We start from the raw sequence: 57,671 nt of genomic DNA on the forward strand, positions 1-57,671 counted from the left end.
CCCGCGCCGTAGGAACCGCCGATGACGACGGTGATCTTGGGGACGCGGGCACAGGCGACCGCGGTGACCATCTTCGCGCCGTGCTTGGCGATGCCACCTGCCTCGTAGTCGCGGCCGACCATGAAGCCGGAGATGTTCTGCAGGAAGACCAGCGGAATGCTGCGCTTGTCGCACAGTTCGATGAAATGCGCGCCCTTCATGGCAGATTCGGCGAACAGCACGCCGTTGTTGGCGACGATTCCGACGGGATGGCCGTGGACGTGCGCGAATCCGGTGACGAGCGTCTTGCCGTATTCGGCTTTGAACTCGTCGAATTCACCCGCGTCGACGACGCGGCCGATCACCTCACGCACGTCGTAGGGAGTGCGTGGGTCGGTGGGGACCACGTCGTAGAGATCGGTCTGGTCGGCTACCGGTGCGCGTGTGGGAAGAAGGTCCCACGGCCGCGGAGTGCGAGGTCCGAGGGTGGAGACGATGCGGCGGACGCGGTGCAGCGCGTCTCGATCGTCCTCGGCCAGATGGTCGGTGACGCCGGAGATCTTCGAGTGCAGATCACCACCGCCGAGTTCCTCTGCGGTGACGACCTCGCCGGTCGCGGCCTTCACCAGAGGCGGGCCGCCGAGAAAGATCGTGCCCTGATTCTTGACGATGATCGCTTCGTCGCTCATCGCCGGCACGTAGGCGCCGCCCGCAGTGCAGGAGCCCATGACGGCAGCGATCTGCGCAATTCCTTTGGCGCTCATGGTCGCCTGGTTGAAGAAGATGCGGCCGAAGTGGTCGCGGTCGGGAAAGACCTCGTCCTGGCGCGGAAGGAATGCTCCGCCCGAGTCGACGAGGTAGATGCACGGCAGAGTGTTCTGCAGCGCGATCTCCTGCGCGCGTAGATGCTTCTTCACCGTCATCGGGTAGTAGGTGCCGCCCTTGACGGTGGCGTCGTTGGCGATGACGACGCATTCGCGACCGGAGACGCGGCCGATACCGGCGATCACGCCTGCGCCGGGGCACTCGTCGTCGTAGAGGCCGTTGGCGGCCAACGGTGAGATTTCGAGGAACGGGCTGCCGGGGTCGAGAAGCTCGTCGACTCGGTCGCGGGGGAGGAGCTTGCCGCGGGCGATGTGCCGTTCCCGAGACTTTTCGCTCCCGCCGCGGGCAGCAGTGGCCAGCTTCTCTGCGAGCTCACGGGTGAGAAGCTCGTGATCTGCCCGGTTGGCAGCTGTGTCGATCGCCATGAGGTGCACGCCTTAAGGGGTTGGACGTCGGTGTCACGAAAGTTCAGTTAATCGTTGATAACTGACACGATAGTAAACTACGATTAACTGAGTGTCCAGAGTCGAGGAGGTGACGGTGCAGGAATCGGAAGCGAAACCGACGACCGTGCGTGAGCAACGCAAGGCCGAGCGTCGGCAGCAGTTGCTGGGCGCTGCAGCGTCACTGTTCGCCGAACGCGGGTTCACCTCGGTGCGACTGGAGGATCTGGGCGCGGCCGTCGGTGTCAGCGGACCGGCCGTCTACCGGCACTTCCCCAACAAGGAGGCCGTGCTCGTCGAGTTGATGGTCGGGATTTCGGAGTATCTGCTCGACGGTGGCCGTGCGGTGGTCGATCGTGGTGAGGTTGCCGCGGACACCGTGTCCGCGTTGGTCGAGTTCCACCTCGACTTCGCCTTCGATACACCGGCATTCATCAGAATCCAGGATCGCGACCTGCAGAGTCTTCCGGAGGGCGCTCGACGCAAGGTGCGCCGAATGCAGCGCGAGTACGTGGAACTGTGGGTCGAGGTGTTGTGTGCCGTCGACCCGGAATTGAACGAGTCCGACGCCCGGACCACGGCGCACGCGGTCTTCGGTCTGATCAACTCGACGCCCTACAGTGCGGGGCGTACTCCGTCGAAGAACGCTCGTCCGGTGCTGCGGGCAATGGCGCTGGGGGCGTTGGGGGTTGCTGCGCCGAGCCGCACAGCATCGACCTGAGCGTCCACCTACACCGACGCGCGCTCGGCTTGCTCTGCCTGTCGGCGGGTGGGCTCGGGCGGACGAGCGAGACGGGATCCGATCACTCCGGCGGCAACGGCACCGACGAGGCACACTCCACCGACCGCGTATCCCAGGAGCGGTCCCCGGGTGGTCACCCAGGCCAACTTGTTGGCCGCGTCGCGTGCCGAGGCCACCTGCTCGAGCCGGCCCGTCTCGTCCAGGGCGAGTGAGGCCTTGAAGATCGTCACCTCGGGGACCTTCGGATCTCTCGCGAAGTACTGGTACGGCGTTTCCTGTCCCCACACCAGGCTCCCGCTCGTGGGCTCGACGTAGATGTCGCGCACGTTCGAGTACCAGCGCTTCATCGTGATCGGCTCGTCCCCGTCGCCCAATCCCCACTTCGATGCCGGGAGGGTCACCGAGTTGATCGGCGACTGCGTGGTGGTCGAGAGGTCGGCTTCGGTCACGATCGATCGGAAGTGATAGATCGGCAGCCCCTCCATGGTGAGCTCCTCGACGAGGTTCGCCTCGAAGCTCGTCCACGCCGTCGCGTCGTAGACCGTGTACGTGATCGGCTGGGTATCGAAGGGAAACCGATGCTGTAAGCCGTTGCGCGGCAAAGGAATGCCCGGCGAGTCGACTGTGGTCTGCAAGGATCCGGCGGGTTCGACGGGTAGTCCCGTGCGCCGGTCGCTCGTCACCCGATCCACCGAGGCGGTGAGCAGGCCCGCGTCACCGTCGCGGTCGGCCCGTCTCACGGTCGCTCCCACTTGGAAGGTGACGCGGTCTGCGTCGGAGGGATCCTCGACGGTGATGTACCGCTGGAGAACGAGGGGTACATCCGTCGCGATGGAGAGAGGGCCGGGTCCGGTGATCGTCGTCGAGTCGAGGACCTCACCGCCCGCACCGTCTGCGGTGGTGGCCACCGTGGTGGCGTCGATGTCGAGTGGAGTCACCGCCAGGCGGTCGTACACGAGGGTGGGCAGAAGTAGAGCGACGACGATCGCGAAGGATCCCAGCCCCGCGAGCAAGCACATCGCGATTCTCACCCGTGACATGAACACCGTCCCAATTCTTTTCGTTTCCGGCCGTCTCATCCTGCCGTGGCGAGAGCCCCGAATGTCCGCTTCCGCGTTGTGACCTGTCAGCATGTTCGTGGGAATTTACAGAGACATCAACCGATGTTGAGAATTTCCGAAAAGGTGCACACTGAGGTCACTCGTCATTTGCCGCACAACGCTGAATCGGGGGACGACACATGGCGACCGGTATCGATCGAGGCACGACGGTCGATCGCGGCAGTCGTTGGCGAACCATCGGGACGTTGCGAACCGGGCCCGGTTCTGCAGTCCTACCGTTCGGCTGGGGACCGGCGATCGTGTTGGTGCTCGTGGCCTTCGTGGACCGTATCGAATTCAGCCTCGTGGCCGCGGTTCTTCCTCAGCTGCAGGACGAATGGGGTTTCGGCGACGCGGTGGCGGGATCGCTGCCCAGTGCGTCCGCGATCGCCGCGGGTGTCCTCGCGATACCGGCTGCATACCTCGCCGACCGTCACGATCGCGGCAGGATCGTGACCTGGGTCGTCGTTCTGTGGTCTCTGGCAACTCTCGGTTCGGCGCTGGCACCCACTTTCCTGATCTTCTACCTCGTGCGGGTCGGTCTTGCCGCCGCGGAGGCCGTGGACAACCCGGCGAGTGCGAGCCTTCTTGCCGACTTCTACCCGCCTGCAACGCGATCCACCGCGTTCGGTTGGTGGCGAACCTCGGCGTACCTGGGCGGGGCGGGCATAGTCCTGGGTGGTGTGCTGGCGGACTGGCTGGGTTGGCGCGGGGCGTTCATGGTCATGACGATCCCGGGACTGGTTGTCGCAGTTCTCGTCTCGCGTCTGAAAGAGCCCGAACGCGGATACGCAGACCGGCTGGCGGCCCGCGCAGACCCGAATGCGCAGACTCCTACGCCGTCCGGACCGCTTGCCACCCAGCTCCGCCGACTGCTGCCCATCCGAACGCTGTGGTTCACCGGCGCTGCTCTGACGGTCATGAGTCTGTCGATCGGTGGTCTGACCTTCTGGCTGCCGAGCCTGCTGCAACGCCGGTACGGCCTGTCCGAATCGGCCGCCGCGACGGCGGGCGGGGGAATGACACTGCTGGGAATCGTGTTCGGCACGCTCGTCGCGGCGATGGCAACCCGTCGAGCCGTCGTCGGCACCAGCCTCGCGCAGTGGCGAGTACTGCTGGGCGGTAGCGGAATTCTGGTGGGAAGTGTGTTCATGTCGATCGCGCTCGGCATGAACTCCACGATGATGTTCGTCGTTCTGCTCACCGTGTTCGCCTTCTTCTCGGCCTTCGCCCTTCCCACGCTCACCGCCTGTGTCGCCGATGTGGTTCCGGCACGCGATCGGGGTCTCGGATTCGGCATGCTGCAGATCGCCGCGACCGCGGGCGGTGCCGTCGGGCCGCTCATGGTCGGTGTGGTGTCCGACGCGGCGGATTCACTCACCGTCGGCCTGATTCCGCTTCTTCCGCTGCTGGCGATCGGGGGAGTGTTCGCCCTCTTGGCCTACTGGTCCGTGGAACGCGACTCGACGCGCGTCCTGGCCGAGGCTGCGCGGGAAGAGTAATTCGTTGTCGTCGGTCACAATGTTCTTCATGACGAGTGAGCTATCGCGCGCCGAGGTCGGCCGGCGGCAGAGTCGATTCACTCCCGACGAGATCCCCCGCCTGCTGGCCATGGCCGGAGTCGTGGCTGCTCTGCACGTGATCGGGTGGGGATTGTTCAGCCACTACAACTCCATTCCGAGTATCCACAACCTCACCGGAGCGGACGGCACGCTGGTCTACGCCGGAGCCGGCGTGCTGGCGTACACCCTCGGGCTCAGGCACGCCTTCGACGCCGATCACATCGCCGCCATCGACGACACCACCCGCTTTCTACTGCAGAAAGGCAAGCGGCCGTTGGCCGTCGGGCTGTTCTTCTCACTCGGACACTCGACCGTCGTATTCGTCTTCGTCGCCGCCATCGCGTTCGTGGCCTCGCAGGCGACGGCGTTCCAGGACGCGTTCGCCGGAGTCGGCGGCATCATCGGCACGCTGGTGTCCGGAACGTTCCTGTATCTCATCGCGGCGTTGAACATCGCAGTGCTCGCCGGAATCGTCGGAGTGTGGCGACGCGCGAAACGAGGTGAGTTCACCGAAGCCGGACTCGACGAGTTGCTGGCCAAGCGCGGGCTGATGAACCGATTGTTCCGGGGTCGCTACGACAAGCTGATCGACCACTCGTGGCAGATGTACCCGCTGGGTCTGCTGTTCGGGCTGGGATTCGATACCGCCACCCAGGTCGGTCTGCTCGCGGTCGCAGGCACGACGGCCATGGCAGGCGGACTTCCGCCGATGGCGATCATCGCCCTGCCGGTTCTGTTCGCCGCGGGCATGACCACCATGGACACCATCGACGGCATCTTCATGTCCAAGGCGTACGGCTGGGCATTCGTGACCCCGGTGCGCAAGATCTACTACAACATGACGATGACGGGACTGTCCGTCTTCGTTGCTCTGGTGATCGGCACGGTGCAGCTCTTGACCCTGCTCGCCGAGCAGTTCGGGCTCACCGGCGGACTGTGGGACGCGCTGGCCGTCATCGATCTGAATCTGGCCGGCCAACTCGTCGTCGGCACGTTCTTCGTCGTGTGGATCGGAGCGGTCGTGTATTACAAGGTGGCGCGCATCGACGAACGCGGTGGCTTCACACACTCGAACGAAATGGAGAACCAGTGACCTCTCGGCGTCGGATCGGTGTCCTCGCAGTTGCCGCGGCGCTCGCGTCGAGCATGGCGACGGCGCTGCTGGCCGTACCTGCTTCCGCTGCCCCGGCTATCACTCAGGAGATCGGTGACGTCGTCTCGACTCGCGATCTGGACCGAAACCTCTGGATTCCCGGCGCGGCCTCGGCCGAGGTGCTCACCTACGTCACCACCGACACCTTCGGTGAGAAGGCTCTGAGCACCGGCACCGTTTTCCTGCCGCCGGGAACTGCGCCGGAGGGTGGCTGGCCGGTGATCTCGTGGGCCCACGGCACTTCCGGGCTCGGCGACGCGTGTGCGCCGTCTCTGATCGGTCCGACGTACGCCGAGCGGGACCTGCCGTACCTGGCGAACTGGCTCGCGCAGGGCTACGCCATCGTCGCCAGTGACTATGCCGGCCTCGGAACACCCGGATTGCCAACGTATCTCGACGGTCGAACCACGGCGCACAACGTGGTCGACATGGTCAAGGCGGGCCGCAACTACAGTGAGGACCTCTCGCGATCCTGGGTGGCCGTCGGCCAATCGCAGGGTGGTGGCGCTGCGATCTACACCGCTCGTTACGCGACCGAGTTCGGCGGCCCCGATCTGGACTACCGCGGGGCTGTGGGAACCGGAACTCCCGCGTACATCGAGAAGTTGATCTCGATCGGCGGACCGGGCGTACCGCCGGTGGCACTACCGTCGGGCCTGACCGCCTACGTCGCGTACATAGGCGCGTCGCTGCGCTACGCGCATCCCGAGCTCGGGTTGGACGACATCCTGACTCCGCTCGGGAAGAAGTACGCAGACCTGGCCGAGACGACGTGCGTATCGGATTTCGAGGCACAACTCGACGGTGTGACGATCGGTGACTTCTTCACGGCACCACTGACCGGTCTGCCGAACTTCACCGCCGTCCTCGACGATTACATGGCGATGCCCGAAAGCGGTTTCGACAAGCCGTTCTTCATGGGAAACGGCCTGCAGGACATCGACGTTCCGTTCCCGACCACCGCCGCCTACGGCGCCCGTCTGACGGCCAACGGTCAGCCGGTGACGTTCAGGGCCTACGACACCGACCACAGTGGAGCCTTCGTTCAGTCGCAGGCCGATACGATTCCGTTCGTCGCGAACCTGTTTCGCTAGTTCACCGGTCGCTTGCTGGGCAGTCCGTAGGCGCGGGCGGTGAACAGTTCGAGCACCGTGCGCGGTAGCAATCGCTGGGCGAGGAACACCGCCGGAGCATTGCTGCCGACCGCGTAGATGGGCAGCGTCTTCTTGTCCTCGACGGCTTTGAGGACGGTGAGAGCTACGGTCTCGGCCGTGATTCCCTCGGCCTCTTTGGCGTCGAGCTGCGAGATCACCGTGGTGAAGTCGCGGAGGTACGGCGAATGCGGGCCGCAGTACTTGGTTCGACGGGCCGAGAGCCCGGTGGCGATGGAGCCGGGTTCGACTGTGGTGATGTCGATTCCGTAGGGCTTGAGCTCGTAGCGCGCGGCAGTGGCAAAACCCTTGATCGCAGCCTTGGTGGCGGCGTACGACGAGCGGTAGGCCAGCGGAAAGCTCGCGAGCATCGACCCGATGTTGACGATCTTTCCGCTGCCACGATCTCGCATGCCCGGCAGCACGGCCTGGGTCAACTCGATCGCGCCGAAGACGTTGAGCTGGAAGAGCCGGGTGATCGCCTCGATGGGCAGCTCTTCGATTGGGCCGCACTGGCTTTCGCCTGCGTTGTTGATCAGCACATCCACCGGGGTGTCGGCGATGCCGTCCACGAACCCGCGGAGCGATGCCGGGTTCGTCAGGTCCAGGTCGCGGTAGTCGACGCCGGGTATCGGGTCGGCCACCGAGGAGCTGTCGCGGCTCGTTCCGATGACGTGGTAACCGCGAGAGATCAGAACCTCGGCGACGGCCTCGCCGATTCCGGACGTCGCTCCGGTGACTATTGCAGTGTTCATCTACGCCTCTTGTTCACGGTGCGGGTAGGTGCCGGTTTCGTCGCGACAGGTGCCGGGCATTCTGTCCCGCGAAAAGCTGTGGTCGGCACTTTGGTGTGCAGGGACGGCACCGAGGTGCCCGAGGCCATGACCGTGCGGTCCGGTCGCACGATGGCGGCGACAGCGTGGCCGCGGCGCAGCCAGCCCCCCAGCTCCGACGACGCCGCAACCTCGACGACGACGGCTCCGCGGCGCTCGATCTCTCGACGGTGCCCGATGGCCAGGGGTGTCGACGAGACGAACAGGAACCGGCCCGGTGCGAGGTCGTCCAGACGAGCTCCGCCGTCCAACGGGCTGTTGGGGCAGAGCTTTCCGGCCAGTGTGCGAACCGGAACGGGTGAACGCAGCACGTACTGCGATCGAGCGAGTGGCGGGGTGGTGCTGGCGGTGACCTTCTCTCCGATGAACGGCAGATAGCCCAGAGCGGGTGCGATGTTCGCGCGCATGATGCCGGTGAGCCGGCTGCCGCCGGTCATGGCCCATCCGATCGCGACCGCCAACTCGATCATCTGCTTGGCGTGCGTCTTTCGTTCTGTCTCGTAGCTGTCGAGCGAGGTCTCCTTCAGATGCCCGTCCAGCACGCCGACGAGTTTCCAGACCAGATTGCGCGCATCTCGGAGCCCCGCGCCCATCCCCTGCCCGATGAAGGGCGGCGTCAGATGCGCGCAGTCGCCGAGCAGGAACACCCGGCGATCACGCCACCGGTCGACCACCTGTGCACGAAAGGTGTACTCCGCGCTGCGAATCAGCTTCATGTCCGGGATCTCGCCGGAAACGAACCACGGTGCGATGAAAGGGTGGATGGCCGAGAGATCGGTGAACTCGTCGAGGGTCTCGCCGTCGAGCATCCGGAACTCCCAGCGGTAGCGGGTGGGGCCGATGCGCATGTACGTCGCCGATCGCTCGGAATCGCACACCTGGTGCACGCCGTCCCACTGCTCGAGATCGACGTCGGTCTCGATGTCCACGACCAACCATCGCTGCTCGAAACCGAGATCCTCCATTTTAGAGCCGATGGACCTGCGCACCACACTGTTGGCACCGTCGCAGCCGAGGACATAGTCGGCGGTCACCCAATGTGGCGTCCCGTCCTCGGTCGAGTCGTACCGGACCCGAACCGAATCCGTCAGGTTCTGCACATCTGTGATCTCGCATCCGCCACGCATCTGCACGGAGTCGTAACGCGTGATGTGGGAACGCATCAGACGCTCGAGTTCGGGTTGATCGAACATGTTGGCCTGTGGGTAGCCGTGCGGTCGATCGTCGGGATCGCGCTCGAACTCGGCCAGGGTTCGAATGTCCCTGGTGCACAACCTCAGTCCGCGACCGGGACGCGAGATGGCCGCGAAGTCCTCGGCCAGGCCCAGATCGCCGAGGATGCGGTACACCTCGTCGTCGAGATGAACTGCCCGCGGCTGCGGGTAGACGTCTTCCCACCTGTCCAGCACGAGGCACGGCACGCCGTACCGGCCCAGCAACAACGCAGCGGTCATGCCCGTCGGACCGGCTCCGACGATCACCACTGGAAAGTGCGTGCCGTCGGACTCGGTACCGGTCATCGGTAGGAGACCCGGGTGCGCTGGACTCCCAGATCGAGGGCTCCGTCGGGAGTCGAGCAGGTCAGTTCGAGGACGTCGCCGTCTTTCAGGAACGCGGGATTCTTGGCCTGCTTCTTGAAGAAGACCTTCCACTTGACCGACGGGGGAACCAGCGATCCGATCATTTCGATCGGCTTGGCGGGGGCCTTCAATGCGGTGCCGCCAGGAGTACCGGTGAGCAGCAGGTCGCCTGCGTCGAGGCGCTGGAACTTGCTCAGGGCCTTGAGTGACTCGACCGGGCGGAAGATCATGTCGGCGACCGTACTGTCCTGTCGCACAGAGCCGTTGACCCGCAGGGTGAGGGCGAGTTCGCCGAACCGGTCGAACTCACCGGCCTCCAGAAGGACCAGGCGCGGCCCGACCGGAGTGAAGGTGGGATACGACTTGCCCTCGTAGAACTGAGTCTTCGGCAACTGGACGTCGCGGGCAGAGACGTCGTTGGTGAGCACGAGGCCGGCGACGTACTCGGCCACGTTGGAGGCGTCGACCTTGGTTCCGACGGTGAGCGTCTTGCCGAACACGAGTCCGATCTCGATCTCGTAGTCGAGCAGTTTCACGTGCGGCGGCTTGACGACGTCGTCGGTGGGTCCGCTGATGGAACCGGAGGTCTTGCGAAAGAACGTCAGCGGAACCGTGTCGGGGTTCATCCCCGAGTCCTTGACGTGGGAGACGTAGTTGGTCATGTTCGCCATGACGCGGCAGGGAGCCGTCACCGGCGAGATCAACGACAGTGTTTCCACGGCAACGACATCGGTTGCGCTGCGAGCGGATTCGATGGCAGGCCGATCGGCGAGGAGCTCGGCGGTGCTCACCGCCGAGGTGTCGATGCGTGACGCGCCCGCAGGGGTTTCGACCCACCAGGCGTCGGCGGTGCGGAGTACAGCGATGCTCATGAGGATGCCACTTTCATCAGGCCGCGAAGGCGATCGGTGTCGAACTCGTTGTCGTTGCGCAGTGAGGAGAGGATCGATTTCAGTTCGTGCAATGACGCTCTGCTGGGAGCGATTCCGAGGAAGTCCCTCGACGCGGGCGGGCCCCACTGGGCGAGCCCGGACGCCGTCATCGGGGCCCAACCGGGTTCGAGGGAGTTGTCGAACATGTCGCCGTCGCTGAAATGTTCCACCAGGAAACCGTCGGGATCACGCCAGTAGTCGAAGATCTGGCTGCCCTGGATGTGTCTGCCGATGCCCCACGAATGTCGGTACCCACGTTGGGTCAGGTACTCGCCGCCCGCCGCGATGGCATCGAGATCGGACACCTGGTAGGCGGAGTGCACGTACCGGTTGGACGGTCCGAGAGTCATTGCGAGAGTGTGATGATCGGACGGAGTGTTGCCGCGATCGCAGCGGATGAAACTCATCACCGGACCGCGATCACGCTGGCCGTCGTAGTAGAGGAAGTCGCTGACGATCAGGCCGAGATGATGCAGATACCAGTCCAGATTCTGGAGGTAGCCGGTGCGCTGGAGCACCACGTGTCCCAGGCGCTGGACCCGGGCGGGCTGACGCGGTGGCCGCTGCGTCGCGTTGAGTCGAAAGCGCGGATCACCGAAGTTGTAGGTGTGCGCTTCCTGACCGGGAAGTTCGGGATGCTCGGTGTATCCGGACACCACCTGGACGGGCTGCCCGCCCGGATCGGTGAGCGTGACCGCGACACCGCCGAGTGTCTCGGGGAGCCGTTGGACCCGCTGCCCGGTTGCCTCGGCCAATCTCATGAGGTCGCCGTCGTCGGCGGCGGCGAAGGCTGCGCCCACGAAGCGTGTTCGCTTGCCGCGGCGGATGATCACGCACGGCGCGCCGACCTGCGTGCCGCGCAGATGGATCTCCTCCGGAGTGCGAAGCGCGACGGTGAAACCGAAGGCGACAGCGAACGCCTCGGCCTTGGTCAGATCCGGCTTGCGAAACTCCAGCCAGGCGATGTCTCGAACCTTGATGATCGGATCTTTCGCGCGACCGGGGTGCTCGCCGGGGAGTGCGCCCTGGTCCACGTGCATGTCCTTGTGGCCGTCGACGTCGTGTCCCATGAAGCCCTCCCTCGTTGGTGACAATATCGTCACCTATGACAGCACTGTCAGTCAAGATTATTGACAAATTCGTCAGCGGTGAGGAAGAGTCAGGGCGTCGACCAGCGGCAGACAGAAGTAGGGAACATGACAGAGACCCCGAATCGGCTCGAGCGGCGCAAAGCGCGCACGCGCGGCGCGCTGATCGCAGCGGCGCAAGGATTCATCGCCCGCGGCGAACTGAACGCTCCGATCGCGGAGATCACCCAGGCCGCCGACGTCGGGATGGGGTCCTTCTACAACCACTTCGTCAGCCGTGAGCAGCTGTTCCAGGCCGCGGTCGACGGTGCCCTGGAACTGCTGGGCAACTATCTCGATTCGTTGACCGACAGCTCGGCCGACCCGGCGGAAGCCTTCACCCGGTCCTTCCGAATCGCAGGTCGTCTGTTCCGGTTGCAGCCGGAACTGAGCCGCGTACTCATCCACTCCGGCCCCGAATTGATCACCTCGCAACACGGTCTCGGTCCGCGGGCGGCCAGAGACATCCAGGCCGGAGACGCCGCAGGCTACTTTCGTGTACCGGACCTCCAGCTGTCTCTGGCGCTGGTGGCGGGCGCGCTGATCGGCCTCGGGCAGTTGTTGCTCGAGCAACCCGATCGAGACGACATCGAGGCGGTCGACCGCATGGCCTACGGCGTTCTGCTCGCCCTCGGTGTACCCGACTCCGATGCCCGGGACCTGTGCGCACGATCGCTACCACCCATGAGCGACGTACCTGCCGTGATCAGGGAGGGCCGGTAGCAAACCCGCCCACGCCGGCAAGCCTCAGTGCGCGTGCGCCTTCTCCAGGTCCCGGATGATCTCGGCTATCGCGCGGTCCTTCGCAAGTCTGCGTTCCAGAATCGGGTTGAGAACCCCGCGGAACCAGAAGTACGGCGTCCACGTGGCCGGCGCGATGATGCGGGCCCGACGCGTGCGGACCGAATGCACGAGTAACTCCGCGGCGCGCTGCGAGGGCAGTCGCCGATTCAGCGGCCACGGCAGAAATCCGCCGATCCGCCGGCCCATCGGATCGCTGTCGAGGGTGTTGCGGGCCAGATCGGTATCCACCACACCGAAGTACGCCAGACCCGCTGTTGCGCCCACGGCCGCGAGTTCGATTCGCAGCGCGCGGCCGAGCTGTTCGACCGCCGCTTTGCTCACCATGTACGCAGACCCGCCCATGCCGGGAGTGAAAGCGGCACAGGACGATACGAGCAGCATGTGGCCACCGCTCGCGACGATCTCGTCGGCCGCAGCGCGCACGATGTTGAGCACACCACCGAAGTTCACGGCCATCACCGAGTCGAAAACCGCGCGGTCGACGGTCCTGATGGTGGCGGGCGGGGGTGTGATGCCGGCGTTGGCGATCACGATGTCGAGACCGCCGAATTCGCTCACCGTCGCGGCCACGCAGTCCGCCATCGCATCGGAATCGGTGACGTCGCCGGTGAGCAGCAGGATCCGCTCGGATCGCGCAGCATCCGGTGGAAAGTCTTGATCGACCACAGCCACGGAGGCTCCCGCGGAAACCAATTCGGCGACCGTCGCGGCTCCGATTCCACGCGCTCCACCGGTCACCAACGCCACTTTCCCGGTTAGGTCGATTCGGTTCTTCATGCGAGGTCCTTCGTCGTCACGAGCTCGGTATCGGCCGGGGAATCCACACTGCGCCAGTGGTAGTGGCCGAGATCGATCGTGGACATACGCTGGGTGAAGTTGCGCACCGAACCGGGCCAGTACGTCACGTTTCGACCCGACGGGCTCAGGTAGTAGCTGCTGCACCCGCCGGAGTTCCATACCGATCCCGCGAGCGTGCGGTCGGTGTGTTCGACGAACGTCGACTGCGCGCGCATGCTCACTTCGAGCGCCGTGATCGCGTTGGAGTCCATGGCGCGCAACGCCGCGAGGATGTAGTTCACCTGAGCCTCGATGGTGACCACCTGCGAGGTGTACACCACCGAGTTGGGGCCGAGCAGCATGAAGAAGTTCGGGAAGCCGTGCACCGTGGTACCCCGGTACGACGACATCTCGCCGTCGGGCCATCTGTCCGCCAACGACTTTCCGTCGCGGCCGACGATGCGCCGGAAACCGGTGTGGCCGGACACGGTGAATCCCGTCCCGAGGACGATCGCGTCCACCTCGTGCACGGTCCCGTCGGTGGTGACGATGCCCTCGGGCACGATCCGAGCGATGCCGGTGGTCTCGACGGTGACGTTCTCTCGGCACAGTGCGGGATAGAACTTGTTCGAGAAGGTAGGCCGCTTGCAGCCGAATTCGTAGCCGGGCGTCAGCTTCTCGCGAAGAACAGGATTCTTGACCTGACGACGCAGGTGGGCACGCCCCATGGCCGTGAGCGGTGCCAGCAACGAGCGATGGCCGATGAGTCCGGGGACCAACGCTTCCTGGAACAGATCGAACAGCCGGCGCATGGCCCGCTGCGCCCGGGGGTACCTCCTGAGCACGGACCTGCCGGATTCGGAGATCGGCCGGTCGGGGTGCGGAAGAATCCATGTCGGTGTCCGCTGGAACAGTGTCAGGTGTGCGGCCTCGGGGGCCAGACGCGGAACGAATTGCACCGCAGACGCTCCGGTGCCGATGACGGCGATGCGTCGACCCTCGGCGGAGTGCTCGTGGTCCCACTTCGCCGAATGGAACACACTGCCCGAGAACGATTCCAGGCCGTCGATCTCGGGCGTGGCCGGCTCGCTGAACGGCCCGAGGGCTCCGATGAGGATGCGCGCCGACCACGTTCCTGAACTCGTCCGCACCACCCACCGGGCCAGCTCGTCGTTCCAGGTTGCGTCCAGTACCTCGTGACCGAAGCGGATACGATCCCGGATCCCGAACTTGTCGGTGCAGTCGTTGAGGTACTTCTCGATCTCGGGCTGCAGCGGGTACAACCGCGTCCAGTCCGGGTTGGGCGCGAACGAGAATGAGTACAGCGCGGACGGGATGTCGCACTGCGCACCGGGATAGGTGTTCACGTGCCACGTTCCGCCGACGGCGGTGTCGCGCTCGAAGATCAGAAAGTCACCGCGTCCTTCCTGCTCGAGTCGGATTGCGGCACCGAGGCCGCCGAATCCCGCGCCGATGATCGCGACGTCGATGTGCGGCATCGCCGTGCCGGATTGTGTTGCAGTCATGAGAGTTCGAGCTCCTTCTACAGATCGAGGACGAGAACTTCGCCGTCGACGGCACCGCGCGAGACGCACAGGGTGAGCGAGTTCTCGCGTTCGGAGGCGTCGAGAACGCGGTCGCGGTGATCGACGCGTCCGCCGAGGAAACCGACCACGCATGCTCCGCAGAAGCCCTGGCGGCAGGAATAGGGCTGGTCCGGCCTCGATCGACGGAGGGCGTCGAGAGCGGTCTCCTGGGCACCGACCTCGACGGTCTCGCCGGAACGGTCGAGCTGCAACACGAACGGTGTGCCGTCGACCACCGGTGCGGGCGCGAACAATTCGGTGTGGAATTCACGGACGGCGGTACTCGAGAGCGCCTCGGTACGAAGCCTGCTCGACAGTGCCGCAGGCCCGCAGACGTACATCGCGGAGTTGCCCATTCCGAGATCGATGATGTCCGCCGGAATCGGAAGTCCGTCGACATCGTCGGTCTTGACGATCACATGACCACGTGAGGTCAGGGCCAACTGCTGCACCACGGCAACGAACGGCAGACTCGCCCGAGAGCGACCGTGGTAGTACAGCGTCCACCGTGCCCCGTCCGCGGCGGCACGTTCGATCATCGCCCGGATGGGGGTGATGCCGATTCCGGCGGCCACGAAGAGGTAGTGCTCGGCCTGGGCCATCGGAAAGGCGTTGCGGGGTCCGCGAACTCGGAGGACATCGCCTCGGGTGAGGGTGTGGATCTCGGTGGACGCCGTGCCGCCGGGGATCTTGCGGACACTGATGCGGTAGCGATCACCTGCGCCGGGGCGGCCGGCGAGCGAGTACTGCCGCACCGAACCGGACGGGGTGGTGACGTCGATGTGCGCGCCGGGCAACCAGTTCGGAAGCGGTGCACCGTCTCTGCGGGACAACACCAGTGAGCGAACGTCCTCGGCCTCGTCGATCGTCTCGTCGACGACGGTCTCGAACTCGTATCCGACGCTTCGCCGGGGCCGCGCCGGGGACAGGGCCGTGACGATCGAAAAATCGGTGACGAGCTTGGCGTAGAGGCGGGAGGCGGCACCGACGGCCCGCAGTCCGATGCCGGGCGCGGTCACGTCGATCTCGCCCAGATGGCTGTGTACCGGAGGCGTCGTGGTCGTCACTGCTGGGCCGCCAGCGCTGCCGGGGAGATCGCCAGATACTGCACGGCCTTGTCGATGTTGCCCATGTGCGAGGGGTGGAAGCCCGGGCGGATGTAGAGGGCGAGCTGTACGAACAGGAACGACAGGCCCGGTATCAAGTGCTTGCGTGACGCGCGTGCGAAGGCGATCGGCCAGGGGGCCCGCATTCGGCGTCTGCCGGTGCGCGGCGTCGCAACCGAGTTCTTGTACAGGTACGCGGCGGTGCTGAACCACAGCACGGCCAATCCGGCACTGGCGACGACTGCCGTTCTGGCACGACGGAATCCGCCACCGTCGACGTACTGGAACGCGTCGAATGCGACGTTGCGATGCTCGAGCTCTTCCGCACCGTGCCAGCGCAGCAGGTCCAGCATCGTGGGGTCGACGCCGATGCGGTCGAATTCGGTGTTGTCGAGCAGCCATTCGCCCACCACGGCAGTGAAGTGCTCTGCCGCTGCGTAGATTCCGAGGCGTTCGTTCAACCAAACTTTGCCTGCGCGGCCGGTGAGGCCGTGGTCGCCGAACACCACACCGACGGCGAAGCGAATGCGCTGCAGAATCGGTTCGATGTCCACTCCGTGTGCAACGAGGTAGATGCGGAAGCTCTCGTGGGAGGACGCGTGCGTTGCTTCCTGGCCGACGAATCCCACGACTTCCTCGTGCAGCCTGCGGTCGTCGATGAACGGAAGTGCGCGGGCGAAGACGTCCGCCATCGCGCGTTCGCCCTCGGGCAGGACCAGGTGCATCACGTTCCAGAAGTGGGTGGCGTACCACTCGTGGGGGATGTACTGGAGTGGAACGCCGGACCAGTCGAATGTCACTGCGCGCGCGACGATCGCATAGGACTCGTCCGTGTACTGCTCGTTCGCGTCGACCGCCTTGTTCCGAGACATTCCGAACTCCGTTTCTCCACGATGATCACCTGATGCTACATAGCAACATACTGTGTTGCAATGTTGCATTCGTCGGGTGTTGGACGGCCGATAGGATCGAACGATGCAGCCAGATGGTGACGACGGGCCGATCCTCGATGCCGCCCTGGAACTGTTCGGTGAGGTGGGAATTCCTCGGACCACCATCGGCGACGTCGCCAAGCGCGCCAGGATCAACCGGGTTACCGTCTATCGCCGGATCGGGTCCAAGGATGACCTGGTGCGGGCCGTCATGGCGCGGGAGTCGTCGCGATTGTTGGTAGCGGTGGCGGCTGCGGCTGCGGAACAGACGTCACGCGCGGATCGGGCCGCCCACGGGTTCGCGACCACGATCGACTCGGTGCGCACCAATCCGGTGTTGATCAAGATGTTCGATTCCGAGAGTTCGTTGGTGCTCGAGCAATTGACCACGAACGCATCGGCATTGCTCGTGTCCGCGATCAACGCTGCCGCGCACATTGCCAGGGGTGAACTGGAATCCGACACCTTCGCCGTGCCCGATGCTCCGGAAATCGTTGTGCGCGTCGTGCATTCGATCTTGCTGACTCCGTCGGCCGCCGCCCCGCTCGATACGTACGACGATCTGCTCGCGTTCGCGCACCGCAGCATCGTGCCGCTTCTCGTCGGAACCACCTGACGCGTTCCTCCTCGAATTCAGGCCCGCGGCACGTACGAGTCGAGTACGCGGAGCAGAGCGTCCTTCAGCTCGGCCCGATTGCCACCCGGTGTCGGCCTGGCGATCTCGTGCAGGGTGTAGCCGTCGATCAGGGCCAGGAAGTGCCGAGCCGGTAGATGCGGTTCCTCGATGCCGAATGCTCCCAGCGCGGCCTCGGCCGCCTCCTCGATCATCCGCATGATCCGGTGCACCGAATCCGCGAGCTCCGGTCGTCTACGCACGGCGAGGTACGCCTCGAACTGCACGAGGGAGTCGTCGTCCTGCGGAGAGGACAGCAGTGAGACGAGGTCCATGATCGCGTCGGCGAGATCGTCGCGAGTGAGTCCACCGGATTGCGCGACGTCCAGTAACGCGGTGACCTTGGTCGTCACGTTCTCGGCGATTCGAGTGATCGCGGCATCGATGAGTTCGCCGACCGAGCCGAAGAAATAGCTGGTCGTCGACGGCGGGAAGCCGGCCGCGTCGGCGACGGACCGAAACGAGACGCGTTCGAGTCCGCGTGTTCCGATCACACCGATGGCGGCGTCGACCAGGGCGTCGCGACGCTCCTGGCCACGCGCGTATCGAGTCTTCCGGCGCTCTTCGGTCATGGCTACAACGTAGCCGGGGTGTTGTCGCTGAGCTCCATCGCAGTGCTCTCCAGCAGGCACTTCTCGCCAATCCTGGCCTAGTGGCCAATATTGAGTTACTGTCGCCGCTACATCGAACAGCCCGGAAAGGAGCACCGATGAACGAGATCTCGGAAGCCTCGCGTGTGGACGTGGTGGTCGTCGGCGCAGGACTCGCGGGTCTGACTGCCGCCAGGGAACTGACGGCCGCAGGGTTGACCGTCCAGGTTCTCGAGGCCAGAGACCGGGTGGGCGGACGGACGGTCAACCACGCACTCGGGGAGAACGCGGTGGTGGAGACCGGCGGACAGTTCGTCGGTCCGACGCAGGACCGCATACTCCGCCTGGCCGCGTCCGTGGGCGTCGGGACGTTTCCCGCATACGACATCGGATCGAGCGTCTACGTCAAGAACGGACGCGCCCGACGCTTCGACGGCGGAGTGCCGCCGGATCTGGCGGCGCTACCCGACGTCGGGATGCTGGTGGCGCGAATCGATCGGGCTGCCGGGCAGATCCCCGTGGGTAGACCGTGGTCGGCACCGCGTGCATCCGAGTGGGACACGCAGACTCTGGCCACCTGGGCCCGAAAACACTCGGCCACCGACGGCGGTGTGGAACTGCTCGACATCCTGCTCGGTTCGGTGTTCGGCGGCACATCCGCCGATGTGTCGGCGCTCTTCGGCCTGGCGTACGTGGCCGGGGCAGGCAACGAGTACACCCCCGGCACCGTCGACCGCTTGATGAGTGTCGCCGGGGGAGCGCAGCAGTGGCGATTTCTCGGTGGCTCACAGGCGATCTGCATCGAAATGGCGTCGCGACTCGGTGATTCGGTCCGCCTCGATACTCCCGTGCGCCGCGTGGAGCAGTATCCGGATCGCGTGGTGGTGCACAGCGATACCGAGTCGTGGGTGGCCCGATCGGTCGTCGTCGCGATTCCGCCTGTTCTGGCCACCCGAATCGACTGGAGCCCTTCGCTTCCCGCGGCGCAGGAAGCACTGTTCCAGCGGATGAACTTCGGCGGACTGGCCAAGTGCGAGGCCGTGTATTCAGAACCGTTCTGGCGTGCGAGCGGACTCTCCGGCCAGGCGCTCTTTCGCGACAGCGACGTACCGGTGTCCTCGATGTTCGACAACTCGCCTCCCGACGGAAGCCACGGAGTACTGATGGGATTCGTCGGCACCTGGGGCGCGCGCCATCGAGGTGGCCGAAACTGGTCCGAGGGCAACGAATCCGACCGCCGCGGTGAGGTGCTGCGTGCTTTTGCCTCGGTGGTGGGTCCGCGCGCACTGGAACCGACGGAGTGGATCGAACTGGACTGGACCGACGAACAGTGGACCCGCGGTGGGCCGACCGCGGTGTTGACCCCCGGAGTGTTGACCGGGCTCGGACGGTGGCGCGATGTTCCGTTCGGCCGAGTGCGATGGGCCGGTGCCGAGCACTCCGACTACTGGAACGGATACATGGACGGTGCCGTGCGATCGGGTGAAAAGGCCGCAGCAGACATACTTTCGACCGAAGGAGAACTCTCGTGGAACAACGCTTCGTAGTCTCGGCTCATCGCACACTCTCGGTGAGCCCCGAGGAGGTCTGGGCACTGACCGGTGATACCAGCCGCTATGCGGAATGGGTGTCCGACGTCCGTGCCGTCACCGCTCATCACGGCACCGCACGCACAGGTGGCGTCTACACCGAGAAAGTGGCGGCACTCGGCCGCTTCACCACCAACGCCACGTGGACCGTCCGGCATCTGGAACCGAACCGACTGCGAGTCGATTCGGGGCAGGGATTCGCGCCGCTCACCAACGTGGCCAACGTCTTTCGTTTCGCGCCGCTGGGCGGCGGAGCCTCGACCGCGATGACCTTCGAATTCTGGTTCGACGTCTCCCCCCGCTGGCTGGGACGGATTGTGCGACCCATAGCCACCGCCGGGATGTCCGCACGATTCGACATTTCGATGTGCAACCTGGAGGCGCTGATCCTCTCCGAGCGAGCCGCGACGATCCGATGAGGGAACCGGCGGAAGTCCTCACCCTCGGGGTGCACATACTCGACACCCTGGTACGGCCGGTGACCGAGATTCCGCACGGTCAGACGGCGGTCCTGGCGGAGCAGATCGCGATGTCCGCCGCGGGGACCGCCGCGGGAACGGCGCTGGTGCTGTCCCGGCTGGGTGCCGCGGTGCACACCGCGGGAGTCGTCGGCGCTGATTCGGCAGGCACGTTTCTACTGCAGCTCCTCGTCGACGAGGGCATCGACGTCTCGCTCGTCCATCGGATGGAGGGAGTGCAGACCTCGGCGTCGGTGTTGCCGATCAGGCCGGACGGATCACGGCCGGCTCTGCACGTCATCGGAGCCAATGGCTATCTGGCCCGGCATGTTCCGTGGAACATGTTCCACAACGTCGACTTCCTGCATCTGGGCGGACCCGAGTTCTTCGGACCGGACACCGCGCGCGATATCGCGCGTCGCGCCCACGAGGACGGCGTCGTCGTCACCGTCGACAGCCTGGCACCGTCGGTTCCGGAAGGACTCGGTGCGTTCGCCGCCGCGCTGCCCCACGTGGATTATCTGCTGCCCAACGACGAGCAGGTCCTCGGCTGGACCGGCTGCGCGACTGTCGAAGACGGGTGTCGTCGACTGCTCGAGCTCGGAGCGTCCTGTGTGGTGGCCACCGCGGGGGCCTCGCCCACTCTCGTCGTCACGAACAACTCGGCCATCGAGGTTCCCGCGTATGCCGTGGAGGTGGTGGACACCAGCGGATGCGGAGATGCGTTCTCGGCCGGGTTCGTTCGGGGCCTGTCCCTGAGCATGAATGCCGTGGAGGCTGCCGAACTGGGCAATGCGACCGCCGCGCAAGTGGCGCAGGGCCTCGGAACCGACTTCGGCACCTACGACCTCGAATTCGTTCGGAAGTTCGCACGTACCTGCAGGACCATCTGATGCCGGCCGACGTCGACGAGATTCGGCAGTCCGTCGCAACGACCGCCCGGCACCTGGGCCGACGGGGCCTGGTTCTCGGTACCGCAGGCAATGTCAGTGCACGCACGGGTGATGTGGTGGCGGTGACGGCGACCGGGCTGGTGTTGGCGGACGCGACGATCGAGGACGTCACGATTGTCGGTATGGACGCCGTCGTGCACGCCGGTGCATGGGAACCGACCTCGGAACTGGGCTTGCACCTCGGAATCTACGAGGCGACCGACGCGCGGGCTGTGGTGCATGCGCACTCTTCTGCGGCCGTTGCTCTTTCGCTTGTAGCGGACGAACTGCCGCCCGTGCACTACGCACAACTCGCCCTGGGTGGGACCGTCCCGGTGGTGCCGTTCGCGCCGTTCGGTACCACCGAGCTCGCCGACGCGGTGGTGGCGGCGATGCGTTCGAGGTCAGCGGTCATCATGGCCCACCACGGCTCGGTGGCCACCGGTCGCGATCTCGGGGCCGCGCTGGCGAACATCGAACTGCTCGAATGGCTCTGCGGGGTCTATCTTTCCGCTGCCGCAGTGGCGACGCCGCGCACCATGACCGAAGTGCAGCTGGCCGCGACCCTCGACGAGGTGGTCCGCCGTGCCTACGGAACCGCGGCACCCGTGCGCGGGGACTGATCGATGACCACCCGGGTACGCCCGCTCTGGATTGCCGTGTTCTCCGTGGCGTGGCTGGGCTACTGGATGGCCAATCTGGTTCCACTGCAGCTGCTTCTGCCCGAGCGATTGCAGGAGATCGATCCGCAATCGAAGGTGTTCGACTTCGCGGTGATCAACGCGGTCTCTGCCGTGGTGCTCCTGATCGGTCTACCCGTGTGCGGGTCGCTGTGCGATCGAACTCGCAGCAGGTTGGGGCGACGGCGCGTCTGGTTCGGCGGCGGTGTCCTGTTCTTCGCCGGTGGGTTGGTGGTCACCGGGCTGCAGAGTACCGTCCTCGGAATCGGGACGGCGTGGTCGGTGGCAATGCTCGGATTGAGTGCTGCCACAGCGGGGTTGACGGCCGTGGTGGCCGATCGCGTGCCGGACGAGCAGCGCGGAACGGTGTCGAGTGCGATCTATGCACCGCAGGCACTGGGCGTGGTGGCGGGCCTGGCGCTGGTGTCCACGCTTGCTCTGTCGGTCTTGGGCGGCTACCTCGCCGTGGCGCTCGCCCTGGTGATCTGCTCGGTGCCGTTTCTGCTGACGTATCGCGAAACCGGTGCACCGACAGCGCTGTTGAGCCTGCGCAGCATCGTTGCCTCACTTCTCGATTCGTTGCGTCACCGCGACTTCGCGTGGGCCTTCGGGGGTCGAATCCTGGTCAACGTGGCCAACTCGCTCGGCACCTGCTACCTGCTGTTCTTCCTCACCGATGGTCTTCGAGTCGCCGATCCGACGGGATCGCTGCTCGAGGTGACCGTCGTCTACCTGATCGCCTGTGTGGTGTGCACGTTCACCTTCGGGCCGTTGTCGGACCGGATGCGTCGCCGAAAGATCTTCGTAGCGGTCGCGGCATCGATGCAGGCCCTCGCAGGCTTCGTCCTGGCGATCCATCCCACGATGGACGCGACGTTCGTCTCGGCGGCGTTGCTGGGCGGCGGATTCGGTGCGTACATGGCCGTCGATCAGGCACTGGTGACCGGGGTCCTTCCGTCCGCCGACAGTCGGTCGACCGATCTCGGCGTGATGAACATCGGGGCGATCGTTCCACCTGCCCTGGCACCGCTGCTCGCCAGTGTGTTCCTCTCCACCGTCGGTGGATACCCGGCACTGTTCACGGCGGTCGGGGTACTGGCGGCACTCGGGGCAGCGGTGACCTGGCAGGTGAAATCGGTGCGCTGATCTCTCAGCGGCGGTGACGCAGCCCCAGCACACGGTCGATCAGCGGCATGACCCACCGTCGGCGTCGCAGCGTCACCAGCTCGAATCCGGGAATGTCGAACAGCTTCGTGACGCGGCTGTGTGTGCGGCAGAACTCTGCGAACCCTTCGTCGCCGTGTACCCGGCCGAAGCCGCTGGCACCGACGCCGCCCATCGGAACCGATCCCATCCCGGCGAACGCGATCACCGAGTTGACGGTGACCTGACCGCACACCAGCTGCGCCGCAATCTCTTTGCCGTGCGAGCGGGAGAACACCGATGCGCCGAGGGCGTACCGATGATCGTTGCTCAGCTCGATCGCCTCCTCGATGCTGTCGACCTCACGGACGGTGACCGTGGGGCCGAACGTTTCCTCGCGAACGACCGAGCAGTTCTCGGGCGTGTCCACCAACACGGTGGGTCCGACGAATCGCTCGCCGATCGACGACAGTCCGCCGATCAGCGCTCGTCCACCGGCCGCCTCGGCGTCGGCGAGGTGACGCCGGACGATGTCGATCTGGCTGGGCATCGTCATCGGTCCGTAGGTGGCCGACGCATCGCCACCGGGCGCGATGGCACGGGCATGCTGCACGAGGGCCCCGGTGAATTGTGCTGCGACACTCCGCTCGACGTAGACCCGCTCCACTCCGACGCACGTCTGGCCGCCGTTGCTGAATGCACCCCAGGCCACCGCCTCGGCAGCCGCTGCGATATCGGCGTCGGCTGCAACGATCACCGGATCCTTACCGCCGCATTCGAGAACCACCGGGGTGAGCGTCTCGGCGCACGTGGCCATGATCTTCGATCCGGTTCTCGTCGAGCCCGTGAACGCGATCTTGTCCACACCCGAGCGACACAGTGCGGCACCGGTGTCACCGTATCCGGTCACCAGAGACAGAATGCCCAGCGGAAGAGCAGGATTGGCCTCGTGGAAGGCGCGGACGTAGCGAGCCGCCACCGCGGGGGTGTACTCGCTGGGCTTGAACACCACGCAGTTGCCTGCGGCCAGAGCCGAACCGATCGCACTGTTCGGCGCATAGAGCGGGTAGTTCCACGGGCCGATGACGCCCACGACGCCGAGAGCGACCTTGTCCACGTGTGCGGAGTAGTTCGCCAGCAGCACGCCGGGGTTCACCCTGCGCGATCGCATGAGCCGCGGTGCCTGCTTCTCTGCCCACGCGATGTGTTCGAGGGTCAGGACGATCTCGAGCAGTGCATCGTCGGCCGGTTTGCCGTTCTCGCGGTGGATCAGATCGATCAATTCGGCGCGGTGACTCCAGATCTCGTGTCGCCAGGCCCGCAGGTGCCGGGCGCGAGTGCGCGGCGGTAGTGCCGCCCAGGTGCGCTGCGCCCTCCGCGCGAGGCCGACCGTTCGCGCGACGGACTCCGCCGAATCGACGGTGAACGAGGCGATCGGGCTGTCGTCGATGGGCGAGATCGAATCGAAGGTGGCTCGCGTACGGACCTGGCTGGTCACAGGGAAGCTCCGAGCGCATCCTTCGCAACGTGGGCGTCCCGCAGTTCGCGCTTGAGGATCTTGCCTGCGCCGCTCATGGGCAGTGCCGTGACGAACTCGATGGTGCGCGGGGTCTTGTATCCGGCAACGAGAGTGCGGGTGTGATCGCGGAGCTCCTCGACATCAGGCGAGAACCCCTCGGCCAGCACGACACAGGCGTGAACGCGTTCGCCCCACTCGCCGTCGGGAACACCGATCACGGCGCACGCCAGCACCGAGGGGTGCAGGCTCAGTGCGCTCTCGACCTCGGCGCTGTAGACGTTCTCGCCGCCGGTGATGATCATGTCCTTGAGTCGATCGACGACGAACAGGAATCCGTCGGCGTCGAGGTAGCCGACATCTCCGGTGTGCATCCACCCGTCGCGAACGGCCGCGGCGGTTTCGTCCGGCTTGTTCCAGTAGCCCAGCATCACGTGTCCACCGCGAACGCAGATCTCGCCGACGGACCCGGTGGCCAACTGCTCGTCGTCCGGACCGAGAATCTGGATCTCCGAGTGCGGGGCCGCGCGACCGGCCGAGCCGATGCGTTCTCCCACATGGTGTTCCGGCCAGAGCAGCGACGCGACCGGTGCGAGCTCGGTCATGCCGTAGGCCTGAGTGAGGCGGGCCTGCGGGAGCCGGGCGAGGGTCCGCTCGAGGACGCCCGCGGAGATCGGGGATCCTCCGTACAACACGCGGCTGAGCGAGGAGGTATCGAATTCGCTCAGCGTGGGGTGGTCGACGAGAAGCTGAATCATGGTGGGTACCAGCAGCACATCGGTGACCGAATGCGTCGCGATGGCACCGAGCACGGCAGTCGGCTCGAAGAACGGAACCATGACGTGGGTGCCGCCGAGCATGACCTGACCCACCCATGCGGCCAGATCGGCGAGGTGGAACATCGGCGCGGCATGGAGCAGGATCGACGCGTCGTCGAGCAGCTGTCCGGTCGCCACCGTTCCGAGGCCCGAGGTGACGAGGTTCGCGTGCGAGAGCATGACGCCCTTGGGGAAGCCGGTGGTGCCACCGGTGTAGAACAGGCCGGCGAGGGCGTCGCCGCTGCGGCGCGCGTCGGGAACGGGATCGTGGGACGAGATGAGGTCCTCGTACGAGACCATGCCCTCGGGGGTGGCCCCGTCCCCGCAGTAGACGATGGTCTGCAGGCCGGCGCATGCGGGGCGCAGTGCCGGGACCATGGCACCGAAGGTGTCGTCGACCAGCAGGACCTTGGTGTCGGAATCGTTGAGTGCGTACGCGACCTCCACGGGCGACCACCGGATGTTCACGGGGTTGAGCACGGCGTCGGCCCACGGCACCGCGAGCAGGTACTCCGAGTACCGGTCGCTGTTGAATGCCAGCACCGCAACTCGATCGCCGGCCTCGACGCCGATGGAGTGCAGGCCCGCAGCCAGTCTTGCCACTCTGTCGAGTTGCTCGGCGAAGGTACGAACGCGATCACCGAACACCGTTGCTGCCCGGTTCGGTGTGGTCGACGCGGAGCGGTGAAGGCCCTGAGTGAGATACATGGCGAGTCCCTTGTGCGAGTGGGGGCGAGGGTGCCCGAGGTGAGTACCGCCACAGTTCCACCTTGTTGGCACAGTGTCAATAGTAGATACGGGCGGTTACCACTCGCAAGGACCGCCGAAATGGATTGTCCGGCTAACGGTCTCGGGCGTCGTCCAGGGAGCGAGCCGTGCCGAGCACGGTGACGAGCACATCGGTCAACAGAATCTCGACCTGCTCGCGCGTCAGTGTGCCGCGCACCAACCATTCGCGGCCCGCGGCCTTGACCATGCCGCCGAACGCGCGCACGGCCGAGGTCGCGATTCGACGGTCACCGCCCCTGCCCTCGAATGCTGTTGCGTCCAAGACGCGTTCGGCGGCCAGGTCATCGGCCTCGTCCAGAATCTGGGCAACCTGCTCGTCGACACCCGATCCGCTCGCCACCGACACCCAGGCCGTACCGTGCGTCTCGATGACGCCGACCAACCAGTGGACGCTGCCCCGGGCCCGGTCCTCGAGCGAGCCCGTCGGCAGGTGCACGTCCTCGATCGGCGGCACGGTGACCAGGAAGCGAACGCACTCGAGGTACAGGTCGCGTTTGCTTCCGATGTAGTGGTGGATGAGCCCGCGTGCGACGCCGGCCGAGGCAGCGACGTCCGACATCGAGACCTCGGCATAAGGCTTGTCGCCGAACAGGCGAACAGCCGCGGCCAGAATCTGCGTCCGTCGCTCGTCCGGTTCCAGTCGATTCCACTTGGGTGTACTTGCAGCCGGCATGGTTGTCATGATTGCACCGAACCGACGTCGCGAGGCGTCAGAGGTACCGCTCGGTGCGGGAGCGCAGTGATGTCGGCACGACGAACCGGTCGCCGTACCGTGCCTGCAGGTGGTCGGCCCGCTCGACGAATCCCCGAATGCCGCCGTCGAACTGATTGACGAACTGCAGCACGCCACCGGTCCACGCGGGGTAGCCTATGCCGAGGATGGAGCCGATGTTCGCATCGGCGACGGTCCGCAGGACACCCTCGTCCAGGCATGCGATCGAGTCGAGCGACTGCGCAACCAGCATGCGATCCATCATGTCCTCGAACGGAATTCCGTGATCGGGACGGTGATAGTGATCCACCAGGCCCGGCCACAATCCTGCCTTGGTGCCGTCCTCGGTGTACTCGTAGAAGCCGCGTCCGGCCTTGCGTCCGGGGCGATCGAATTCGTCGACCATGCGATCGACCAGGGCATAGGACTTCGAGACGATCCACGGTCGACCGTCGGCGCGCGCGGCCTGCGCCATGCCCTCGCGGATGTGCCGAGACAGGGGCAACGAAATCTCGTCCATCAGAGCCAGCGCTCCGGACGGGTAGCCGGCCTGGAGGGCGGCCTGCTCGACGGTGGCCGGGTGCACGCCCTCGGCGATCAACGAGATCGCCTCGTCCATGAACCGGCCGATGACGCGGGTGGTGAAGAAGCCGTGACTGTCTCCGACGACGATCGGAGTCTTACCGATCAGCCGAACGAAGTCGAACGCGCGGGCCAGCGCGGAGTCACTGGTGTGTTCTCCCACAACGATTTCCACCAACGGCATCTTGTCCACCGGGGAGAAGAAATGTGTGCCGATGAAGTCCTCGGTGCGCGAGACTCCCGTCGACAGTTCGGTGATGGGCAGCGTCGAGGTGTTCGAGCACAGCAGTGCGTCGGCGGTCAGATACTTGTCGACCGCCTCGAACGCACCCTGCTTGACGGCGGGATCCTCGAACACGGCCTCGACGACCAGATCGCAACCCTCGGCATCGGCCGCGTCGGAACTGGGTGTGATGAGCGCGAGCACCGCGTCGGCGTCGGCCTGGGTCTTGCGTCCCTTCGCGACGGCCTTGCCGAGAATCGAACGCGCGTAATCCTTGCCGCGCTCGGCGGATTCGATCGAGACATCGCGAAGCACGACGGGAACCCCGGCCGAGGCGACGACGTAGGCGATGGCAGCACCCATCATTCCGGCACCGATCACCAGGACCTTCTCGGGTACTCGGTGCGGTTCGGCGCTCGGGCGCGAGCCGCCCTTGTCGATGGATCCCAGATCGAAGAACATCGATTGGATCAGATTGCCCGAGACCGCTCCGCAGGCGAGCGAGGTGCAATGCCGGGTTTCCACCAGCGAGGCCGACTCGAAGTCGAGTACCGACCCTTCCACGGCCGCAGCAACCACCGCGATCGGAGCGGGCATGGGTGCGCCCTTGACCTGCTTGCGTACCGTTGCAGCGAAAGCGGGCAGCTGCGCAGCCAATGCGGGTGAGGCTGCGGTGCCGCCGGGAATCGTGAATCCTTTCTTGTCCCAGGGCTGTGACGCGTCGGGATTGGCGAGAATCCAGGCACGTGCACGTGCCATCATCTGCTCGTCGGTGTCGACGACCTCGTCGATCAATCCGAGTTCGAGGGCCTGCGTCGGCCGATACCGCTGGCCCTGGCCCACCACCTGTGCCAGAGCCTTGACGATGCCGAACATCCGAACCGTCCGGGTGACGCCGCCGGCCCCGGGGAGCAGCCCGAGAGTGACCTCGGGAAGCCCGAAGCGAGCCCTGCTGTTGTTCAGCGCAATTCGATGATGGCACGCCAGCGCGATCTCGAAGCCGCCGCCGAGTGCGGTGCCGCCGAGCGCAGCCACGACCGGTTTGCCCAGCGTTTCGAGGCGACGAAACTTGTCCTTGGTGAAATCGAGGGCGTCGGCGATCGCCGCGTGGTCGGACGGACCGGCGTCGCGCAGCAATTCCAGATCGCCACCGGAGAAGAACGAATCCTTGCCCGAGGTGACGATGATCCCGTCGAATGCGTCGAGGTTGGTCTCGAGCCAGTCGACCGTCTGCTCGAGCGATTCGCCGAACGCGGCGTTCATCGTGTTGGTGGACTGCGTCGGGTCGTCGATCGTCAGCGCGAGTACGCGGTCGGTGCCGATCTCGCCGGTGATCGTGGGGGTCCGCAAAGCAGCTGTGGTCATCGAGGTCCTCGGGTCGTTGTTCTCTCGCGTGATGGTCACAGGCGCTCGATGATGGTGGCGACGCCCATTCCGGCACCGATGCAGAGCGTGATCAGTGCGTAGCGCTCGCCCCGGCGCTCGAGCTCGTCGAGGGCCATTCCGGTGAGCATCGCGCCCGTTGCGCCCAGTGGGTGGCCCATCGCGATCGCGCCACCGTTGACGTTGATGCGTTCGTGGTCGATGTCCAGTTTCTTCGCGTAATTGAGTACCACCGAAGCGAATGCCTCGTTGACCTCGAACACCGCGATGTCGTCGAGAGTGAGCCCCGCCGCAGCCAGTACCTTGTGCGTGGCCGGAACCGGGCCGGTGAGCATCAGCGTCGGGTCCGATCCGGCGACGACCCCGGCCACGACGCGTCCGCGCGGGGTCAATCCACCTGCGCGCCCGGCTTCTTCGGAGCCGATCAGCACCATCGCGGTACCGTCGACGATGCCGGAGGAGTTCCCGGCGTGGTGGACGTGATCGATGCGCTCGACCTCGGTGTACTTCTGCATCGCGACGGCATCGAACCCGGCGAGCGCACCCATCCGGGCGAACGACGTTGTCAGGGTGGCGAGATCGGCCGTGGTGGTCTCGGGTCGCATGATCTCGTCGTGATCGAGCATCAGCCGGCCGTTCGCGTCGAAGACCGGGATGACCGACTTCTCGAAGTGGCCCATCGACCAGGCGTGTGCCGCGCGCTGCTGGCTGCGCACGGCGAAGGCGTCGACCTCGTCGCGGTCGAACCCCTCGATCGTCGCGATGAGGTCTGCACTGACTCCCTGCGGAACGAAGTAGCTGCCGTAGTTGGTCAGCGGGTCGCACGGCCAGGCGCCGCCGTCCGCCCCGAGCGGGACCCGAGACATCGATTCGACGCCACCGGCGACGATGAGCTGATCCCAACCGGACCGAACACGTTGCGCCGCAGTGTTGACGGCCTCCAGACCCGATCCGCAGAAGCGGTTGAGCTGAACGCCGGCGACACTGTCCGGCAGGCCGGCAACCATCGCGACCGTCCGGGCGATATCGCAGCCCTGGTCGCCGACCGGGGTGACGACACCGAGCACGACGTCGTCGATCAGGGCCGGATCGAGCTGCGAGTGTCGAGAGAGCAACGTGGACAACGTGTTCGCGGCCAGATCGACCGGTTTGACGGTGTACAGCGAACCGGAGCTCTTACCGCGGCCACGTGGGCTGCGAACCGCGTCGTAGAGGAATGCCTCCATGAGGTGCCTTTCTGGGGCAACAAGATTGCCGAGTACTACAGGGAACGAGAGATGAGGTCTTTCATGACTTCGTTGGCACCGGCGTAGATGCGCGCGATGCGGCCGTCGACGAACATGCGAGCGATGGGGTATTCCTCCATGTAGCCGTACCCACCGAAGAGCTGCAGGCAGCGGTCCACCACCTCGAACTGTCGGTCGGTGGTCCAGTACTTGACCATCGCTGCGGTGGTGACGTCGAGGCTGCCCGAGATGTGCTGTGCCATCGCGTCGTCGACGAAGGTGCGCACGACGCGGCCGATCGTTGCGCATTCGGCGAGCTCGAACTTGGTGTTCTGCAGATCGAACAGTGTCTTGCCGAACGCATTGCGCGACTTGGTGTATTCGACTGTCTGCGCAACGGCGGCATCGATCATCGCGGCGGCGGCGATGCCGCAGATCAGTCGTTCCTGGGGGAGTTGCTGCATCAATTGCGCGAAGCCGCGGCCTTCTTCACCCAAGATGTTGCCCGCGGGGATGCGAAGCCCGTCGAAGGTGAGTTCGGCTGTGTCCTGGCCCTTCTGGCCGATCTTGTGCAGCACGCGTCCGCGGTGGAAGCCCTCGGTGTCGTCGGAGACCTCGGCGACGAGCAGTGACAGTCCCCGGGCTCCCGCGGACGGATCGGTCTTGGCGGCGATGATGATCAGATCGCAGTGAGCTCCGTTGGAGATGAACGTCTTTCCGCCGGTCACCACGTAGTCGTCGCCGTCACGCACTGCGCGGGTGGTGATGCCCTGCAGGTCCGAGCCGGTGCCCGGTTCGGTCATGGCGATGGCACCGATCCACTCTCCCGAGCACAGCTTCGGCAGCCACTGCTGCTTCTTCTCCTCGGAGGCGTAGGCCAGGATGTAGTGCGGAACGATGCCGCTGTGCACACCCAGCTGCATGGACGAGTCGCCGGAGCGCACCTGCTCGGAGAACAGCACCGCCTCGTGGCGGAAGTCGCCCCCGCCTCCGCCGTACTGCTCGGGTACCGACATGCCCAGCAGTCCGAGACTGCCTGCGGTGCGGTAGACCTCGCGGCTGGGGCGTCCGGCAGCCGCGAACTCCTCGCGATGGGGCGCGACTTCCTTCTCGAAGAATCCTCGGGCGAGCTGTCGCACGTCGGCGAGCTCGGTGGTGAGGTCGCCGGGGGTGCGGTCTGCGAGTGCAGTCATGGTGGGTCCTTGGCTCGAAGCGCACCTGTGGCTTGTTGGCGCTGTGCCAATTATGATGGCGCGGGGTTGCCGCGGATGTCAACCAGGTAGTGCTCTCCGGGGACTGCTGCCGGAGTTCTAGCTGTCGACCGAACGCAGTAGCGCCACATCCGAGACGAGCCGGATGTGGTCGGCCATGGCCCGTCCTGCCTCGGCCGGATCCTGATTGCGCACGGCCTCGGCGATGCGGCGGTGGTGTTCCAGTGAGGTCTGTGGACGGTTCGACTGCGACAGCGATTCGATGCGGGTCTCGCGAATGAGACCGGCGATTTCCCCCATGAGCCTGGCGAGCAGCGGTGAGTGTGCCGCCTCGGTGATGGCGTGATGGAACAACTCGTCGCCGGAGTCTCCTCGATCGCCGTCGGTGATCTCGGTGGCCATGACGGACAGGGCGTGGTCGATCGCGGCCATTTCACTGTCGCTGCGACGCGTGGCGGCGAGTTCGGCGAGCTTGACCTCGAGTGCCTCGCGGGCCTCGATCACCTCGGGTAGCCGGTCTGCGTGCTCGCGTAGAGCACGAATTGCCATGTCTCCCACGGGCCGTCGTACGAGCACTGCGCCGTCGCCGTGCCGGACCGACAGGATGCCCTGTACTTCGAGGGCGACGAGGGCCTGGCTCAGAGATGCTCGGCTGACCCCGAGGTGTCCGGCCAGTTCGCGCTCGGGCGGAAGTCGATCGCCAGGGTTCATCTCGCGGTCGGCGATGTGCTTGCACAGCTGTTCGACGATGACCTCGTACAGCCGTGGTCGGGTCACGGGGCGAATTTGCTCAGCCACTGTGTCACTCGCTCTCTGTTCCTCTGGACCTCCACCCTAGTCGCCGCCATGCACGTAACGGCGGACACATCGGGGGTTGACAAGTGATCCAATTCACTGGTTGAGTCCCTATTGACTCAGTGGCCAGTCCAATTAGCCACTGGAGATCCTGGGCAACCGCTCGGGTGACACCACAGACGGACCGGAGACCTTCGATGTCGACCGAGTTGATACCCATCCTTGCGCTCGTCGTCATGTTCCTCGCCGCAACCGTGTTCCCCGTGAACATGGGCGCGTTGGGGTTCGTGGCGGCGTTCTTCGTCGGAACACTTGCCGTGGGCATGGGTGCCGACGACATCATTGCCGGCTTCCCGAGCAGTCTCTTCCTCACGCTCGTCGGCATCACCTACCTGTTCGCCATCGCGCAGAACAACGGCACGGTCGACCTGCTGGTCCGCGGAGCCGTTCGACTCGTCGGAGGCCGGGTGGCACTCATCCCCTGGGTGATGTTCGGCATCACCGGTGTCCTGACCTCGATCGGTGCGCTCGGACCGGCCGCGGTGGCCATCGTCGCCCCGATCGCCCTCGGATTCGCCGCGCGTTACAAGATCAACGCCCTGCTCATGGGCATGATGGTCATCCACGGCGCGCAGGCAGGCGGATTCTCGCCCATCAGCATCTACGGTGTCACGGTCAACAACATCGCCGCCAACGCGGGACTCGTCAACAGTCCGCTCACGCTCTTCCTCGGCAGCCTGTTCTTCAACGCCGCAATCGGCGCGCTGCTGTTCATGTTCCTCGGTGGCCGCTCCCTCATCGGACGCAGCGTGCACGACGAGGACGGCACGCGTCCAGACGGTGACACCGGCGGAGTCGGCGGTTCGGGTTCGCGAACGGTCATGCGCGGCTTCGGCGCATCGACGCCTCGTCCGTCCGGTCAGACTGTCACGGTCGAGAACGCACCACCCCTGGCCACCGCGGTCAAGGCCATCACCTTCGATCAGATTCTCACGCTCGTCGGTCTGGCCTCGCTGGCTCTGTTCGCTCTCGTGCTCGACCTCGACGTCGGATTCATCGCGATGACGGTGGCTGTGATCCTCGCTCTCGCATCGCCCAAGGCCCAGAAGGGCGCGATCAACCAGATCAGTTGGTCGACGGTGCTGCTCATCGGTGGCGTGCTCACGTTCGTCGGGGTGCTGCAGGAAGCCGGAACCGTCGAGTACGTCGGCGATTCGGTCGCCAGCATCGGCATCCCACTTCTGGTGGCGCTGCTGCTCTGCTACATCGGTGCCATCGTCTCGGCGTTCGCGTCGTCCACCGCGATCCTCGGCGTCACCATCCCGCTGGCGGTTCCGTTCCTGCTCGCCGGTGAGGTGGGAGCCATCGGAGTCATCGTGGCTCTGTCCATCGCATCGACCATCGTCGACGTCAGTCCGTTCTCGACCAACGGAGCCCTGGTGCTCGCCAATGCCCAGGACATCGACCGCGACGTCTTCTACAAGCAGATCCTCAAGTACAGCGCACTGGTGGTGGTCATCGGCCCGCTGATCGCCTGGGCATTGCTGGTCGTACCCGGCTGGATGTAGCGGTACTGCAGCTCGAAACAGACGCTCGATGATGGCGGCACGTGTGTTCGACGTGCCGCCATCACGCGTCTGAGCTGGGCAAAGACACGTACATCGTTACTTGACATCGCCGTGGTTCGCTGGTCCAATTGAATTGGCTAGTCCACTGGCCCAGTAATCCAATCGGACTTCGGGTCCGGCTCCCACCTCGCTTCGACGTAAGGATCAATTCGATGCCCCTCAACACGACAGGCAGAACCGGACCGCTCGAAGGCACCGTGGTGGTCGATCTGACCCGCGCCCTGGCCGGCCCGCATGCGGCGATGATGCTCGGCGACCTCGGCGCAGACATCATCAAGGTCGAGACCCCGAAGGGCGGCGACGACACCCGTGTCTGGGGTCCCCCCTTCGTCACTCCGCGCGATGCCGAGCGCGAGTCGACGTACTTCCTCTCGGCCAATCGCAACAAGCGGTCCATCGCGCTCGACCTCAAGACCGACGACGGCCGAGAAGCGTTGGAGCACATGATCGAACGGGCAGACGTACTGCTCGAGAACTTCCGTACCGGTGTTCTCGACCGACTCGGCTTCTCGCCCGAGCGGATCGCCGAGATCAACCCGCGCACAGTGGTGCTGTCGATCAGCGGCTTCGGTCACGACGGCCCCGAGGGCGGCCGCTCCGGCTACGACCAGATCGCTCAGGGTGAGGCCGGGCTGATGTCCTTCACCGGCTCGGGTCCCGAGGACGTCCAGCGCGTCGGCGTTCCCATCGCGGACCTGCTGGCCGGAATGTACGGAGCTTTCGGCGTTCTCGCTGCACTGCGTGAACGCGACCGCACCGGCCGCGGCAAGGTCGTCCGTACCTCGCTGCTCGCCAGCGTCGTCGGAGTGCACGCCTTCCAGGGCACCAAGTGGACCGTCGCAGGCGAGGTCGGCGCGGCGCAGGGCAATCACCACCCGTCGATCTGCCCGTACGGATTGTTCCCGACATCGGATGGCGCAGTGCAGATCTCGGTGGGCAGCGAGGGACTGTGGCATCGGTTCTGCGAGGGTTTCGGCATCGACCCCGATCTCGAAGGCATGGCCACCAACCCGCAACGGGTGAACAGTCGCGACGATGTCATCGAACTCGTGTCCAAGATCTTCCGCACGTACGAGACCGAACCGCTGCTGGCCCTTCTCGACGAGATCGGTGTTCCCGCAGGCAAAGTGCGCAACGTCCAGGAAGTCTACGAGTGGGAGCAGACCAAATCCCAGGGCCTGCTGGTGGACGTCGAGCACGCGACGTTGGGCACGGTGACACTGCCGGGACCGCCACTGCGGTTCTTCGAATCCGACGGCACCGAGGTCACCGAAACCAATCACCTGGCACCGCCGGTGCTCGGTGCCGACGACGAACTCGTCCGCGACTGGCTGAAAGAGGCGACACGATGACCAGAATGACCGCCCTCGAACTCCTCGATCTGGTGATCGATTCCGGCAGCTTCGACTCCTGGGACACCCCGACGGCCGACTACGTCATCGACGACGAGTACGCAGGCGAACTCGCCGCGGCACGCGAGAAGACCGGCCTGGACGAGTCCGTGCTCACCGGCTCCGCGACCATCCGCGGCCGCAAGGTGGCCATCCTGCTCGGCGAGTTCGCGTTCCTGGCCGGCTCGATCGGGGTCGCGGCGGGCGAGCGCCTGGTCAACGCCGTACACCGCTCGACCGACGAGCGGCTGCCGCTGCTGGCGCTGCCGACGTCCGGCGGAACCCGAATGCAGGAGGGCACGGTCGCGTTCTTGCAGATGGTCAAGATCACCGCCGCGATCACCGCGCACAAGGCGGCGAACCTGCCGTACATCGTCTATCTGCGGCACCCCACCACCGGCGGAGTGTTCGCGTCCTGGGGATCGCTCGGTCACGTCACCGTCGCCGAGCCCGGTGCTCTCGTCGGATTCCTCGGCCCCCGCGTCTACGAGGCGCTCTACGACGCGAAGTTCCCCACGGGTGTGCAGACGTCGGAGAATCTCCAGGCCCACGGGCTCATCGACGCCATTCGTCCGCCCGAGCAACTCGGCGAGATCGTCGATCGCGCTTTGCGGATCATGACCGACATCCCGTCCTACCGCCCACGCACCGTCGAGGCGCTCGAATGGAAGATCGAGGACGTACCCGCGTGGACGTCCATTCTGGCCTCGCGCAGAGCCGATCGCCCCGGGGTCCGTGAGCTGCTGTTCAGTACCGCAGCAGATGTGCTGCCGCTCAACGGAACCGGTCAGGGTGAATGGGATCCGGGCCTGATTCTTGCCCTCGTCCGGTTCGGCGACATGCCCTGTGTTCTGCTCGGGCAGGACCGACGCGGTCAGACGACGAAAACGCCGCTCGGTCCCGCAGCGCTTCGCGAGGCTCGACGCGGAATGCGTCTGGCCCAGGATCTGAAGCTTCCGCTCGTCACCGTCATCGACACGGCGGGTGCCGCACTGTCGAAGGAGGCGGAGGAAGGTGGCCTGGCCGGCGAGATCGCACGGTGCATCGCGGACATGGTCGACCTCGAAACCCCCACGCTGTCATTGCTGTTGGGGCAGGGAACCGGCGGCGGCGCACTCGCTCTGGTGCCCGCGGACCGCGTTCTCGCCGCCCAGCATGCGTGGCTCTCGCCGCTGCCGCCCGAGGGGGCATCGGCCATCGTGCACCGCGACACCGCCCACGCCGCGGAGATGGCGACGAAGCAGGGAGTGCGCTCGCTCGATCTCTTCCGAGCCGGCGTTGTCGACATCATCATTCCCGAATTGCCCGACGCGGCAGACGAATCGCAGCAGTTCTGCGACCGGGTGGGTGCGGTACTGCACCGGGAGCTCGCCGAACTGATCGCTCAGGACCCGTCGATGCGGATGATCGCCCGAGAGAAGAGATTCAACAGAATCGGCTTCGCGGCCGCCGCGGTGTAATTCCCGCCGAACTCGAAGTTATGGACGGTTTTCGGCTGAAATGTATCCATAACTTCGAGTTCGGCGGGTGGTCGGGGAGGCTATCGTCGTCCGGGTGGCCGGCAATGCGCGGGATCCGGGGGTGTCGGTGGCCTCGCGGCTGCTGGCGCTTCTGGCTGTGTTCGACGAGAAGACCCCTGCGCTGACGCTGTCCGAACTGGCCGACGGCGCAGGCCTGCCCATCGCCACCGCGCATCGGATGGTGCGTGAACTGGTCGACTGGGGCGCGCTCGTTCGCGGCGAGGACGGCCGCTACGTGGTGGGGCGTCGACTGTGGAAGTTGGGATTGCTGGCACCGGATCAAGCCGATCTGCGGGAGATCGCCTCGCCGTTTCTGCACGACATCTACGGTGCGACACTCGCCACGGTGCATCTGGCCATTCGCGACGGCGACGAGGTGCTCTATCTCGACCGGCTTGCCGGACACGCGTCGGTACCTGCGGTCAGCCGGGTCGGAGCGCGTCTGCCCCTGTATGCGACCGGAGTCGGCAAGGTGTTGTTGGCCTACGCCCCGCGTGAGGTGCACGATCGCGTGCTGAGGAACCTGACCCGCATCACCGCGTACACGGTGACTCATCCGGGGAAGTTGGACAGCGAACTACGCCGAGTGCATCGCGAGGGGTATGCGCAGACGGTCGAGGAGATGACGCTGGGGGCGTGTTCGGTGGCCGTACCGGTCCGCGGCGAAGGCGAACGAGCGGTGGCGGCGTTGGGCATCGTGGTTCCGAGCATCGGACGAGATCGAGCCAGACTGGTTGCCGCTCTGCAGGTTGCCGCCCGAGGAATCGAGCGAAGTCTGCGGGGATGAGATCGGTATTTTCGCTGAGTGGAAACGTGGTCTTGTTCGCGGCCCCGATGCGCGGTGTACTCGATGCATGCGAACACAGGTCGCCATCATCGGTGCAGGGCCCGCGGGTCTGCTGCTGTCCCACCTGCTCGGGGAGCAGGGAATCGACTCCGTTCTGATCGAGTCGCGCACGCAGGAGTACGTACTCTCGCGCATTCGCGCCGGCATTCTCGAACATTCGACGGTTCAGCTGCTCGACGACCACGGTCTGGGGGAGCGGTTGCATCGCGAAGGCCACGAGCATCGCGGAATCTATCTGCAGTGGCCGGAAGAGCGGCACCACATCGACTTTCGCGACCTGGTGGACCGAAGCGTGTGGGTGTACGGGCAGACCGAGGTGACCAAGGATCTGGTCGCGGCCCGGGAGAAAGCAGGCCAGCAGATCTTCTACGACGTCTCCGATACCGCGTTGCACGACGTCGAGTCCGACTCCCCGTACGTCACGTTCACCGATGCCTCGGGTACCCCGATGCGGATCGACGCGAATGTCGTTGCCGGGTGCGACGGTTCGTTCGGTCCGAGCCGCGCTGCGATGCCGGACTCGGTGCGCAACACCTGGGAGCGAACGTATCCGTTCTCCTGGCTCGGGGTGCTGGCTGACGTCGCGCCCTCGACCGACGAGCTCATCTATGCCTGGCATCAGGACGGATTCGCGATGCACTCCATGCGATCGTCGACGGTCAGTCGGCTGTATCTGCAGGTGCCGAACGGGACCGACATCGCCACCTGGTCCGACGACCGAATCTGGGATGCATTGGCACGCAGGCTCGGTCACGGGCAGAACGGCTGGGAGCTCACTCCTGGACCGATCACCGAGAAGAGCGTGTTGCCGATGCGCAGCTACGTGCAGACGCCGATGCGACACGGCAACCTCTTTCTGGCCGGCGATGCCGCGCACATCGTGCCGCCAACCGGGGCGAAGGGCCTCAACCTCGCAGTGGCCGACGTCGCCCTGCTGGCACCGGCACTGACGTCACTGCTGGGCAAGAACGATTCCCGCGCCGCCGATGCCTACAGTGACGACGCACTCCGACGCGTCTGGCGTTGCACGCACTTCTCCTGGTGGATGACGACGATGCTGCACACCGGCGACGACCCGTTCGATGCGCAATTGCAGCTCTCGCAGTTGAAATGGGTTGCTTCCAGCGAGGCCGGGGCAACGGGACTGGCGGAGAACTACGCCGGTCTGCCGATCGGATTCTGACCCTCGAACTCTGCCGAACTCGAAGTTATGGACGGAATATGCCCGGAATCCATCCATAACTTCGAGTTCGGCGGGAATTACCGTCGACGATCCAACACGTAGGTCACCGCCACACCGGCGACCAGTCCCCAGAACGGAGCCCCCAGGCCCGCGACGTCGGTTCCCGAGACGGTGACCAGCAGGGTGATCAGCGGCGCGAGTACCGGACGGCCGGTCGAATCGGAGAATGCGGCGGTGAAGGCTCCGCGCAGTGCCTCGAGCATGGCCAGACCGGCGAGGGCGGCGATGAACGTCGCGGGTACCACGGCCAGTCCGCGCACCAACACCGGTGCCAGTACACCCACGACGACAGCCAGTGCGCCGCAGGTCATTCCGGCGATATACTGCCGCGACCGTTCACCCACAGCGACGAGCAGTGCGTTGGTCGGACCGGCGAGACACGTCGACACCGCACCCAGCGGTGCGACGAGAAGCGACCACACCCCGCACGCGATGGTGACAGCGGTCATCGGAGGCCGGTGGCCCGCGGAGCTCAGGACGGCAGCGCCCTGACCGTTCTGCACCGCGACCACGGTGATGGCGAGCGGTATCACCAACTGCGCCATGGCCGCCCCACTGAACGACGGCGCAACGAGTTCGGGCAGACCGATCAGAGGTAGCTCGGCCGCGGGGCCGGTCAGTGGGGTGTATCCGCCGGTGACCGCCAGCGCAGCGAGACCGGCCACCAATGCCGCCAGCACCGGAGGTATGCGCCTCGACCAGACATCGGATCGTGTCAGGGCCAACCACGCCACGACCATGGTGCCCGCGACCAGTACGTTCGACGAAACGGATTGCACCAGTCCGGTTCCGAACGACAGGAACGCGCCGGCAACCATCGCCATCACCACACTGTGCGGCAGAAAGGCCATCAGCTTCGCGACGACACCGGTGGCACCGAGCACGATGATGAGAACCCCGGTCGCGAGATAAGCCCCGACGACTTCGGGCCAGGTCAGCGACGCCAACGACTGACCGACCAGAACAGTGCCCGGAATGGTCCAGAAAAAGCTCAGCGGCATTCGGTAGACCCAGCTCGCCACCAGGGTGAGAATGCCGTTGAGCACGAACACTCCGAACACCCACGACGCCGTCTGCGCGGCGGTGAGCGAGCCTGCTGCCGCGGCACCCATGATCACCGCAACGGGCCCGGTCGCGCTGAACAGCACGCCGGTCGCCCCTGCACCGACGTACAGCCCGCCGAAGTCCGCGCGCAGAGCACGCAGATTCGGCGGGCGACGTTCCGGTAGGTCGCTCGAGGTCGGCCACTGGAAAATATCTGTCATTCAGCCACTTTCACCGGTTCTTCGATTGCTGGATCGGATCGACGCAGTGCCCGAACCGCAGGGACGGCTGTGGTGACGAGAGCTCCGAGCAGGGCAACGACGGCGAAGATGTAGAACGCCTGCGAGGACGCGATTCCCGCACCGAGCAGGATACCGCCGAGCAGCGGCCCGAGAATGCCGCCGAGGCGTCCGAAACCGGCGCACCATGCGACGCCCGCCGCCCTGGCGGTCGTGGGGTAGTAATTGGAGACGAAGCCGTAGATCAGCACCTGGGTGCCGATAGCGCCGATGCCGGCACCGGCCACCGCGACGAGCAGTACGCCGAGCGGGAAATTCAACGTCAACAACACCAACGACAGTGCGGCAAGGCAGAAGGTGGCGGCGATGACGCGCTGTGGTCCTGTCCGATCGGCGACGCGAGAGGCGATCAATCCACCGATGATGGCACCACCGTTGAGCACCAACAGGAACGACAGTGAACCCTTGGCGTTGTATCCGGCCTCGGACATGATTTGCGGGAGCCAAGTATTGAGGCCGTAGGTCAGCAGCAGGCCGGAGAAGCTCATCAACCCGAGGAGTGCCGTCGGGCGCAGCAGTGGTTTGCGGGCGAGCGCGGCGAATCCGACGCGATCGCCGGCGACTGCGGGCTCGGGCTCGGGCATCGGGATTCCGGTCTTCGCGCAGATCTGCTGGGCATCGGCGACGCGTCCGTGCGCCAACAGCCATCGCGGTGATTCCGGCATACGGAGCACCGCGAGGGGCAGCAGGATGACCAGCGGCAGTGCTCCGATCCAGAACAGTCCGCGCCAGCCGATGCTGTCCTGCAGAGCGATTGCGGCCAGAGAAGCCAAAACGCCGCCGGCGGGGATACCGCTGTAGACGATGGCGTTGAACAGATTTCGACGGCCTGCCGGTGCGAACTCGGCGATCATCGCGCCTACCGTGGCGACGAGTCCGCCGACTCCGATTCCGGTGACGAATCGAAGGATTCCGAAAGCGGTGATGTTCTGGGCCAGTGCGGTGGCCCCCATCCCGACCGAGAACCACACGATGCACGTCAGCATCGTTCGCCGACGCCCGATGCGGTCGCCGAAGGCTCCGGCTGTCAAAGCACCCACCATGACTCCGATGAGAGCGTACGAACCGAGGGCACCGGCCTGCTCGGGGCTGAGAGCACCCAGTTGGGTCGAGTCGGCCAGCAGTGTCGGCAGGACGGTTCCGTACACGACGAGGTCGTATCCGTCGAAAACGATTGCTGCGGTGGAGAGTGCGACGATCCAGATCACGCTACGTCGGTGACGGTCGCTGGCCCAGCCGGCGGCTGCGCTGCGGGGCGTCGGAATTGTCGGTGAGGTCATCGACTGTCCTTCGGTAGAGGGCCCGTCGTGGCGGGCGAATGCGGCACCCGGTCGGTGCAGTACGGCAAGTGTGTCGCACTGTGCCCTGGGTCACACCGGGTAAATGCCTAGGATCGACCCAGGGTTCGTGCCGAAAAGCGCTGTTGCACAATCATGGTGGCGTGCTCTCGGATGCGCGGGCCGCGGCGAGTTCGGAACGGGATCGAACGCCGAGCTTGGCATAGACACGCGTGAGGTGGAATTGCACGGTCTTCACCGACAGGAACAGTTCCGCGGCCACTTCTCGATTGGTCAGACCCGTTGCGACGAGGGTGGATACCGCGTCCTCCTGTGGCGTGAGCGCGTTGTGCGGCCTGTCCTTGAGGATTGCGTGCACTCCACCTGCCTTGAGCTCGCGGTCGCACCGCCGGACGTACGTCGTAGCGCCGAGGGAAAGGTAGTCGTCGCGGGCCGCGGTGACCACCACGTCGGCTTCGCGTCGCTTGCCTGCCCGCCGCAACGTCTGGCCGTACGCGTAGTTCACCCGGGCGCGGTCGTACACCAGGGGCAGTGGCATGAGCGAATCCAAGGCATCCTCGAAAGAGGCTCGCGCAGAGTCCATGTCGCCGGTTGCGCCGTGCCATCTACCCCGCGCACACGCGAGCCGGGCATGGGCCGATCGGTGGCCGCGCTCTGCCACCCGGGCTTCGTGGGGAGTGAGGAAGGCATCGGCTTCGTCGAGCCTGCCCTCCACGATCAGCGCGTTGGCGTACACGTCCGGCCAGGCCCAGAAGCCCGGCTCGGAGACGTCGGCGTGTGCCCATTGCTGTGTCAGCGGACTCAGGGCGCGCAGGACACCGGCATAGTCGGCCCGAGCCTCGGAGATCGCTGCGCGGCCCAGAGCCGTGGGGACGCGCATGATCTCGTAATCTCGAGCGCCGGATTCACCTCGTCGTGAACTCGCCGCGGCGGCATCCCAGTCACCCCGAAGCGCGTGGATCTGCATGGCGGTCCACTGCAGGAGCGGGACGATGAGGGCTGCACCGGAACTGTCGGCCAGGTCGGAGGCGCGTCCGACTATCCGCAGCGCCGCGTCCCATTCTCCGGTGACGAAATACGTGCGAGCCAACCAGGCGTTGGCCCACAGTGCGATTCGGGTGGAGCCGCCGAGGAAGTCCGTCGGTGCCGCGGCTTCCAGTTCGGACCTCGCCAGCTCCACCGAGTCGGTGGCCAGGTGCAGCCAGCCGGCACCCATCTGCACTCGCTGTCCCACGGCTCCGGTACCGGCCTGTCCCCACAGATCCTCGTAGCTGGCCAATGCTTCTGCGACGCGGCCGGTTCCGGCCAGACCGAGCCCGCGGATGGCCTGTGCTTCGACGGCAGTCGGATGGTCCGAGCCGACGAGTTCGACGGCGCGGTCGGCCCAGTACACCAGTGCGCCGCCGTCGCAACGGGCGAGATTGTGCAGCACCTGGCGATGACAGATGACGGCGGCGACGTCGCGATCGTGGCGGGTTCGGACGAGCTGCCACGCCCGTGTCAATCGGGCGTCGGCCTCCTGCGGGCGGCCCCGCAGAATGGCGAGATATCCGAGAACGGCGTTGCGGCTCGGTGTTTCGTGCAGACTCTCGATCTCGGCGATGTAGTCCGACGCTCCGCGGACGTCACCGGCACCGATGAGGGCGTCGACGCCGCGCACGAGTCGATCCTCGCGCAGGCCTGCGTCGCCGGATGCTCGGCTCGAGAGCATGAAGAGCCTGGCAGCGGTAGCCCATTCTCCGGTCCGCGCGCGTTCTGCGGCAAGCGATTCGAGCTCGCCGGCCATGTGCGGCTCGGGTAGCAGCGTCGCCTCGGCGCGGTGCGCAAGCCGATCGGCCGGGTCGGATTCGGCGGACGCCGCGGCTCTGTGGACGTCGGCGACGCCGGTTCTGCTCATGGTGGCCAGTACGGCTGCGCGAATCATGCCGTCCGGGCACTCGAGCAGGGTGATACCCGATCGACGACGCACGAGAACATGGCCCAGTGCCTCCGCCAGATCGAGTGCAGCACTGGGATCGTCGATCTCTGCTACCTCGCAGACCGTCGAGACCGGTCGAGCGCCATCGAGTACGGCCACGGCCTGCACCAACCGAAGAGTCTCCGCGGAGCTCTCGCTCAGTGCCGCTCGCACCGATGCCTGCACGTACTCGGGTGCGGGTAGTTCGGGCCGCACGCCCGTCCACATGTGGCCGGGCAGTTCGGACAGCAGCGCCGACACCTGTTTCGGGCGGCCACCCGTGTGCGCGGTCAGGTGCGCGGCCGAGGACGGTGAGAGGATGACGCCGCGCAGCGCAGCGAGTTCTGCGACGTTGTCGCTTCCCAGCGGCTCGACGACGAACCGGGTGTCGGCTGCGCGATCGAGTATCTCGTGCGATTCGATGCTTCCCGTGGGCAGAATCCGACGGATGCACACCACGGCGATCTTCGAGTCGCGGTGGCGTCGGACGGTAGAGGCAAGCACGCGAAGCGAATCCGCGTCGGCGTCCTGAGCGTCGTCGATCAACACGGCGGTCACCGAGGGTCCGTTGCTGCCTGCGATTCGCTCCGGCAGCGTCCGGCCGTCGGCGACGTCGATCTCGGGAAAGCACTGATGCGCGATCTCCCACGGCCTGCTCGTCTCCCACGGTACGGCGGACACCTGCCGGACGCGCGGGCGAGGCTCGGCCGCGTCGAGGCGGGCAGCCAGCTCTCGCAGCACCGCGGTCTTGCCGACACCTGCCGCGCCGTCCACGACGACGAACCTCGATCGGGCGTCGGCGTCCTGCACCTCGTCCACCAGCGCATCGAGCAGCTCGCCACGGGCAACGAGCGGCGCGGGGGACATGAGCTCACCGTAGCGGTGACGTGCGGGTACGTCCGGCAATCGAACCGACATCGCGCACACTCAGCCCGGGTCGCCGCCGGCGACGGGGAGCACCGTACCGGTGATGTACGACGCCTCGTCGGAGGCCAGGAAGCAGATCGCCGCGGCCTGCTCGTCCAGCGTCCCGTAGCGCTTGAGCAGGGACGAGTCGACGGTCTGATCTACGATGGCCTGGTACCACTGCTGTTCCTGATCGGTGCTCGGCGCAGGTCCGCGAGCGACGCGGCGCGGCGGTGCCTCGGTCCCTCCGGGCGCGGTCGCGACCACCCTGACCCCGTGCGGAGCCGCCTCCAGTGCGAGTGCAGAGGTGATGGCGTTGACTCCACCCTTGGCTGCGGCGTAGGGAACTCGGTGCACTCCGCGGGTCGCGACCGAGGAGACGTTGACGATGGTTCCGGTGCCTTTCGAGATCATGTGCGGGATCACCGCGCGACACGACCAGAGTGTGGGGAACAGCGAGCGCGAGATCTCCTTCTCGACCTGTTCCGGTGGGTACTCCGCGAACGGCTTCGCCCAGATGGTCCCGCCCACCACATGGATCGACACGTCCACTCGTCCGTGCGCTGCCAGCGCCGCGTCCACTGCGCTCGACGCACCGGCCCAGGTTTCGAGATCGGCCAGCACACTGGATGATTCGGTGCCGTCGCGGCCGAGCTCGGCGCTCAGTTCCTCGACGAGTTCGGATCGATCGGCCAGCATCAGGGTGCCGCCCTCCGCGGCGATCCTGCGCGCGACGCACTCTCCGATGCCCTGCGCCGCACCGGTGATCAGGACGACCTTCCCGGCGAACCGGCCCGGGCTGACGAATCTGGGTCGCTTGCTCGCGGCCGAGTCGTGCATGGCGCGCTTCATCGTGGTCTTGGAGCGGTCGGCATGGTCGGCGATCAAGGTGCGGGCGCGTTCTCGGTCGCCTGCCTCGAAAGCGTCGACGATGTCGAGATGATCCTGGGCGCACAACTGGTCACACCACGTCGCATTGCGGAGCACGTCCTCCATCGCAGCTTCGACCCCGAGGGCCCGATATGCCTGCAGCAGATGCTCGTTGCGTGTCTGGGTGAACAGGTAGTCGTGGAAGGCGGCGTTGGTTTCGGTGTACGCGGCGGCGTCGACGAAGCGATCGCCGTCCACGTAGCGGGTGGTGGCCTCCGCGAGCAATCGGTAGCCCGCGATCTGCTGGGAGCTGAGCCTGCCGATGACCAACTCCAGTGCGCCGAGTTCGAGTGCGCGTCGGGCCTCGAACACCGCATCGGATTCGTGCACCGAAGGATGTTCCTCGCCGATCTCGTAGTCGACGGTGGCTGCGGCAGGCTCGACCCGGTCGAACAACGGCTCGATATCTCGGTCCGGCCATATGCGTTGACCGGCCACCGACTGGGCATCGGGTGTGACGGCGAGACCGTCCGATGCCCAGTCGAGTGGGTCGGTGCTTCCGGTGCCGTGGGAGACGATGCGCTGCCGGGCGATCGAGGTGATGGCGAGGGCTTCGTCGCTCGCCGAGATCGCAGTGCCGGCGCGGAGGGGATTCTCGTCGCGAGCGCCGAACAGCGTTCGGCCGCAGACGGATCGAGCGTCGGTGGCAGGCCGGTCCTCGGTGACGAGGTCTTGCGCTTCGGCACCCGTCGCGGGAACCCGTTCGACCGCAACGGGCGTGGAGTCCGCAGCAATCGGCTCCTCGGCGGGATCAGGACGCTCGACGACCGGGGCAGACGGCGCGAACTTCTCGTAGTAGAATCCGGTCGGTTCGATTCCCGACTCGGCGAAGTGCGTACGCACGGCCTCCACCATCGGCGGAGGACCGCACAGGTAGACGGCAACATCACCGTCGTACAGGTGCTCCTCCCTCAGCAGCGACGTGACGTAGCCCTTGTTCGCGGCCGTGCTGTTCGGATCCGACACACAGTGATCGAAAGTGAACGCATCGAGTTGCGAGGCGAGTGCGGCCAGCTCGTCGAGGAGTACGACGTCCTCGTCGGTACTGACGCCGTAGACCAGATGCACGGGACGCGAGGATGATTCGGCGGCCAAGGTGCGCAGAATCGACAGGATGGGAGCCAAGCCGGTTCCGCCGGCCAACAGCAGCGCGGGCCGTTGAGCTTCCCGAAGGAAGAAGCTGCCGTGCGGCCCGGTGAACGAGATCTTGTCCCCGACGGCTGCGGCGTCGGTCAGGTAGGTCGACATCGAACCGTCGGGGGTCAGCTTCACCAGGAACTCGAGCTCGTCGGACCTGGACACGCAGCTGAACGAGTACGACCGGGTCTGCTCCGATCCGGGCACGGTGATGTTGACGTACTGGCCCGGTAGGAAGGTGAGTTCGTCGCCCTGCGGTGCCTCGACGGCCAGGCGGACCGTCGTCGGTGAGAGTCGGTCGACTGCGGTGACCACGGTTTCGTGCGTCGCCGCTCGGGTTTTCGCAACCGCGGAGGTGCTGGCGATCTGGAGTACGAGGTCGGACTTCGGAGTCATGCTGCACGGCAGGCAGTAGCCCTGCTCCGATTCGCCGGCGCTGAGCGCGTCGTCGAGGTACGTGCCGCCGTCGAAGTCGCCGGATTCGCACAGTGCCTTGCAGGTTCCGCACGCCCCGTCCCGGCAGTCGAGGGGGATGTTGATTCGCGACCGATAGGCGGCGTCGGCGACGGTCTGGCCGTCGGAACAGGTGATGAATCGGGTGACGCCGTCCTCGAAGGACAGTGCGACGGAATGGCTCACGAGGGGTCTCCTTTCCTGATCAGAAGTGATAGATGTCGACGACGTGGTGGATGTAGTCGTTCTTGAGCACCACGGTCTTGCGGCGGATCAACGGTGATTCGCCCGAGAAGTCGATGGTGTAGAAGGACGTCCCGTAGTACGGATCGATCGTCTTGTACCGGAAGTACATCGTGTGCCAGTTGAAACGCACATCGACCAGGTCGCCTCGGCGCTCGATCACCTCGACGTTGCTGATGTTGTGACTCGTGCGCGGCTCGGGAATCGAGGTGGCACTGGAGCGCTCGGTGCGGATGCGGAACACCCGGTCCTCGAGGCCACCCTTGTTCTCGTAGTAGATCAGCGAGATGTCGGTCTGCGGATCCTCGGTGAGCAGATCGTCGTCGCCCCAGCAGGGCATCCAGTACTCGACGTCGTCGGCGTAGCAGGTGAGCCAGAGTTCGAACTCCCGGTCGTCGAGGTATCGGGCCTCGCGGTAGAGGAACTGCTCGATCGCGCTCTGCGTGATGCGAGTTTCGGTGGAGGTCATGTCATTTCACCCGGCTCTCGGTAGCTGTCCTGTCGATGGCAGCGAGCAGGGTGCTGCGCCAGTAGCCGTGCTGAACGGGGAAGAGTCCCTCGTCCTCGTTCTTGACTCCCGCGGAGATCACCCCGTGCATGTCCAGTGCCTCGGCCACTGGATCCGGCCCGGTCAGCCAGTGCTCGGCACCGCGGCTCATGTCGTTCCACGGCGCATTGGTCGCCTGGAACGTCAGCTGGCAAGAGCGGAATTCTTCCAGGTCGTCGGGGGTGGCCATGCCGGAAGCGTTGAAGAAGTCCTCGTACTGCCGAATCCGATGCGACCGAGCAGATTTCGATTCACCCTTGGGTGCGATGCAGTAGATGGTGACCTCGGTCTTGTTCGGCGCGATCGGGCGGAAATGCCTGATCTGGGTGCTGAACTGATCCATCAGGTAGACGTTCGGGTAGAGGCACAGGTTGCGTGAGCCCTTCACCATGAATTCGCCCTTGGCATCGCCGAATTGCTCCTTGAGCGCATCCATCTGGTCCCACAGCGGCCGATCCTGGGGGTTGGCGGCCCACGTCCACAGGCACAGGTGCCCGTTGGGGTAGGACCAGTAGCCGCCACCGGACTTGCCCCAGCCGCCTGCGTCGAGGGCCTTGGTGGTGTTCTTCGATTCGCCGTTGTTGCGCCGCGAGGTGGTCGCGGCATAGTTCCAGTGCACGGCACTGACGTGATATCCGTCGGCACCGTTCTCGGCCTGCACCTTCCAGTTGCCGTCGAAGGTGTAGGTCGAGGAACCCCGCAGTACTTCGAGACCGTCCGGTGATTGATCGACGAGCATGTCGATGACCTTGGTGGTGTCGCCGAGGTGCTCGGCGAGCGTCGACACGTCGTCGTTCAGGCTGGCGAACAGGAACCCTCGGTAGCTCTCGAACCTCGGCACCTTGGTGAGGTTGTGCGAGCCGTCGACATCGAACGTATCCGGATAGCCGGCACCCTCGGGATCCTTGACCTTGAGGAGTGTGCCGTCGTTGCGGAAAGTCCAGCCGTGGAACGGGCATGTGAGGGTGGGGCGATTGTCGGTCTTCCGGCGGCACAGCATCGCACCACGGTGCGCACAGGCGTTGATCAGGCAGTGCAGCTCCCCGTCCTTGTCGCGGGTGATGACCACCGGCTGACGACCCATGTGCACGGTGAAGTAGTCGCCGTTGTTCGGAATCTGGCTCTCGTGGGCGATGTAGATCCAGTTGCCCTCGAAGATGTGCTTCATCTCGAGCTCGAAGATCTCCTCGTCGGTGAAGATGCTCCGATTGGCTCGATAGATACCGGCGTCGGCATCGTCGATCACCGCTCCGTCGATGGCGGCGTGCGCCTGATCCAAGATTTCCGTCATGGTCGTGTCCTCGCTGTCGTTCGATTCCGCGGCGGTGCAAGTCGCGTGGCGGTTGTCTCCGACTTTGACACCGAGTGGCATCGGTCACACCAGGGCTTTGCCTAGGCTCGACCAGGGTGCCTATTGATCGCGTTCACTTATCAATCGACCGGAAATAGGTCTTTGCCGTCGATGGATGTGCGGCTTACTGTGGGCAAGGTCACGCCGAGGAGTACTTCGGCTCGGAACGCGATATCGGAGAGGAAGTCACCGTGGAGCTGCGGCACCTGTATCAGTTCGTGGCGGTGGCCGAGACGTGCCACTTCGGTCAGGCCGCCAAGCGCCTGCATCTGGCGCAGCCGGCGCTCTCCCAGTCGGTTCGTCAACTCGAGGCAGAACTCGGCGTCACGCTGCTCACTCGCACCACACGGCAGGTCAGCCTGACGCCTGCGGGCGAGTTCTTCTACCGCGAGACGGTCCGAAACCTGGAGAACATCGAGCGAAGCACCCACGGTGTTCGACGCATCGCCGAGGGGCGCTACGGGCTGGTTCGTATCGGTTTCACCGGTACCGCTGCCTTCGATCAGCTGCCGCCGATCGCCAGAGCGATCAAGCAGCGCCTGCCCGGCCTCGCACTCGAGGTCCACGGTGATCTGCTCACTCCTGCTCAGGTGGAGGGGCTGCGCTCCGAGCAACTCGACGTGGCGGTACTGCGGCCGCCTGTGGCCGGCGACGATCTGGTCATCCGCACCATCACCACCGAATCTCTCTTGCTGGCAGTGCCCGTCGACCATCGGTACGCCGCCGAGGCCGCACTCGAGGTAGCAGACCTCGCCTACGAGGACTTCGTGATGTACGCGGACTCGCATTCGGTGGTCAACGAGGCAGTTCTACGTAGTTGCCGCGCAGCGGGTTTCAGCCCCCGGCGTGAGCACGAGGCCCCCGACACGTCCGTGTTGCTGGCCCTGGTCGCTGCCGGGCTCGGGGTGGCTCTCGTTCCGGAATCCGTCCGAGCACTGCAACTCACCGGGGTCGTCTTCCGTGACATCGCGGGCGCAAGCACCATAGATCTGGCATTGGCCTGGCATCGCGACCGACCGTCGGCCCTCGTCGACGCATTGGTCGGCGCTCTCGAAGAGGCCGGGGTCCTGCCCCGCGTCGACACGCTTTCTCCATCACCCGACCCGAAGGCAGTTCTATGAAGATCGTTGCAGTCGAGGCGATTCCGTACAGCATTCCGTATGTCAAACCGTTGAAATTCGCCAGCGGAGAGGTGCATGCCGCCGAGCACGTGCTGGTTCGAGTGCACACCGACGACGGTATCGTCGGCACCGCAGACGCGCCCCCACGTCCCTTCACCTACGGCGAAACTCAGCGCGGAATCGTCGCGGTAATCGAAAGCCTCTTCACCCCAGCGATTCTCGGACTGACCCTGCTCGATCGGGAAGTGATCCGTTCCAGGCTGACCCGCACCGTGGGCAACCCGGTGGCGAAGGCTGCGATCGACATGGCCGTCTGGGACGCGCTCGGCCGCACCCTCGACCTGTCCGTCACCGAGATGCTCGGCGGATACACCGACCGGATGCGGGTGAGTCATATGCTCGGATTCGACACTCCTGCAGCGATGGTCGACGAGGCGACTCGAATGCGCGGCACCTACGGAATCGAGGTGTTCAAGATCAAGGTCGGTCGCCGACCCGTAGCCCTCGACACCGCTGTCGTGCGCGCGCTCAGGGAAGGTCTCGGTGAGGACGTCGAACTGTACGTCGACGGCAATCGCGGCTGGACTGCTGCAGAATCGGCACGCGCCATGAAGGACATGGCCGATCTCGGACTCACCCTTGCCGAGGAACTGTGCCCGGCCGACGATGTTCTCGGTCGCCGCTGGCTGGTGCAGCAACTCGATGTCCCCTTCGTCGCGGACGAATCGGCCACCACGCCTGCCGAAGTGACTCGCGAGATCCTCGGAGGATCGGCGACGGCGGTGAGCATCAAGACCGCCCGCACGGGGTTCACCGACTCGACGCGAATCCATCACCTGTGCGAGGGCCTCGGCCTGGATGTGGTGATGGGCAACCAGATCGACGGTCAACTCGGCTCGGCCTGCACCGTCGCCTTCGGTGCCGCCTTCGACCTGACCTCGCGTCGAGCCGGGGAACTTTCGAACTTCCTCGACATGAGCGACGACCTGGTGACCGAGCCGCTCGAGATCCGCGACGGAGAACTCACCGTCCCCACCGGTTCCGGTCACGGCATCGACATCGACCCCTACAAACTCTCCACCTACCGCATCGACACCTAGCCCCGAGAACGAGGAGTTTCACCATGAGTATCGACCACGCAGCATCGACAGATCTGTCCGCGGAGGTGGCCACCGCCGCCGCGTCCGGCGCGAACGCCACCCAGCGCTTCACCTCCGACAAGCAGGCCGCTGCCGACACCCCACCCGAGCGCGTGAGTCTGCTTGCTCGCCAGGTCATTTCGGCGATCCACGACACCGTCCGCGAACACAAGGTCACGTACGACGAGTACAACGCCCTCAAGGCATGGCTGATCAACGTCGGGCAGACCGGAGAGTGGCCGCTCTTCCTCGACGTATGGGTGGAACACGTCGTCGAGGAGGTGGCCGGAGAGTCCCGCGAGGGCAGCAAGGGCACCATCGAGGGCCCCTACTACGTTCCCGATGCACCCGAACTCGGTTCCGCGGCGATCCTGCCCACCCGCGACGGCGAGGAAGGCACCCCGCTGCTGTTCAAGGGGCAGGTGCGCGGCGTCGACGGTGCCGCGCTGCCCCATGCAGTCATCGAGATCTGGCATGCCGACGCGGACGGCTTCTACTCGCAGTTCGCACCCGGCATCCCGGAGTGGAACCTGCGCGGCACGGTCACTGCAGATGATCAGGGGCAGTTCTGGATTCACACGATGAAGCCTGCGCCGTACCAGATTCCGACCGACGGAGCGTGTGGAAACCTGATCTCCGCTGCCGGTTGGCATCCGTGGCGTCCGGCGCACCTGCACCTCAAGGTCGCCGCAGCAGGTCATCAGCAGATCACCACCCAGCTCTATTTCCCCGGTGACGCCCACAACGACGACGACGTCGCGAGTGCGGTCAAGCCCGAGCTCATTCTCGACCCGCACGACGTCGACGGCGGACAGGAAGTCACCTACGACTTCGTTCTCGACAAGGCCTGAGCGGCATGCTGTTTGCAGTGAAGATGGACGTCGCGCTCCCGCAGGATCTCGATGCGGACGTGCGAACCGACACTCTCGCCCGAGAGAAGGCGTACTCGCAGCAGTTGCAGCGCGACGGCGAATGGGCCAACATCTGGCGGCTCGTGGGCCAGTACTCGAATCTGAGCATCTTCGATGTGCGGGACAACGAGCGACTCCACGAGATTCTGTGGAATCTGCCGCTGTTTCCGTACATGAGCATCGACGTGACTCCGCTCGCCGGGCACCCTTCGGACATCGCCGCGGGGTGAATCGTGACGTGGCAGGGTGAGCAGTGGCGGGACGAGCTCGGCGACGTGTTCGCCGGGCTCGTACCCGAGCACATCGACGATCGTCCGTTGACCGGGTCTATCGAGGGCGTCACGCTCGGTGAGCTGGGTGCGTTCGAGGTCAACGGCTCACCCCAGACGGTCCGGCGCACCCGTGCGGCGGTCAAGAGGTTACCCACCGACGCCGTGAAAGTCTGTGTGCAGCTGCAGGGTCGAGCGGTGGTGCGTCAGGGCGAGCACGAATTGGTCATTCGACCGGGGCAGCTGGGAATCTACGACACTCGGCGTGCCTACGATCTGCGGCTGGAAGGTCAGTGGCGCTGTGCGGTGATGGTGTTTCCGCCCAACGCTCTTCGCCTGCCGCAGAGGTGGATCGACGGCGCGATGCAGCGTGCGCACGACATCGGTTCCGGTCCCGGTGCCGTGCTCGAGTCCTTCGTCCGGGCTGCGCTGACGCAGGCTGCCGTCGACTCGATCCATCCCGGCTCGGCTCTGCGCTTCGCCGATGCCGGGCTCAGCCTCATCAGCAGTGCCCTCACTGCGGACGCACAGATCGTTCTCGACGAACCGGGGGAGCAGGCGAGGAAACTGGCGGTCCTCACCTACATAGATCGACACCTCCTGGACCCCGCGCTGTGCCATCAGTCCGTAGCCACTGCTTTCGGTATGTCCGTGCGCAGTCTGGACAGGCTGTTCGGCGACGAGAGTTCAACTGTGACAGCAACTATTCGCGAGATGAGACTCGACGGTGCCAGGCGGGACCTGCTTGCGGATCGAACGCTGAGGTCCACTGTCGGTGCCGTTGCCGGGCGCTGGTGCTTCTCCGATGCGGCGCATTTCAGCCGGCTCTACAAGAGCAGGTTCGGTCGCAGCCCGTCTGCAGAACGTGCGGCGCTTCGCTGACCCTCTGGCCGCGAACGAGGTTGTTCGGCAACGGATCCGCCGATATTCGACGTGAATCGGCAAGAACCAGGGCGGAAATCGTCAACTGCGACGCCTCCCCGCTCCGCACACTGGTGCTCTACCGGTGTGGTGCCGGTCACTTGCGAGAGGATCGAACGAGATGGACCAAGTATTCGACTACGTGATTGTCGGTGGCGGATCCGCCGGCTGTGTACTCGCGTCACGGCTCAGTGAAAACCCCGATGTGACAGTGCTACTGCTCGAGAGCGGTGGCCGCGACGATCATCCGGACCTCGCCGTCCCGCCGGCCTGGCCATCGCTCTGGGGCAGCAACGTGGACTACTCGTACGACACGGTTCCGCAGCACGCAGCAGGCGGCGGTGCCCACAACTGGCCGAGGGGCCACACTCTCGGCGGCAGCAGTTCCATCAACGCGATGGTTCACCTCCGCGGTCATCGCAACGATTTCGACACCTGGGCGCAGGTCGCAGGAGAATCGTGGTCGTACGACGCGGTGCTGCCGTACTTCATGAAGTCCGAGACCGTGATCGGCGGAGACGCCAAGGTTCGCCGGCGACAAGGGCCCGCTGCGCCCGGCTCCGTCGTCCTCGCCGAATCCGGTGTCGCAGACATTCCTCGATGCGGCCGCCGAGGCCGGCCATCCGATCACCGACGATTTCAACGGCACCGAGCAGGAAGGCGCGGGGTGGCACGATCTGGCGATCTCGGACGGTGCCCGGCTCAGCGTGGCATCGGCGTATCTGGCTCCGGTCGAAGCGCATCGCCCCAACCTGACCGTGTCGACCGGATCGAGGGCGCAGTCCCTCGTCGTCGAGGACGGCCGCTGCGTCGCGGTGAGGTACCGACGTGACGGCGAGCCGATGACCGCGTCGGCTCGGCACGAGATCGTTCTGAGCGCCGGAGCGGTGGACTCTCCACGATTGCTGCTGCTGTCCGGAATCGGACCGGCCGAGGAGCTCCGGGAGCTGGGCATTGCCGTCGTGCACGATCTTCCCGGTGTGGGACGGAACTTGCACGACCATCCTCTGTGCAGCGTCGTGTACGAAGCAGCGCAACCGGTTCCGCCTGCGTCCACGAACCACGCCGAGGTGTCCATGCTGTGGCGCAGTAGCGACGAGCTCGACGGTCCGGACATGCAACTGATGTTCATTCATGTGCCGTTCCATCAACCGTCGCTCCGTGCGCCGGAGAACAGCATCACGTTCGGTGTCACCACCGTGCCCGACAGTCGCGGCAGTGTTCGACTGGCATCGGCGGATCCGGACGATCTGCCTCTGATCGACCCGGCCTATCTGACTGCGGCGTCGGACGTGGATCGTCTGGTCGACGCCATTGCGGTGGCCCGCACCATCGCGGCGACAGATGCGTTCGCGGCGTGGGATCTGACCGAGGTACTTCCCGGTGCCGAGGTGGATTCCGATGTGGCACTGCGGGATTACGTCGCTCGGGGCACGGGGACTTACTACCACCCGGTGGGTACCTGTGCCATGGGTACAGGGCCGGATTCCGTCGTCGGGCCGGACCTTCGGGTGCACGGCATCGACGGCCTGCGCGTGGTCGATGCATCCGTGATCCCACGGGTCGTGTGTGTCAACACCAATGCTGCGACGGTCATGGTCGCCGAGAAGGCCGCCGATCTCATCGGTTGAGCTGCAGGGCATTTCGAGACAACGAATACGAGAGAGAAGAGATTCGACGTGAGCAACACTCTGTTGGGTGCCGAATGGCACGGCCAGATCTACAGCGGCGGTTGGCGTACGGGTGGTGGTGGGACCACGACCACTGTCGAGCCGGCGACCGGTGCGAGTTTGGGTGAGATCGGTCTGGCGAACGCCACCGACGTCGACGACGCCGTGGCCAGGGCGCGCGCCGCGCAACCGGCGTGGGCGGACCTACCCGGTCATGAGCGTGCGGCAGTGATCCGGGAGATCGCGAAGACGCTGGAGGCGCACCGCGGCGAATTCGAGGAATGGCTCATCCGGGAAGGTGGGTCGGTTCCGGGGAAGGCCGCCTTCGAGGTCGGTCTCGTGCTCGGCGAACTGTGGGAAGCGGCAGCTCTGCCCACCCAGCCCTACGGGCATCTGTTGCCCACCAGCGAAGCCGGGCGTTCGAGTATCGGCCGTCGCGTGCCGATCGGCGTTGTCGGTGTCATCAGTCCGTGGAACTTTCCGCAGATCCTGTCGATTCGCGCTGTCGCTCCTGCACTGGCCCTCGGTAATGCCGTGGTGCTCAAGCCGGACGTGCAGACTGCGGTGTCCGGTGGGGTGCTGTTCGCCCGCCTCTTCGAGGAAGCCGGTGTTCCCGACGGTCTGTTCCACGTGTTGCCGGGTGACGCCGAGCCCGGAGCCGCGGTTGCGGAGCACCCGGGCATCGGCATGGTCTCGTTCACCGGATCCACCGCAGTCGGCCGGAAAGTCGGCGAGGCAGCAGGACGCACGCTCAAACGTGTCTCTCTCGAACTCGGAGGCAACAACGCATTGATCGTGCTCGACGACGCCGACCTGGAGGCGGCCAGTTCCGCGGGCGCGTGGGGATCGTTCCTCCACCAGGGCCAGGTGTGCATGACGGCGGGTCGGCACATCGTGCTCGAGTCCGTGGCCGACGAGTATCTCGATCGGCTGGCCGCTCGGGCGAAGAACCTGCCGGTGGGGGACCCGTTCACCGAACAGGTTGCACTCGGACCGTTGATCAACGAGACGCAGCTGAAGAACGTGGACCGGATCGTCTCCGAGACCGTGGCGGCCGGAGCGGAGGTTCGCGCCGGGGGCACACACCGCGAATTGTTCTATGCGCCGACGGTTCTCGCGGGGGTCACCTCGTCGATGGCGGCATTCCGCGAAGAGATCTTCGGCCCGGTGGCTCCTGTCGTGGTCGTGCGCGACGAGGACGAGGCCGTTGCCGTCGCCAACGACACCGAATACGGTCTGGTGGCAGCGATCCAGACCGGATCGGCCGATCGGGGCAGGCACCTGGCAGATCGACTCACCACCGGCATCGTGCACGTCAACGACCAGACGCTCAACAACGACGCGTACGCACCCTTCGGTGGCACCGGGGCCTCGGGCAACGGTGCGCGATTCGGTACCCAGAGCAGCTGGGACGAGTTCACGCAGTGGCAATGGCTCACCGTGCGAGACCACGCGCATACGTTCCCGTTCTGACCCTCGCCTCGTCGAACTCGCAGTTGTGCACGATATTGGGCCGAAATCCCTGCACAACTGCGAGTTCGGCACTCCGGCGACGGTGTCGAGACCTAGGCTGACGCCATGCGTATCGACGAGTATCGCGAGTACGACGGCCTCGGCCTGGCAAAACTGGTAGCGAACGGTGAGGTGACGCCGAGCGAGTTGCTCGATTGTGCTCTTGCGCAGACCACATCGATCGACCCGTCGCTCAATTCGATCGTGCGCCTCATGTCGGAGCAGGCGGACGAGCAATTGACAGGAACGCTCGACGGGCCGTTCGCCGGTGTGCCGTTTCTGATCAAGGATCTCTCGCAGGACTACGCCGGGTTGCCCACCGCGAGCGGATCCCGCTCGTTGACGAATCTGCCGATGCCCGAGCACGCAACGGTGGTGCAACGCTGGCTCGACGCAGGCCTGGTCATCTTCGGCAAGACCAACACCCCGGAGTTCGGTGCCAAGGGAATCACCGAGCCGACCGTGTTCGGCCCGGCTCGAAACCCGTGGGACCCCAGCAGAAGTCCCGGTGGCTCGTCGGGCGGATCTGCCGCAGCGGTCGCGGCCGGGATCGTCCCGGTGGCAGGGGCCAGCGACGGTGGCGGTTCGATTCGCATTCCGTCGTCGTGCTGCGGGCTCGTCGGCCTCAAGCCCGGCCGCGGGCTGGTGCCGTCGGGACCGACGTTCGGTGAGGCGATGCACGGAGCGGCAGTGCAGGGCGTCGTGTCGAGATCGGTACGTGACACCGCCGCGATGCTCGACGTGTTGGCCGGTGGCGAGGCGACGTCCGGTTACTCGCCCGCCCGGCCGGACGGGAGCTTCCTGTCACGGACGGAGCAGGACCCCAAGTCCTTACGAATCGGCATGTACGCGGCGACGTCGGTGAATCCGAGTCCGGATCCGCAGGCCGTCGCCGCGATGGAGTCTGCCGCCAAGACACTGACCGAACTCGGCCACACCGTCGAACTTCTCGACGCCCCGCCGTACGACGATGCCCGCCTCAATCGCGAGTTCCTGCTGGCCTGGTTCACCTACCTGGCCTACGAGATGGACGAGGTCAAGCGTCGAACCGGTTGCGGTGACGACTCTTTCGAGCGGGACACCCGGATCATGGCGGCGCTGGGAAGATCCGCCAGTGGGGTCGACTACCTCCATGCGGTGGAAGGTCGCCACGTGCACGTGCGGGCTCTGGCCACGTACTTCGAGACCTACGATCTGCTGCTGACCCCCACGATTGCCGAGCTACCGCCCAAGATCGGTGCATTCGACCTCGCGAAGCCACTGGAAATGGCGTCGGACTTGTTGTTGCGCAGTAGAACCGCCGGTTTGCTTCGGCACACCGGCATCGTCGACCAGATGATCGACGACAACATCTCGTGGATTCCGTACACCCAACTGGCCAA

48 protein-coding genes and 1 pseudogene (2 of these 49 cut by a window edge) are annotated in these 57,671 nt (G+C 65.5%); 25 read left to right on the forward strand and 24 right to left on the reverse strand.

Annotated elements, in window-relative coordinates:
* A protein-coding gene (locus R4P47_RS12215) for a carboxyl transferase domain-containing protein (protein WP_317784862.1) crosses the window boundary here: on the reverse strand, positions 1–1,229 show its 5' portion. Its footprint begins 349 nt before the window's first position; only the first 1,229 of its 1,578 coding nucleotides appear in the window; the start codon lies at positions 1,227–1,229; its stop codon lies off the left edge, out of view.
* 91 nt (positions 1,230–1,320) lie between these two features.
* Between R4P47_RS12215 and R4P47_RS12220 the strand changes: the two genes are divergently transcribed.
* On the forward strand, positions 1,321–1,968 hold the full coding sequence (locus R4P47_RS12220; protein WP_094687514.1) for a TetR/AcrR family transcriptional regulator: 648 nt from the start codon (positions 1,321–1,323) through the stop codon (positions 1,966–1,968).
* Between the two features lie 8 nt (positions 1,969–1,976).
* Here the strand turns inward: R4P47_RS12220 and R4P47_RS12225 are convergent, their stop codons facing one another.
* A complete protein-coding gene (locus R4P47_RS12225) occupies positions 1,977–3,029 on the reverse strand; it encodes a DUF3068 domain-containing protein (protein WP_317784863.1) in 1,053 nt (350 codons plus the stop codon).
* Positions 3,030–3,229: 200 nt separating this feature from the next.
* Between R4P47_RS12225 and R4P47_RS12230 the strand changes: the two genes are divergently transcribed.
* The 3 genes from R4P47_RS12230 to R4P47_RS12240 are packed head-to-tail and all read left to right on the forward strand — an operon-like array spanning position 3,230 to position 6,898.
* Positions 3,230–4,591, forward strand: coding sequence for an MFS transporter (locus R4P47_RS12230; RefSeq protein ID WP_317784864.1), 1,362 nt, complete (start codon positions 3,230–3,232; stop codon positions 4,589–4,591).
* 28 nt (positions 4,592–4,619) lie between these two features.
* Complete coding sequence (locus R4P47_RS12235; RefSeq protein ID WP_317784865.1) at positions 4,620–5,744, forward strand: HoxN/HupN/NixA family nickel/cobalt transporter; 1,125 nt, start codon at positions 4,620–4,622, stop codon at positions 5,742–5,744.
* Between the two features lie 53 nt (positions 5,745–5,797).
* A complete protein-coding gene (locus tag R4P47_RS12240) occupies positions 5,798–6,898 on the forward strand; it encodes a lipase family protein (protein ID WP_317784930.1) in 1,101 nt (366 codons plus the stop codon).
* Here R4P47_RS12240 and R4P47_RS12245 read toward each other — a convergent pair.
* The 4 genes from R4P47_RS12245 to R4P47_RS12260 are packed head-to-tail and all read right to left on the reverse strand — an operon-like array spanning position 6,895 to position 11,370.
* Entirely contained in the window at positions 6,895–7,710 is an 816-nt protein-coding gene (locus tag R4P47_RS12245) for an SDR family oxidoreductase (protein WP_317784866.1), read from the reverse strand. The two genes, R4P47_RS12240 and R4P47_RS12245, sit on opposite strands and share 4 nt — an antisense overlap.
* Positions 7,707–9,308 (reverse strand): bifunctional 3-(3-hydroxy-phenyl)propionate/3-hydroxycinnamic acid hydroxylase, encoded by a 1,602-nt coding sequence (locus R4P47_RS12250; protein WP_317784867.1) that lies wholly within the window; start codon positions 9,306–9,308, stop codon positions 7,707–7,709. Before R4P47_RS12250 ends, R4P47_RS12245 begins: the two co-directional genes overlap by 4 nt.
* A complete protein-coding gene (locus R4P47_RS12255) occupies positions 9,305–10,240 on the reverse strand; it encodes a fumarylacetoacetate hydrolase family protein (protein WP_317784868.1) in 936 nt (311 codons plus the stop codon). The genes R4P47_RS12250 and R4P47_RS12255 overlap by 4 nt, the downstream gene beginning before the upstream one ends.
* Positions 10,237–11,370 (reverse strand): VOC family protein, encoded by a 1,134-nt coding sequence (locus R4P47_RS12260; protein WP_317784869.1) that lies wholly within the window; start codon positions 11,368–11,370, stop codon positions 10,237–10,239. Before R4P47_RS12260 ends, R4P47_RS12255 begins: the two co-directional genes overlap by 4 nt.
* 126 nt (positions 11,371–11,496) lie before the next feature.
* Between R4P47_RS12260 and R4P47_RS12265 the strand changes: the two genes are divergently transcribed.
* Positions 11,497–12,150: a TetR/AcrR family transcriptional regulator gene (locus R4P47_RS12265; RefSeq protein ID WP_317784870.1), complete on the forward strand. Its 654-nt coding sequence runs from the start codon at positions 11,497–11,499 to the stop codon at positions 12,148–12,150.
* 24 nt (positions 12,151–12,174) lie between these two features.
* On the opposite strand, the gene R4P47_RS12270 is transcribed toward R4P47_RS12265, so the two are convergent.
* Genes R4P47_RS12270 through R4P47_RS12285 form a run of 4 tightly spaced genes read right to left on the reverse strand, consistent with a single transcriptional unit; the run spans position 12,175 to position 16,572 of the window.
* Complete coding sequence (locus R4P47_RS12270; RefSeq protein ID WP_317784871.1) at positions 12,175–13,008, reverse strand: SDR family NAD(P)-dependent oxidoreductase; 834 nt, start codon at positions 13,006–13,008, stop codon at positions 12,175–12,177.
* Complete coding sequence (locus R4P47_RS12275; protein ID WP_317784872.1) at positions 13,005–14,534, reverse strand: NAD(P)/FAD-dependent oxidoreductase; 1,530 nt, start codon at positions 14,532–14,534, stop codon at positions 13,005–13,007. The genes R4P47_RS12270 and R4P47_RS12275 overlap by 4 nt, the downstream gene beginning before the upstream one ends.
* Positions 14,535–14,551: 17 nt before the next feature.
* On the reverse strand, positions 14,552–15,661 hold the full coding sequence (locus tag R4P47_RS12280; protein WP_317784873.1) for a PDR/VanB family oxidoreductase: 1,110 nt from the start codon (positions 15,659–15,661) through the stop codon (positions 14,552–14,554).
* Positions 15,658–16,572 (reverse strand): metal-dependent hydrolase, encoded by a 915-nt coding sequence (locus R4P47_RS12285; protein WP_317784874.1) that lies wholly within the window; start codon positions 16,570–16,572, stop codon positions 15,658–15,660. Before R4P47_RS12285 ends, R4P47_RS12280 begins: the two co-directional genes overlap by 4 nt.
* Positions 16,573–16,675: 103 nt before the next feature.
* Here R4P47_RS12285 and R4P47_RS12290 point away from each other — a divergent pair, with 103 nt between their 5' ends.
* Positions 16,676–17,248 (forward strand): helix-turn-helix domain-containing protein, encoded by a 573-nt coding sequence (locus tag R4P47_RS12290; protein WP_317784875.1) that lies wholly within the window; start codon positions 16,676–16,678, stop codon positions 17,246–17,248.
* 17 nt (positions 17,249–17,265) lie between these two features.
* Here R4P47_RS12290 and R4P47_RS12295 read toward each other — a convergent pair whose 3' ends face one another.
* Positions 17,266–17,877 carry a TetR/AcrR family transcriptional regulator gene (locus tag R4P47_RS12295; protein WP_269594735.1) on the reverse strand — a complete coding sequence of 204 codons (612 nt, stop codon included), beginning with the start codon at positions 17,875–17,877 and terminating at the stop codon, positions 17,266–17,268.
* Positions 17,878–18,014: 137 nt separating this feature from the next.
* Here R4P47_RS12295 and R4P47_RS12300 point away from each other — a divergent pair, with 137 nt between their 5' ends.
* From R4P47_RS12300 to R4P47_RS12320, 5 genes are read left to right on the forward strand one after another with little or no spacing between them, the layout of a single operon-like run.
* A complete protein-coding gene (locus R4P47_RS12300; RefSeq protein WP_317784876.1) occupies positions 18,015–19,442 on the forward strand; it encodes a flavin monoamine oxidase family protein in 1,428 nt (475 codons plus the stop codon).
* A complete protein-coding gene (locus R4P47_RS12305; protein ID WP_317784877.1) occupies positions 19,424–19,903 on the forward strand; it encodes an SRPBCC family protein in 480 nt (159 codons plus the stop codon). Before R4P47_RS12300 ends, R4P47_RS12305 begins: the two co-directional genes overlap by 19 nt.
* A complete protein-coding gene (locus R4P47_RS12310) occupies positions 19,900–20,835 on the forward strand; it encodes a carbohydrate kinase family protein (RefSeq protein ID WP_317784878.1) in 936 nt (311 codons plus the stop codon). Before R4P47_RS12305 ends, R4P47_RS12310 begins: the two co-directional genes overlap by 4 nt.
* Entirely contained in the window at positions 20,835–21,497 is a 663-nt protein-coding gene (locus tag R4P47_RS12315) for a class II aldolase/adducin family protein (RefSeq protein WP_317784879.1), read from the forward strand. The genes R4P47_RS12310 and R4P47_RS12315 overlap by 1 nt, the downstream gene beginning before the upstream one ends.
* Positions 21,498–21,500: 3 nt before the next feature.
* Positions 21,501–22,700 carry an MFS transporter gene (locus R4P47_RS12320; protein ID WP_317784880.1) on the forward strand — a complete coding sequence of 400 codons (1,200 nt, stop codon included), beginning with the start codon at positions 21,501–21,503 and terminating at the stop codon, positions 22,698–22,700.
* Positions 22,701–22,704: 4 nt separating this feature from the next.
* Here the strand turns inward: R4P47_RS12320 and R4P47_RS12325 are convergent, their stop codons facing one another.
* From R4P47_RS12325 to R4P47_RS12355, 7 genes are all read right to left on the reverse strand, one after another.
* Positions 22,705–24,195, reverse strand: coding sequence for an aldehyde dehydrogenase family protein (locus tag R4P47_RS12325; protein ID WP_317784881.1), 1,491 nt, complete (start codon positions 24,193–24,195; stop codon positions 22,705–22,707).
* The gene (locus tag R4P47_RS12330; protein ID WP_317784882.1) at positions 24,192–25,739 is read right to left on the reverse strand and encodes a long-chain-fatty-acid--CoA ligase; all 1,548 of its coding nucleotides are present in this window, start codon (positions 25,737–25,739) and stop codon (positions 24,192–24,194) included. The genes R4P47_RS12325 and R4P47_RS12330 overlap by 4 nt, the downstream gene beginning before the upstream one ends.
* 133 nt (positions 25,740–25,872) lie before the next feature.
* Entirely contained in the window at positions 25,873–26,502 is a 630-nt protein-coding gene (locus tag R4P47_RS12335) for a TetR/AcrR family transcriptional regulator (protein ID WP_306437437.1), read from the reverse strand.
* A gap of 28 nt (positions 26,503–26,530) precedes the next feature.
* Complete coding sequence (locus R4P47_RS12340; RefSeq protein WP_317784883.1) at positions 26,531–28,702, reverse strand: 3-hydroxyacyl-CoA dehydrogenase NAD-binding domain-containing protein; 2,172 nt, start codon at positions 28,700–28,702, stop codon at positions 26,531–26,533.
* Between the two features lie 35 nt (positions 28,703–28,737).
* Positions 28,738–29,946, reverse strand: coding sequence for an acetyl-CoA C-acetyltransferase (locus R4P47_RS12345; protein WP_317784884.1), 1,209 nt, complete (start codon positions 29,944–29,946; stop codon positions 28,738–28,740).
* 35 nt (positions 29,947–29,981) lie between these two features.
* A complete protein-coding gene (locus tag R4P47_RS12350; protein ID WP_317784885.1) occupies positions 29,982–31,139 on the reverse strand; it encodes an acyl-CoA dehydrogenase family protein in 1,158 nt (385 codons plus the stop codon).
* A gap of 117 nt (positions 31,140–31,256) precedes the next feature.
* The gene (locus R4P47_RS12355) at positions 31,257–31,955 is read right to left on the reverse strand and encodes a FadR/GntR family transcriptional regulator (protein WP_269594725.1); all 699 of its coding nucleotides are present in this window, start codon (positions 31,953–31,955) and stop codon (positions 31,257–31,259) included.
* 194 nt (positions 31,956–32,149) lie between these two features.
* Between R4P47_RS12355 and R4P47_RS12360 the strand changes: the two genes are divergently transcribed.
* The 5 genes from R4P47_RS12360 to R4P47_RS12380 all read left to right on the forward strand — a co-directional run bounded on the left by R4P47_RS12360 (position 32,150) and on the right by R4P47_RS12380 (position 38,521).
* Positions 32,150–33,520: an SLC13 family permease gene (locus R4P47_RS12360; RefSeq protein WP_068054349.1), complete on the forward strand. Its 1,371-nt coding sequence runs from the start codon at positions 32,150–32,152 to the stop codon at positions 33,518–33,520.
* Between the two features lie 212 nt (positions 33,521–33,732).
* Complete coding sequence (locus tag R4P47_RS12365; protein ID WP_094669687.1) at positions 33,733–34,932, forward strand: CaiB/BaiF CoA transferase family protein; 1,200 nt, start codon at positions 33,733–33,735, stop codon at positions 34,930–34,932.
* Positions 34,929–36,431, forward strand: coding sequence for a carboxyl transferase domain-containing protein (locus R4P47_RS12370; RefSeq protein WP_094669688.1), 1,503 nt, complete (start codon positions 34,929–34,931; stop codon positions 36,429–36,431). Before R4P47_RS12365 ends, R4P47_RS12370 begins: the two co-directional genes overlap by 4 nt.
* A 94-nt stretch (positions 36,432–36,525) precedes the next feature.
* Entirely contained in the window at positions 36,526–37,278 is a 753-nt protein-coding gene (locus R4P47_RS12375; RefSeq protein WP_283347394.1) for an IclR family transcriptional regulator, read from the forward strand.
* Positions 37,279–37,345: 67 nt separating this feature from the next.
* Positions 37,346–38,521 (forward strand): 4-hydroxybenzoate 3-monooxygenase, encoded by a 1,176-nt coding sequence (locus tag R4P47_RS12380; protein ID WP_317784886.1) that lies wholly within the window; start codon positions 37,346–37,348, stop codon positions 38,519–38,521.
* 77 nt (positions 38,522–38,598) lie between these two features.
* Here the strand turns inward: R4P47_RS12380 and R4P47_RS12385 are convergent, their stop codons facing one another.
* The 6 genes from R4P47_RS12385 to benA all read right to left on the reverse strand — a co-directional run bounded on the left by R4P47_RS12385 (position 38,599) and on the right by benA (position 48,686).
* Positions 38,599–39,846, reverse strand: a complete 1,248-nt coding sequence (locus R4P47_RS12385) for a benzoate/H(+) symporter BenE family transporter (RefSeq protein ID WP_317784887.1) — start codon at positions 39,844–39,846, stop codon at positions 38,599–38,601.
* The gene (locus R4P47_RS12390) at positions 39,843–41,204 is read right to left on the reverse strand and encodes an MFS transporter (RefSeq protein WP_068054368.1); all 1,362 of its coding nucleotides are present in this window, start codon (positions 41,202–41,204) and stop codon (positions 39,843–39,845) included. The genes R4P47_RS12385 and R4P47_RS12390 overlap by 4 nt, the downstream gene beginning before the upstream one ends.
* Before the next feature lie 151 nt (positions 41,205–41,355).
* Complete coding sequence (locus tag R4P47_RS12395; RefSeq protein WP_317784888.1) at positions 41,356–44,046, reverse strand: LuxR C-terminal-related transcriptional regulator; 2,691 nt, start codon at positions 44,044–44,046, stop codon at positions 41,356–41,358.
* Between the two features lie 60 nt (positions 44,047–44,106).
* The gene (benC, locus tag R4P47_RS12400) at positions 44,107–46,821 is read right to left on the reverse strand and encodes a benzoate 1,2-dioxygenase electron transfer component BenC (protein WP_411567333.1); all 2,715 of its coding nucleotides are present in this window, start codon (positions 46,819–46,821) and stop codon (positions 44,107–44,109) included.
* A complete protein-coding gene (benB, locus tag R4P47_RS12405) occupies positions 46,811–47,317 on the reverse strand; it encodes a benzoate 1,2-dioxygenase small subunit (RefSeq protein ID WP_094638854.1) in 507 nt (168 codons plus the stop codon). The genes benC and benB overlap by 11 nt, the downstream gene beginning before the upstream one ends.
* Before the next feature lies 1 nt (position 47,318).
* Positions 47,319–48,686, reverse strand: a complete 1,368-nt coding sequence (gene benA, locus R4P47_RS12410; protein ID WP_094687723.1) for a benzoate 1,2-dioxygenase large subunit — start codon at positions 48,684–48,686, stop codon at positions 47,319–47,321.
* Positions 48,687–48,937: 251 nt separating this feature from the next.
* Between benA and R4P47_RS12415 the strand changes: the two genes are divergently transcribed.
* From R4P47_RS12415 to R4P47_RS12455, 9 genes and pseudogenes are all read left to right on the forward strand, one after another.
* Positions 48,938–49,867, forward strand: coding sequence for a LysR family transcriptional regulator (locus R4P47_RS12415; RefSeq protein WP_068054375.1), 930 nt, complete (start codon positions 48,938–48,940; stop codon positions 49,865–49,867).
* Positions 49,864–50,967: a mandelate racemase/muconate lactonizing enzyme family protein gene (locus R4P47_RS12420; RefSeq protein ID WP_317784890.1), complete on the forward strand. Its 1,104-nt coding sequence runs from the start codon at positions 49,864–49,866 to the stop codon at positions 50,965–50,967. Before R4P47_RS12415 ends, R4P47_RS12420 begins: the two co-directional genes overlap by 4 nt.
* A gap of 23 nt (positions 50,968–50,990) precedes the next feature.
* On the forward strand, positions 50,991–51,857 hold the full coding sequence (gene catA, locus R4P47_RS12425; protein WP_317784891.1) for a catechol 1,2-dioxygenase: 867 nt from the start codon (positions 50,991–50,993) through the stop codon (positions 51,855–51,857).
* 5 nt (positions 51,858–51,862) lie between these two features.
* On the forward strand, positions 51,863–52,147 hold the full coding sequence (catC, locus tag R4P47_RS12430) for a muconolactone Delta-isomerase (protein WP_317784892.1): 285 nt from the start codon (positions 51,863–51,865) through the stop codon (positions 52,145–52,147).
* Positions 52,148–52,150: 3 nt separating this feature from the next.
* The gene (locus tag R4P47_RS12435; protein WP_317784893.1) at positions 52,151–53,068 is read left to right on the forward strand and encodes a helix-turn-helix domain-containing protein; all 918 of its coding nucleotides are present in this window, start codon (positions 52,151–52,153) and stop codon (positions 53,066–53,068) included.
* Between the two features lie 160 nt (positions 53,069–53,228).
* Positions 53,229–53,576: pseudogene (locus R4P47_RS12440) on the forward strand (GMC family oxidoreductase N-terminal domain-containing protein); the annotation flags it as partial.
* A 112-nt stretch (positions 53,577–53,688) separates the two neighbouring features.
* Positions 53,689–54,738, forward strand: a complete 1,050-nt coding sequence (locus R4P47_RS12445; protein ID WP_317784894.1) for a GMC family oxidoreductase — start codon at positions 53,689–53,691, stop codon at positions 54,736–54,738.
* A 48-nt stretch (positions 54,739–54,786) separates the two neighbouring features.
* Positions 54,787–56,250, forward strand: coding sequence for a benzaldehyde dehydrogenase (locus tag R4P47_RS12450; protein WP_317784895.1), 1,464 nt, complete (start codon positions 54,787–54,789; stop codon positions 56,248–56,250).
* A gap of 105 nt (positions 56,251–56,355) precedes the next feature.
* Positions 56,356–57,671, forward strand: the 5' portion of a protein-coding gene (locus R4P47_RS12455; protein ID WP_317784896.1) for an amidase. 187 nt of this gene lie beyond the right edge of the window; only the first 1,316 of its 1,503 coding nucleotides appear in the window; the start codon lies at positions 56,356–56,358; its stop codon lies off the right edge, out of view.

The sequence above is a fragment of the Rhodococcus sp. IEGM 1370 genome (genome assembly GCF_033142325.1).
In the GTDB taxonomy this organism is placed as follows: domain Bacteria; phylum Actinomycetota; class Actinomycetes; order Mycobacteriales; family Mycobacteriaceae; genus Rhodococcoides.

Excerpts from the sequence above, each read along its gene's own strand:
- R4P47_RS12225 (WP_317784863.1), bottom strand. The coding sequence starts at position 3,029 with ATGTCACGGGTGAGAATCGCGATGTGCTTGCTCGCGGGGCTGGGATCC.
- R4P47_RS12230 (WP_317784864.1), top strand. The coding sequence starts at position 3,230 with ATGGCGACCGGTATCGATCGAGGCACGACGGTCGATCGCGGCAGTCGT.
- R4P47_RS12235 (WP_317784865.1), top strand. The coding sequence starts at position 4,620 with ATGACGAGTGAGCTATCGCGCGCCGAGGTCGGCCGGCGGCAGAGTCGA.
- R4P47_RS12240 (WP_317784930.1), top strand. The coding sequence starts at position 5,798 with ATGGCGACGGCGCTGCTGGCCGTACCTGCTTCCGCTGCCCCGGCTATC.
- R4P47_RS12245 (WP_317784866.1), bottom strand. The coding sequence starts at position 7,710 with ATGAACACTGCAATAGTCACCGGAGCGACGTCCGGAATCGGCGAGGCC.
- R4P47_RS12250 (WP_317784867.1), bottom strand. The coding sequence starts at position 9,308 with ATGACCGGTACCGAGTCCGACGGCACGCACTTTCCAGTGGTGATCGTC.
- R4P47_RS12255 (WP_317784868.1), bottom strand. The coding sequence starts at position 10,240 with ATGAGCATCGCTGTACTCCGCACCGCCGACGCCTGGTGGGTCGAAACC.
- R4P47_RS12260 (WP_317784869.1), bottom strand. The coding sequence starts at position 11,370 with ATGGGACACGACGTCGACGGCCACAAGGACATGCACGTGGACCAGGGC.
- R4P47_RS12265 (WP_317784870.1), top strand. The coding sequence starts at position 11,497 with ATGACAGAGACCCCGAATCGGCTCGAGCGGCGCAAAGCGCGCACGCGC.
- R4P47_RS12270 (WP_317784871.1), bottom strand. The coding sequence starts at position 13,008 with ATGAAGAACCGAATCGACCTAACCGGGAAAGTGGCGTTGGTGACCGGT.
- R4P47_RS12275 (WP_317784872.1), bottom strand. The coding sequence starts at position 14,534 with ATGACTGCAACACAATCCGGCACGGCGATGCCGCACATCGACGTCGCG.
- R4P47_RS12285 (WP_317784874.1), bottom strand. The coding sequence starts at position 16,572 with ATGTCTCGGAACAAGGCGGTCGACGCGAACGAGCAGTACACGGACGAG.
- R4P47_RS12290 (WP_317784875.1), top strand. The coding sequence starts at position 16,676 with ATGCAGCCAGATGGTGACGACGGGCCGATCCTCGATGCCGCCCTGGAA.
- R4P47_RS12295 (WP_269594735.1), bottom strand. The coding sequence starts at position 17,877 with ATGACCGAAGAGCGCCGGAAGACTCGATACGCGCGTGGCCAGGAGCGT.
- R4P47_RS12300 (WP_317784876.1), top strand. The coding sequence starts at position 18,015 with ATGAACGAGATCTCGGAAGCCTCGCGTGTGGACGTGGTGGTCGTCGGC.
- R4P47_RS12310 (WP_317784878.1), top strand. The coding sequence starts at position 19,900 with ATGAGGGAACCGGCGGAAGTCCTCACCCTCGGGGTGCACATACTCGAC.
- R4P47_RS12315 (WP_317784879.1), top strand. The coding sequence starts at position 20,835 with ATGCCGGCCGACGTCGACGAGATTCGGCAGTCCGTCGCAACGACCGCC.
- R4P47_RS12320 (WP_317784880.1), top strand. The coding sequence starts at position 21,501 with ATGACCACCCGGGTACGCCCGCTCTGGATTGCCGTGTTCTCCGTGGCG.
- R4P47_RS12330 (WP_317784882.1), bottom strand. The coding sequence starts at position 25,739 with ATGTATCTCACTCAGGGCCTTCACCGCTCCGCGTCGACCACACCGAAC.
- R4P47_RS12335 (WP_306437437.1), bottom strand. The coding sequence starts at position 26,502 with ATGACAACCATGCCGGCTGCAAGTACACCCAAGTGGAATCGACTGGAA.
- R4P47_RS12340 (WP_317784883.1), bottom strand. The coding sequence starts at position 28,702 with ATGACCACAGCTGCTTTGCGGACCCCCACGATCACCGGCGAGATCGGC.
- R4P47_RS12345 (WP_317784884.1), bottom strand. The coding sequence starts at position 29,946 with ATGGAGGCATTCCTCTACGACGCGGTTCGCAGCCCACGTGGCCGCGGT.
- R4P47_RS12350 (WP_317784885.1), bottom strand. The coding sequence starts at position 31,139 with ATGACTGCACTCGCAGACCGCACCCCCGGCGACCTCACCACCGAGCTC.
- R4P47_RS12360 (WP_068054349.1), top strand. The coding sequence starts at position 32,150 with ATGTCGACCGAGTTGATACCCATCCTTGCGCTCGTCGTCATGTTCCTC.
- R4P47_RS12365 (WP_094669687.1), top strand. The coding sequence starts at position 33,733 with ATGCCCCTCAACACGACAGGCAGAACCGGACCGCTCGAAGGCACCGTG.
- R4P47_RS12370 (WP_094669688.1), top strand. The coding sequence starts at position 34,929 with ATGACCAGAATGACCGCCCTCGAACTCCTCGATCTGGTGATCGATTCC.
- R4P47_RS12380 (WP_317784886.1), top strand. The coding sequence starts at position 37,346 with ATGCGAACACAGGTCGCCATCATCGGTGCAGGGCCCGCGGGTCTGCTG.
- R4P47_RS12385 (WP_317784887.1), bottom strand. The coding sequence starts at position 39,846 with ATGACAGATATTTTCCAGTGGCCGACCTCGAGCGACCTACCGGAACGT.
- R4P47_RS12390 (WP_068054368.1), bottom strand. The coding sequence starts at position 41,204 with ATGACCTCACCGACAATTCCGACGCCCCGCAGCGCAGCCGCCGGCTGG.
- R4P47_RS12395 (WP_317784888.1), bottom strand. The coding sequence starts at position 44,046 with ATGTCCCCCGCGCCGCTCGTTGCCCGTGGCGAGCTGCTCGATGCGCTG.
- benB (WP_094638854.1), bottom strand. The coding sequence starts at position 47,317 with ATGACCTCCACCGAAACTCGCATCACGCAGAGCGCGATCGAGCAGTTC.
- benA (WP_094687723.1), bottom strand. The coding sequence starts at position 48,686 with ATGACGGAAATCTTGGATCAGGCGCACGCCGCCATCGACGGAGCGGTG.
- R4P47_RS12420 (WP_317784890.1), top strand. The coding sequence starts at position 49,864 with ATGAAGATCGTTGCAGTCGAGGCGATTCCGTACAGCATTCCGTATGTC.
- catA (WP_317784891.1), top strand. The coding sequence starts at position 50,991 with ATGAGTATCGACCACGCAGCATCGACAGATCTGTCCGCGGAGGTGGCC.
- catC (WP_317784892.1), top strand. The coding sequence starts at position 51,863 with ATGCTGTTTGCAGTGAAGATGGACGTCGCGCTCCCGCAGGATCTCGAT.